Source organism: Bradyrhizobium iriomotense (genome assembly GCF_018130765.1).
Taxonomy (GTDB): Bacteria; Pseudomonadota; Alphaproteobacteria; order Rhizobiales; family Xanthobacteraceae; genus Bradyrhizobium; species Bradyrhizobium iriomotense_A.
Window position 1 is genome coordinate 111,646 of sequence record NZ_JAFCJZ010000005.1, and the last position, 57,671, is coordinate 169,316.

Annotated in this window: 46 protein-coding genes (2 of these 46 only partly in view); 31 read left to right on the plus strand and 15 right to left on the minus strand. The window is 65.0% G+C overall.

All coding sequences use genetic code 11. From position 1 onward, the window contains the following. Positions 1-465 carry the final stretch of a Bug family tripartite tricarboxylate transporter substrate binding protein gene (locus JQ635_RS11490; RefSeq protein ID WP_211409974.1) on the plus strand. The gene continues 525 nt to the left of window position 1, outside the view, so only the last 465 of its 990 coding nucleotides appear in the window; its start codon lies off the left edge, out of view; its stop codon occupies positions 463-465. Between the two features lie 126 nt (positions 466-591). Further along, the gene (locus JQ635_RS11495; RefSeq protein ID WP_211409975.1) at positions 592-1,017 is read left to right on the plus strand and encodes a hypothetical protein; all 426 of its coding nucleotides are present in this window, start codon (positions 592-594) and stop codon (positions 1,015-1,017) included. 27 nt (positions 1,018-1,044) lie between these two features. On the opposite strand, the gene JQ635_RS11500 is transcribed toward JQ635_RS11495, so the two are convergent. Further along, the gene (locus JQ635_RS11500; RefSeq protein ID WP_211409976.1) at positions 1,045-2,013 is read right to left on the minus strand and encodes a helix-turn-helix domain-containing protein; all 969 of its coding nucleotides are present in this window, start codon (positions 2,011-2,013) and stop codon (positions 1,045-1,047) included. A gap of 514 nt (positions 2,014-2,527) precedes the next feature. Between JQ635_RS11500 and xoxF5 the strand changes: the two genes are divergently transcribed. The 6 genes from xoxF5 (at position 2,528) to JQ635_RS11530 (ending at position 10,118) form a co-directional block, all read left to right on the plus strand. Next, positions 2,528-4,333: a lanthanide-dependent methanol dehydrogenase XoxF5 gene (xoxF5, locus tag JQ635_RS11505; protein WP_211409977.1), complete on the plus strand. Its 1,806-nt coding sequence runs from the start codon at positions 2,528-2,530 to the stop codon at positions 4,331-4,333. Between the two features lie 80 nt (positions 4,334-4,413). Next, on the plus strand, positions 4,414-4,935 hold the full coding sequence (locus JQ635_RS11510) for a c-type cytochrome, methanol metabolism-related (protein WP_246583455.1): 522 nt from the start codon (positions 4,414-4,416) through the stop codon (positions 4,933-4,935). Positions 4,936-4,995: 60 nt separating this feature from the next. Next, positions 4,996-6,105, plus strand: a complete 1,110-nt coding sequence (locus JQ635_RS11515) for an S-(hydroxymethyl)glutathione dehydrogenase/class III alcohol dehydrogenase (protein WP_011088955.1) — start codon at positions 4,996-4,998, stop codon at positions 6,103-6,105. Between the two features lie 32 nt (positions 6,106-6,137). After that, complete coding sequence (gene gfa, locus JQ635_RS11520) at positions 6,138-6,701, plus strand: S-(hydroxymethyl)glutathione synthase (RefSeq protein WP_211409978.1); 564 nt, start codon at positions 6,138-6,140, stop codon at positions 6,699-6,701. A gap of 650 nt (positions 6,702-7,351) precedes the next feature. Next, positions 7,352-7,804: a (2Fe-2S)-binding protein gene (locus JQ635_RS11525; protein ID WP_008144235.1), complete on the plus strand. Its 453-nt coding sequence runs from the start codon at positions 7,352-7,354 to the stop codon at positions 7,802-7,804. 1 nt (position 7,805) lies between these two features. Next, positions 7,806-10,118, plus strand: coding sequence for a xanthine dehydrogenase family protein molybdopterin-binding subunit (locus JQ635_RS11530; protein ID WP_211409979.1), 2,313 nt, complete (start codon positions 7,806-7,808; stop codon positions 10,116-10,118). A gap of 279 nt (positions 10,119-10,397) precedes the next feature. On the opposite strand, the gene JQ635_RS11535 is transcribed toward JQ635_RS11530, so the two are convergent. The 5 genes from JQ635_RS11535 to JQ635_RS11555 form a co-directional block, all read right to left on the minus strand. Then, the gene (locus JQ635_RS11535; protein WP_211409980.1) at positions 10,398-12,161 is read right to left on the minus strand and encodes a methanol/ethanol family PQQ-dependent dehydrogenase; all 1,764 of its coding nucleotides are present in this window, start codon (positions 12,159-12,161) and stop codon (positions 10,398-10,400) included. Positions 12,162-12,276: 115 nt separating this feature from the next. Beyond that, positions 12,277-12,930, minus strand: coding sequence for a ubiquinol-cytochrome c reductase iron-sulfur subunit (locus JQ635_RS11540; protein WP_211409981.1), 654 nt, complete (start codon positions 12,928-12,930; stop codon positions 12,277-12,279). Positions 12,931-13,179: 249 nt separating this feature from the next. Then, the gene (locus tag JQ635_RS11545; RefSeq protein ID WP_211409982.1) at positions 13,180-13,641 is read right to left on the minus strand and encodes a group III truncated hemoglobin; all 462 of its coding nucleotides are present in this window, start codon (positions 13,639-13,641) and stop codon (positions 13,180-13,182) included. A 138-nt stretch (positions 13,642-13,779) separates the two neighbouring features. Further along, positions 13,780-14,631, minus strand: a complete 852-nt coding sequence (locus tag JQ635_RS11550; protein WP_211409983.1) for a 3-hydroxybutyryl-CoA dehydrogenase — start codon at positions 14,629-14,631, stop codon at positions 13,780-13,782. Between the two features lie 237 nt (positions 14,632-14,868). After that, positions 14,869-16,347 carry an FAD-binding oxidoreductase gene (locus JQ635_RS11555; RefSeq protein ID WP_211409984.1) on the minus strand — a complete coding sequence of 493 codons (1,479 nt, stop codon included), beginning with the start codon at positions 16,345-16,347 and terminating at the stop codon, positions 14,869-14,871. 226 nt (positions 16,348-16,573) lie between these two features. On the opposite strand from JQ635_RS11555, the gene hisC reads away from it, so the two are divergent. Both hisC and JQ635_RS11565 read left to right on the plus strand, forming a co-directional pair. After that, the gene (gene hisC, locus JQ635_RS11560; protein ID WP_211409985.1) at positions 16,574-17,626 is read left to right on the plus strand and encodes a histidinol-phosphate transaminase; all 1,053 of its coding nucleotides are present in this window, start codon (positions 16,574-16,576) and stop codon (positions 17,624-17,626) included. Between the two features lie 127 nt (positions 17,627-17,753). After that, positions 17,754-18,452, plus strand: coding sequence for an ABC transporter permease (locus tag JQ635_RS11565; protein ID WP_211409986.1), 699 nt, complete (start codon positions 17,754-17,756; stop codon positions 18,450-18,452). Here JQ635_RS11565 and JQ635_RS11570 read toward each other — a convergent pair. After that, positions 18,426-19,235 (minus strand): substrate-binding domain-containing protein, encoded by an 810-nt coding sequence (locus JQ635_RS11570; RefSeq protein ID WP_211409987.1) that lies wholly within the window; start codon positions 19,233-19,235, stop codon positions 18,426-18,428. The two genes, JQ635_RS11565 and JQ635_RS11570, sit on opposite strands and share 27 nt — an antisense overlap. A 363-nt stretch (positions 19,236-19,598) precedes the next feature. On the opposite strand from JQ635_RS11570, the gene JQ635_RS11575 reads away from it, so the two are divergent. The 4 genes from JQ635_RS11575 to JQ635_RS11590 all read left to right on the plus strand — a co-directional run bounded on the left by JQ635_RS11575 (position 19,599) and on the right by JQ635_RS11590 (position 24,577). Next, on the plus strand, positions 19,599-20,855 hold the full coding sequence (locus JQ635_RS11575; protein ID WP_211409988.1) for a hypothetical protein: 1,257 nt from the start codon (positions 19,599-19,601) through the stop codon (positions 20,853-20,855). Between the two features lie 63 nt (positions 20,856-20,918). Continuing rightward, on the plus strand, positions 20,919-21,203 hold the full coding sequence (locus JQ635_RS11580; protein WP_211409989.1) for a TonB-dependent receptor plug domain-containing protein: 285 nt from the start codon (positions 20,919-20,921) through the stop codon (positions 21,201-21,203). A 187-nt stretch (positions 21,204-21,390) separates the two neighbouring features. After that, positions 21,391-22,275 (plus strand): BJP family subclass B3 metallo-beta-lactamase, encoded by an 885-nt coding sequence (blaBJP, locus tag JQ635_RS11585; protein ID WP_211409990.1) that lies wholly within the window; start codon positions 21,391-21,393, stop codon positions 22,273-22,275. A gap of 292 nt (positions 22,276-22,567) precedes the next feature. Beyond that, positions 22,568-24,577: a putative bifunctional diguanylate cyclase/phosphodiesterase gene (locus JQ635_RS11590; protein ID WP_211409991.1), complete on the plus strand. Its 2,010-nt coding sequence runs from the start codon at positions 22,568-22,570 to the stop codon at positions 24,575-24,577. Positions 24,578-24,584: 7 nt separating this feature from the next. Here the strand turns inward: JQ635_RS11590 and hutU are convergent, their stop codons facing one another. The 3 genes from hutU to hutI are packed head-to-tail and all read right to left on the minus strand — an operon-like array spanning position 24,585 to position 29,038. After that, positions 24,585-26,255, minus strand: a complete 1,671-nt coding sequence (hutU, locus tag JQ635_RS11595; RefSeq protein WP_211409992.1) for a urocanate hydratase — start codon at positions 26,253-26,255, stop codon at positions 24,585-24,587. Positions 26,256-26,267: 12 nt separating this feature from the next. Then, the gene (gene hutH / locus JQ635_RS11600; RefSeq protein ID WP_211409993.1) at positions 26,268-27,827 is read right to left on the minus strand and encodes a histidine ammonia-lyase; all 1,560 of its coding nucleotides are present in this window, start codon (positions 27,825-27,827) and stop codon (positions 26,268-26,270) included. Beyond that, complete coding sequence (hutI, locus tag JQ635_RS11605) at positions 27,824-29,038, minus strand: imidazolonepropionase (protein ID WP_211409994.1); 1,215 nt, start codon at positions 29,036-29,038, stop codon at positions 27,824-27,826. The genes hutH and hutI overlap by 4 nt, the downstream gene beginning before the upstream one ends. An 85-nt stretch (positions 29,039-29,123) precedes the next feature. Between hutI and JQ635_RS11610 the strand changes: the two genes are divergently transcribed. The 8 genes from JQ635_RS11610 (at position 29,124) to JQ635_RS11645 (ending at position 36,897) form a co-directional block, all read left to right on the plus strand. Beyond that, a complete protein-coding gene (locus tag JQ635_RS11610; protein ID WP_211409995.1) occupies positions 29,124-30,482 on the plus strand; it encodes a formimidoylglutamate deiminase in 1,359 nt (452 codons plus the stop codon). Continuing rightward, positions 30,479-31,207, plus strand: coding sequence for a histidine utilization repressor (gene hutC / locus JQ635_RS11615; protein ID WP_211409996.1), 729 nt, complete (start codon positions 30,479-30,481; stop codon positions 31,205-31,207). Before JQ635_RS11610 ends, hutC begins: the two co-directional genes overlap by 4 nt. 106 nt (positions 31,208-31,313) lie before the next feature. Continuing rightward, complete coding sequence (locus tag JQ635_RS11620) at positions 31,314-32,258, plus strand: ABC transporter substrate-binding protein (protein WP_211409997.1); 945 nt, start codon at positions 31,314-31,316, stop codon at positions 32,256-32,258. 67 nt (positions 32,259-32,325) lie between these two features. Next, on the plus strand, positions 32,326-33,099 hold the full coding sequence (locus tag JQ635_RS11625) for an ABC transporter permease (protein ID WP_211410219.1): 774 nt from the start codon (positions 32,326-32,328) through the stop codon (positions 33,097-33,099). Further along, the gene (locus JQ635_RS11630) at positions 33,096-33,881 is read left to right on the plus strand and encodes an ABC transporter ATP-binding protein (protein WP_211409998.1); all 786 of its coding nucleotides are present in this window, start codon (positions 33,096-33,098) and stop codon (positions 33,879-33,881) included. The genes JQ635_RS11625 and JQ635_RS11630 overlap by 4 nt, the downstream gene beginning before the upstream one ends. After that, positions 33,874-35,106: a Zn-dependent hydrolase gene (locus JQ635_RS11635; protein ID WP_211409999.1), complete on the plus strand. Its 1,233-nt coding sequence runs from the start codon at positions 33,874-33,876 to the stop codon at positions 35,104-35,106. Before JQ635_RS11630 ends, JQ635_RS11635 begins: the two co-directional genes overlap by 8 nt. An 18-nt stretch (positions 35,107-35,124) precedes the next feature. Further along, positions 35,125-35,838 (plus strand): phosphoribosyltransferase, encoded by a 714-nt coding sequence (locus tag JQ635_RS11640; protein ID WP_211410000.1) that lies wholly within the window; start codon positions 35,125-35,127, stop codon positions 35,836-35,838. A gap of 138 nt (positions 35,839-35,976) precedes the next feature. Further along, positions 35,977-36,897 carry a catalase family peroxidase gene (locus tag JQ635_RS11645; RefSeq protein WP_211410001.1) on the plus strand — a complete coding sequence of 307 codons (921 nt, stop codon included), beginning with the start codon at positions 35,977-35,979 and terminating at the stop codon, positions 36,895-36,897. A gap of 13 nt (positions 36,898-36,910) precedes the next feature. On the opposite strand, the gene JQ635_RS11650 is transcribed toward JQ635_RS11645, so the two are convergent. Together JQ635_RS11650 and bamA are read right to left on the minus strand one after the other, a co-directional pair. Further along, positions 36,911-37,843, minus strand: a complete 933-nt coding sequence (locus JQ635_RS11650) for a helix-turn-helix domain-containing protein (protein ID WP_211410002.1) — start codon at positions 37,841-37,843, stop codon at positions 36,911-36,913. A 169-nt stretch (positions 37,844-38,012) separates the two neighbouring features. Then, on the minus strand, positions 38,013-40,526 hold the full coding sequence (gene bamA / locus JQ635_RS11655) for an outer membrane protein assembly factor BamA (RefSeq protein ID WP_211410003.1): 2,514 nt from the start codon (positions 40,524-40,526) through the stop codon (positions 38,013-38,015). A gap of 296 nt (positions 40,527-40,822) precedes the next feature. On the opposite strand from bamA, the gene JQ635_RS11660 reads away from it, so the two are divergent. Then, complete coding sequence (locus tag JQ635_RS11660; RefSeq protein ID WP_211410004.1) at positions 40,823-41,191, plus strand: hypothetical protein; 369 nt, start codon at positions 40,823-40,825, stop codon at positions 41,189-41,191. 196 nt (positions 41,192-41,387) lie between these two features. Here JQ635_RS11660 and JQ635_RS38950 read toward each other — a convergent pair whose 3' ends face one another. After that, positions 41,388-41,720, minus strand: a complete 333-nt coding sequence (locus JQ635_RS38950) for a hypothetical protein (protein WP_246583456.1) — start codon at positions 41,718-41,720, stop codon at positions 41,388-41,390. A gap of 49 nt (positions 41,721-41,769) precedes the next feature. Between JQ635_RS38950 and JQ635_RS11665 the strand changes: the two genes are divergently transcribed. The 7 genes from JQ635_RS11665 to JQ635_RS11695 all read left to right on the plus strand — a co-directional run bounded on the left by JQ635_RS11665 (position 41,770) and on the right by JQ635_RS11695 (position 53,157). Beyond that, entirely contained in the window at positions 41,770-43,800 is a 2,031-nt protein-coding gene (locus JQ635_RS11665) for a TonB-dependent siderophore receptor (protein ID WP_246583457.1), read from the plus strand. Positions 43,801-45,097: 1,297 nt separating this feature from the next. Next, entirely contained in the window at positions 45,098-46,657 is a 1,560-nt protein-coding gene (locus JQ635_RS11670; protein ID WP_433996561.1) for an efflux transporter outer membrane subunit, read from the plus strand. Beyond that, positions 46,654-47,889, plus strand: a complete 1,236-nt coding sequence (locus tag JQ635_RS11675; RefSeq protein WP_211410006.1) for an efflux RND transporter periplasmic adaptor subunit — start codon at positions 46,654-46,656, stop codon at positions 47,887-47,889. The genes JQ635_RS11670 and JQ635_RS11675 overlap by 4 nt, the downstream gene beginning before the upstream one ends. Position 47,890: 1 nt before the next feature. After that, positions 47,891-49,843, plus strand: coding sequence for a MacB family efflux pump subunit (locus JQ635_RS11680; RefSeq protein ID WP_211410007.1), 1,953 nt, complete (start codon positions 47,891-47,893; stop codon positions 49,841-49,843). A 90-nt stretch (positions 49,844-49,933) separates the two neighbouring features. Then, entirely contained in the window at positions 49,934-50,647 is a 714-nt protein-coding gene (locus tag JQ635_RS11685; RefSeq protein WP_211410008.1) for a response regulator, read from the plus strand. Then, on the plus strand, positions 50,644-51,963 hold the full coding sequence (locus JQ635_RS11690; protein ID WP_211410009.1) for an ATP-binding protein: 1,320 nt from the start codon (positions 50,644-50,646) through the stop codon (positions 51,961-51,963). Before JQ635_RS11685 ends, JQ635_RS11690 begins: the two co-directional genes overlap by 4 nt. A gap of 57 nt (positions 51,964-52,020) precedes the next feature. Beyond that, positions 52,021-53,157 (plus strand): MFS transporter, encoded by a 1,137-nt coding sequence (locus JQ635_RS11695; protein WP_211410010.1) that lies wholly within the window; start codon positions 52,021-52,023, stop codon positions 53,155-53,157. 6 nt (positions 53,158-53,163) lie between these two features. On the opposite strand, the gene JQ635_RS11700 is transcribed toward JQ635_RS11695, so the two are convergent. Then, positions 53,164-54,153, minus strand: coding sequence for a Bug family tripartite tricarboxylate transporter substrate binding protein (locus JQ635_RS11700; protein ID WP_211410011.1), 990 nt, complete (start codon positions 54,151-54,153; stop codon positions 53,164-53,166). 295 nt (positions 54,154-54,448) lie between these two features. Between JQ635_RS11700 and JQ635_RS11705 the strand changes: the two genes are divergently transcribed. Beyond that, complete coding sequence (locus JQ635_RS11705) at positions 54,449-57,286, plus strand: ATP-binding protein (RefSeq protein WP_211410012.1); 2,838 nt, start codon at positions 54,449-54,451, stop codon at positions 57,284-57,286. Between the two features lie 17 nt (positions 57,287-57,303). Here the strand turns inward: JQ635_RS11705 and msrA are convergent, their stop codons facing one another. Next, on the minus strand, positions 57,304-57,671 hold the 3' portion of the coding sequence (gene msrA, locus JQ635_RS11710) for a peptide-methionine (S)-S-oxide reductase MsrA (RefSeq protein ID WP_211410013.1). The gene runs 148 nt beyond the window's last position; the window shows 368 of its 516 coding nt (coding positions 149-516); its start codon lies off the right edge, out of view — the gene reads right to left on this strand; it ends in the stop codon at positions 57,304-57,306.

The following is a 57,671-nucleotide window of genomic DNA, read 5'->3' on the forward strand; positions in this document are numbered from 1 at the left end:
GAGCTCAACAAGCAGTACGGCCTCAACATCGAGCCGGTGCACTATCGCGGCGAGGCGCCGATGTGGACGGGCATGCTGGAGGGCACGCTCGATGCCGCCATGGGCAGCTACACGGCCGCGCAGTCGGTCCTGCAAAGCGACCGCGGCACCGTGTTCGCGGTGCATTCGAAGAAGGTCGACGCAATCCCGAACGTGAAGACGCTGCCGGAACAGGGCGCGACCTCGAAGTTCTTCACGGTGAGCGGTTTCTCGGGATGGGCTGTGCCGAAGGCGACGCCGCAGCCGGTGGTCGATCGCCTCGCCGAGCTCTGCGTTGCCGCCAACAACGATCCGAAGGTGAAGGAGGTTCTCGCGACCTTCGTGCTCGAGCCCGCGATCGGCTTCAAGGAGACCAATGCGCTGTATCAGCGCGAACTGCCGATCTGGATCGAAAGCGCAAAGTCGCTCGGCCTCGAACCGGCCTGAATCTCGAGCAACCGCCCTTCCCGGCCCGGCGTCCGACCAAAGCCTAGTGTCGGGAACGCATTTTCCCGCTATGATTGTGCGCCGCCGCCGGAAGTCCCGCACGGGCGGTTAGGAAGGGCCGATCGCATGACACCGGATGCAGTCGCCGTCGCCGTTATGGTCATCCTGCTCTTTCCGATGGGCTATTTCACGCTGGCATCGCCGGCCTTCCTGCTGGTGAAGCTCGATATTCAGCCCGTCGCGCAGTTGCTGCGCGGAATGTTCAATGTCCATTTCCTGGTGATGCGCGTTGCCGGCGTCGTCGGAATGGTGGCTCTCCTCCTGGACGGCCGCCTGCTCGCCGCGATGGGCGTCGGCATCATCGCAGCCCTGGCCATCTGGGGGCGCCGCTGGTTCATGCAACGGATGGACGACCAGCTCAACGCGCGGGACGCCGGCGATGCCGAGGCGCCGCGTCGTCTCAGACGGCTGCATTGGAGCGGAATGCTGGGCAATGCGGCGCTGCTCGTCGCTCTCGTGGCCAGCATTCCCTATATTGCGAGGACAGCGTAAGCGCGCCGGACTTTCTCCGGCGCGTGCCTAATGCTCGCCCGAGGTCGCCGCGCTCTGCTGGGCCTTGTGGATCGAGGACGGCACCACGCCGAAATATTTCCGGAAGACGCGGCTGAAATGCGACGAGCTGGAGAAGCCCCAGGAGAACGCCACGTCGGTGATGGTCTTGCCGGCGTGTGCCTCGAGCTCCTGGCGGCAGTTCTGCAAGCGCGCCTGCCAGATGTAGTCGCTCACCGTGGTGCCGCGCTCGGAGAACAGCATGTGCAGATAGCGCTTGGAGCAGCCGAGTTCGGTGGAGATCTGGTCGATGCACAGGTCCGGATCGCGCAGGTGCTCGCGGATGAAGAACTGGGCGCGCACATACATCGCCTCGGGCCCGACACGGTCGAACATCGTGTCGGCTTCGCGCAGCGGCAGCAGCAACAGGTCGATCAGCGAATCGGCGACGCCGACCGCGCTGTTCGCCGACAGTTTTGCCGCCTCGTCGAAGGTCGCGTGGACGAAATCATGGGCGATCCGTCCCGTACCCGTCCTCGCCGACAGCTTGCAGGCCGGCATGCGCTGCGACGGGAAGCCGCGGTCGCGCAGCAGCGCCTTCGGCACGATCACGACGTCGTGGCGCGTGAAGGCGGGACTGATGATCGAATGCGGGCAGGAGACGTCATAGGCGATGATGTCGCCCGGGTTCAGCTCGATATGGCGGCCTTCCTGTTCGAAATAGGACACGCCGTAAGTCTGGAAGTGGATCTTGATGTACGGGTGTTCATTGGCCTTGGCTCGCGCCATCGTGTGGGCGATGCGATGCTGGCTGACCTCGATCTGGCAGAGCTTCAGGCGCGAGACCGTCGTGTAGTCGATGCGGCCCTCGAGCGAGGACGCCTCCAGCGGATCGACGTCGAAATACCCGCACAGGCTCGTCAGCCCGTCGATCCAGCTCTGGATCTGCCGCTTCGGCGTCATTCCGGTCGTCGAGAGCGTGTGAATGGTGTCGGACATTAATCCAGCCGCTGGTTTGATCCGGAGATTCGACGCGAATCGCGACCGGCGCTGCCGGAGCCCTCAGCCGTGATTGCGTGACGTTTACCTCGAATTTGAGCGGTCTTTTGCAACGAGCGCCATCGTTCCATTGCCACTCTTGAAGGTTAATCCTCCGCCTTAGTTGCAGCGCCGTCAAGGGGAACCTGAACGTAGAAGGCGGCTCAAAAGGCTTACCGAAGCCGCTGAATTCGCTACTGCAAAATCAAAATCTTCGCGTCCGTGCGCTGTCAAGCAAACCGCCTTCTCTCTTGGGCAAGTTTCCCGGTGGCGAAGTGGTTAGGGATTGCGGCAGGAACAACAAGAACGGGCCGCTCCTGCACGTGGACCCGTGGCTCTCATCAGGAGGAGGAAACACCACAGCATCGTTTCTGGTCCCAACCGTGACCGCCCTGCACGAGCAGACGCCGGACGAGAAGCCCGGTGATTGAGCAATGCTTCGGAACAATAAACGAGACCAACGGAGGAAATGACTATGCGCAAGGTGCTACTGGCGACTTATCTTGGCTCCGCGGCGGCTCTCGCCGTCGGCAGCGCTTCAGCCAATGATGAGCTGATCAAGATGTCGCAGAACCCGAAAGACTGGGTCATGCCGGCGGGCGACTACGCCAATACCCGCTATTCCAAGCTGAACCAGATCAACGCACAAAACGTGGGCAAGCTCCAGGTCGCCTGGACCTTCTCGACCGGCGTGCTGCGCGGCCACGAAGGCGGCCCGCTGATCATCGGCAACGTCATGTACGTCCACACGCCGTTCCCGAACAAGGTCTACGCCATTGACCTTTCCAACGAGAACAAGATCATCTGGAAGTACGAGCCCAAGCAGGATCCGAACGTCATCCCGGTGATGTGCTGCGATACAGTCAACCGCGGCCTGGCCTATGGCGACGGCAAGATCATCCTGCATCAGGCCGACACCAACCTCGTCGCGCTCGACGCCAAGACCGGGCAAGTGGCCTGGAGCTCGACCAACGGCAACCCTGCGAAGGGTGAGACCGGCACCTCGGCGGCGCTCGTCGTCAAGGATAAGGTCCTGGTCGGCATCTCCGGCGGCGAGTTCGGCGTGCAGTGCCACGTCACCGCCTATGACCTCAAGACCGGCAAGCAGGCCTGGCGCGCCTTCTCCGAAGGCCCGGACGACCAGATCAAGTTCACCGCGGCCACCACCGCGCTCGGCAAGCCGGTCGGCGCTGACTCCTCGCTGAAGACCTGGCAGGGCGATCAGTGGAAGATCGGCGGCGGCTGCACCTGGGGCTGGATGTCCTACGATCCTTCACTGAACCTCGTCTATTACGGGTCGGGCAATCCCTCGACCTGGAATCCGAAGCAGCGTCCGGGCGACAACAAATGGTCGATGACCATCTTCGCGCGCAACGCGGACACCGGCGAAGCCAAGTGGGTCTATCAGATGACGCCCCACGACGAGTGGGACTATGACGGCGTCAACGAGATGATCCTCTCGGATCAGCAGATCAACGGCCAGGCGCGCAAGCTCCTGACCCATTTCGACCGCAACGGTCTCGCCTACACCATGGACCGTGAGAGCGGCGAGCTGCTGGTCGCCGAAAAGTACGATCCGAAGGTGAACTGGACCTCCGGCGTCGACATGAACAAGAACTCGCCGACCTACGGCCGTCCGAAGGTGCTCGACGCAGCTTCGACCGACAAGGCCGGTGAAGACCACAACGTGAAGGGCATCTGCCCGGCCGCGCTCGGCACCAAGGACGAGCAGCCGGCAGCCTACTCGCCGGACACGCAGCTGTTCTACGTTCCGACCAACCACGTCTGCATGGACTACGAGCCGTTCAAGGTGAGCTACACCGCGGGCCAGCCCTATGTGGGTGCGACGCTCTCGATGTATCCGCCGCAGGGTGAAAGCCACATGGGCAATTTCATCGCCTGGGACGGCAAGACCGGCAAGATCGTCTGGTCGAACAAGGAGCAGTTCTCGGTCTGGTCGGGTGCGCTTGCAACCGCCGGCGGCGTGGTGTTCTACGGCACGCTCGAAGGCTACCTGAAGGCGGTCGACGCCAAGTCCGGCAAGGAGCTCTACAAGTTCAAGACTCCCTCCGGCATCATCGGCAACGTCACCACCTATGAGAACGGCGGCAAGCAGTATGTCGCAGTGCTCTCGGGCGTCGGTGGCTGGGCCGGCATTGGTCTGGCCGCAGGCCTGACCGATCCGACCGCCGGTCTCGGCGCAGTCGGCGGCTACGCGGCCCTCAGCAACTACACGGCGCTCGGCGGTACGCTGACCGTGTTCTCGCTGCCGACGAACTAGGCCAGTTCAGTATCGCTCCGGCGCGTGGATCAACTCCACGCGCCGGCTCGTCTCCACCGAACGCCTTCGAGGAAAATCTCTTGCGTAAAATCTGCTTTGTCATTGCTGCGGTGATCTTCGTTACGTCGGGAGGAATTGCGACCGCGGACGGTCCGGGCGACCCGGCCGCCGTGAAGAAGGAAGACGACGGGAAATGGCTCGATAAGGAAGGAAACCCGACCTACAAGATTTCGGCCGACGGCACCGTGGACTGGTTCACCTATTCCGGCTACCGCCGCTATCACTCCGACTGCCACGTCTGCCACGGCCCCGACGGCATGGGATCCACCTACGCACCGGCGCTGAAGGACTCGGTCAAGACCATGAGCTATGGCGACTTCCTTGGCGTCGTCGCCTCCGGTCGCAAGAACATATCGACCGCGCAGGAGAACGTCATGCCGGCCTTCGGCGACAACCCGAACGTCGCCTGCTACATGGACGATCTGTACGTCTATCTGCGCGCCCGCTCCAACGAGGCGTGGGGCCGGCAGCGTCCGGCCAACAAGGAAGCGAAGACGGAGGCCTACACCAAGGCCGAAGACGCCTGCATGGGCAAGAAATGAACGTTGCTAGGACTGCCGAGACTACGTCCTGGCGTCTTACGAGAATTTGAGGAGCTACCGATGAAGACACGTGCCGCCGTCGCTTTCGAAGCCAAGAAGCCACTCGAGATCGTCGAAGTCGACCTGGAAGGCCCCAAGGCCGGCGAGGTCCTGGTCGAGATCAAGGCAACGGGCATCTGCCACACCGACGCCTACACGCTCGACGGCTTCGACAGCGAGGGAATCTTCCCGTCGATCCTGGGCCATGAGGGCGCCGGGATCATTCGCGAGATCGGCCCCGGCGTCACCTCGGTGAAACCGGGCGACCACGTCATTCCGCTCTACACGCCGGAATGCCGGCAGTGCAAAAGCTGCCTGAGCCAGAAGACCAATCTCTGCACCGCGATCCGCGCGACGCAGGGCAAGGGCGTGATGCCCGACGGCACCAGCCGCTTCTCCTACAAGGGCAAGCCGATCTACCACTACATGGGCTGCTCGACCTTCTCGAACTTCACCGTTCTGCCGGAGATCGCGGTCGCCAAAATCCGCGAGGACGCGCCGTTCGACAAGAGCTGCTACATCGGCTGCGGCGTCACCACCGGTGTCGGCGCCGTCGTCAACACCGCCAAGGTCGAGCCGGGCGCCAACGTGGTCGTGTTCGGTCTCGGCGGCATCGGGTTGAACGTCATCCAGGGCGCCAAGATGGCCGGCGCCGACAAGATCATCGGCGTCGACGTCAACGACTCCAAGGAAGATTGGGGCCGCCGGTTCGGCATGACCCACTTCGTCAATCCCAAGAAGATCACCGGCGATATCGTCCCGCATCTCGTCAACCTGACCGACGGCGGCGCCGACTACACCTTCGACTGCACCGGCAACACCACGGTGATGCGCCAGGCGCTGGAAGCCTGCCATCGCGGCTGGGGCACCTCGATCATCATCGGCGTTGCCGAAGCCGGCAAGGAGATCGCCACCCGCCCGTTCCAGCTCGTCACCGGGCGCAACTGGCGCGGCACGGCCTTCGGCGGCGCGCGCGGCCGCACGGACGTGCCGAAGATCGTCGACTGGTACATGAACGGAAAGATCCAGATCGATCCGATGATCACCCACGTGCTCAAGCTCGAAGAGATCAACAAGGGGTTTGACCTCATGCACGAGGGCAAATCCATCCGTTCAGTCGTCGTGTACTAGCCCAAAGACATCACACCCAGGAGGATCGACCCATGACTGTTGCACTCCATCCATCGATCGACAACGGCGTCAAACAGGGTAGCGGCAGCTTTGCCGGCGGCACCCTGGTCTGCAAATGCAGCGACCATCCGGTCAAGGTCGGCATCAAGGGCGACGTCGCCCACAACCACGCCTGCGGCTGCACCAAGTGCTGGAAGCCGCAAGGCGCGACGTTCTCCGTCGTCGCCGTGGTGCCGCGCCAGAACGTCACCGTGCTCGAGAACGGCGACAAGCTCCAGATCGTCGACCCCTCGGCCGTGATCCAGCGCTATGCCTGCAAGGCCTGTGGCACGCACATGTACGGCCGTATCGAGAACAAGAACCATCCGTTCTACGGCCTCGACTTCATCCATCCCGAACTGTTCCAGGAGCAGGGCTCGCAGGCGCCGCAATTCGCCGCCTTCGTCTCCTCGGTGATCGAATCCGGCGTGAAGCCGGAGCAGATGGCCGGCATCCGTTCGCGGCTGAAGGAAATCGGGCTCGAGCCCTATGACTGCCTGTCGCCGGCGCTAATGGATGCGATCGCGACCCATGTGGCCAAAGCCAAGGCTGCTTGACCTGAACGGGCCGCCTGAGCCGGCGGCCCACGCTCTTGCCACGCCCGTCCGATCGCTGGTTCCCCCTCCCCCACTCCCAGCGAACCGGACGGGCCTGGCCCCCGGACGATCGCGGCGAAGCCGCCTCCTCGCCTTCGATGTGCTGGCGAGAACCGTCGGCTCCCTCAGTCCTGGTCTCTGAATGACTGCGCAGTGCCGCTCGCTTCCTGCTTGAGGTCCGCGGCCCTGCGTTTCTCCCTCCCTCGACTGAGGCATCCTGCTTCGTCCGCGCAGTCTTCCTGGCGGACGAAGCCTTTTTCGCTGCAAGAGCGCATTTGCGGCTGCACGATGCACGCGGCGCGATGTCGCGCCCTGCTTTTGACAAACCATCGATGCAATCTTTGCCTGGTGAGAACACCTGGCTGTGAACGCCGGGTCGGCGCGATCCCTGCTACGCTCGCGCCGTCACGATGCCGCACGAAATTCAGAACAATCAAGAACAAGACGGGAGGTATCGAGCACATCCAGACATCGTCATCAGCGTTCCTGCCTCCCTCCGGGATTTGCCCGCGCGGGACGACGGCAGGGATGCGGCGAGACAACGCGCGGACCACCGCCGGCCGACATCGGCGGATTTGAATCAAGATGCTTATGAAGAGCGAGGGACGATCATGATCAAGGTGAAGATCAACGGCCAGGAACAGAGCTGGGACGGCGACCCGGATCTCCCGCTACTCTGGTTTCTGCGCGACGAGGCCGGGCTGACCGGCACCAAATACGGCTGCGGCCAGGCCCTGTGCGGCGCCTGCACCGTCATCGTCGACAAGGAGGCCGTGCGCGCCTGCATCACGTCGATCAACGACGTCGCCGGACGCGAGGTCACCACGATCGAGGGGCTGCATCCGAACGGCGATCATCCCGTGCAGAAGGCCTGGCGCCAGGTCAATGTTCCCCAATGCGGCTTCTGCCAGGCTGGCCAGATCATGCAGGCCGCGGCGCTTCTGATGGACAATCCAAAACCGTCGCACGACCAGATCCGCGAGGCCATGTCCGGCAACATCTGCCGCTGCGGCTGCTACCAGCGCATCGAGAACGCGGTCCATCTCGCATCGACGGGAGTGTGACATGAATTTCATCGACAATCCCCGCAAGCTTCGCGGCTTCGAAAAGAACATCAGGGTAGAGAAAGTCTCGCGCCGCAGCATCCTGAAGGGGCTCGGCGTCACCGGCGGCTTCGTGCTTGCCGCGCCCGTGATGTCACGCCAGGCGCTCGCCTATGAGACGGGCGCCGGAAAGATGCCGCACGGCGTCGTGGTCGATCCGCGCGTGTTCGTTTCGGTCGCCCCTGACGGCATCGTCACCATCGTTGGGCACCGTTCGGAAATGGGCACCGGCGTGCGCACCAGCCTGCCGCTGATCGTGGCCGAGGAAATGGAAGCCGACTGGTCCAGGGTCAAGGTGCAGCAGGCCCATGGCGACGAGGTCAAGTTCGGCAACCAGGACACCGACGGCTCGCGCAGCACGCGGCACTATCTGATCCCGATGCGCCAGATCGGCGCCTCCGCCCGCACCATGCTGGAGCAGGCCGCAGCCAAGCGCTGGGGCGTGCCGGCGACCGAGGTCAAGGCCGTCAATCACGAGGTCGTCCATAGCGCCAGCGGACGCAAGCTCGGCTTCGGCGAGCTCGCTGCCGACGCCGCCAAGGAATCGGTGCCGAGCATCGAAAGCCTCAAGCTGAAGGACCCCAAGGATTTCCGCTATCTCGGCAAGGGCCAGGTCGGCATCGTCGATCTCCACGACATCACCACCGGGAAGGCGCGATACGGTGCCGACGTACGCTTGCCCGGCATGAAGTACGCCGTGATCGCGCGGCCGCCGGTGACCGGCGGCAAGCTGGTCAAGTTCGAGCCGGACGCGGCGCTGAAGGTGCCCGGCGTCGAGAAGGTGATGCAGGTGCGCGGCTGGCCGTGGCCCTCGAAGTTCCAGCCGCTCGGCGGCGTCGCCGTGATCGCGCGCAACACCGGCGCTGCGATCAAGGGCCGGGATGCGCTTAAGCTCGTCTGGGACGACGGCCCCAACGGCAAGTACGAGTCGGCCGCCTACCGCAAAGAGCTCGAGGAGGCTTCGCGCAAGCCCGGCCTGGTGCTGCGGCAGGAGGGCGATGCGGACACCGCCCTGAAGGGCGCCGACAAGGTCATCGTCGGCGAATACTACATTCCGCATCTTGCCCATGTCAGCATGGAGCCGCCGGTGGCGGTGGCCGACGTCAAGGGCGACAAGGCCGAGATCTGGGCACCGGTGCAGAGCCCGGGCGGCACGCGCGAGGACGTCGCCAAGACGCTCGGCATTCCGGAAGCGAACGTCACCGTCAACGTGACGCTGCTCGGCGGCGGTTTCGGCCGCAAGTCGAAATGCGACTTTGCGCTCGAAGCCGCGCTCCTGTCGAAAGAGCTCGGTGCGCCGGTGAAGGTGCAGTGGACGCGCGAGGACGACATCCACAACGGCTTCCTGCACACCGTCTCGGTCGAGCGGATCGAGGCCGGCCTCGACAAGAGCGGCAAGGTGATCGCCTGGCGCCACCGTAGCGTGGCCCCCAGCATCGCCTCGACCTTTGCGGCCGGCACGGTGCATCAGGCGCCCTTCGAAATCGGCATGGGTCTCGTCGACATGCCGTTCGAGATCGCCAACATCTCTTGCGAGAATCCGGAAGCGGCCGCGCACACCCGCATCGGCTGGTTCCGCTCTGTCTCGAACATCCCGCGCGCCTTCGCGGTGCAGTCGATGGTCGGCGAGATCGCGCAGGCCACGGGCCGCGACCAGAAGGACATGCTGCTGCAGCTGATCGGAAGTCCACGCATCGTCAAGCCGGCGGTGAAGGACCTCTGGAACTATGGCGAGCCCTTTGACAGCTACCCGATCGACACCGCGCGCCTGCGCAAGGTGGTCGAGCTGGTCGCCGAGAAGGGCGAATGGGGACGCAAGGTGCCGAAGGGCCACGGTCTCGGCATCGCCGTGCACCGCAGCTTCGTCAGCTACATCGCAACCATCGTCGAGGTGGCCGTCGACGAGAAGGGCAAGCTGACAGTGCCGCGAGTCGACACCGCGATCGACTGCGGCACCTATGTCAACCCCGAGCGCATCGCTTCGCAGATCGAGGGCGCGGCGATCATGGGCCTGAGCATCGCCAAATACGGCGAGATCACGTTCAAGGACGGCAAGGTGCAGCAGAAGAACTTTGACGACTTCCAGGTCGTCAGGATGGACGACTCTCCTGTCGTGACCAACGTCTACATCGTGCCGCCCGGCCCGGACACGCCGCCGAGCGGTGTCGGCGAGCCCGGCGTGCCGCCGTTCGCGCCGGCGCTGATCAACGCCATCTTCGCGGCAACCGGAAAGCGTATCCGGAGCTTGCCGATCGGCAAGCAGTTGGAGGCGTAGACGCGGAACAGAGGCGGCCTCGCGCCGCTTCCATCGATCTGACGGGAGCAGATCGATGATCAACACCTCAAGGGCGCTCGCAGTCTCGCTGTCGGGCGCCTTTTCTTTTGACTGCCGCGAGCGCATTCGCCCAGAGCAGCACCACGCCCCCGACCGCGGCCATGCGCCCGGCCGGAACTCGCTGCCCACGTACCGCCCACGCAAAAATGCGGCGGACGTTGCCGTCCGCCGCATTCGCCACCCCCCTGCTGCTCCGCCTTCGTCGATCCGCCCGCGGAGCTATTTCTTCAGCGCGAACACCCAGACCACGCCGCCCTGCGGCACGTTGGCCTCGATGCCAATGTTGTTGGTCACGAGCGCATCCTGGATACGTTGCGCGTCCACGCCCCATCCCGACTGGATCGCGATGTACTGGGTGCCGTCGATCTCATAGGACACCGGCATGCCCATGATGCCGGAGTTGGTCTTCTGCTCCCACAACAGCTCCCCGGTCTTGGCGTTGAAGGCGCGGAAATTGCGGTCGTTGGTGCCGCCGGCGAAGACGAGATCGCCCGCGGTTGCCGTGACCGATCCGAACAGCTGCGACTTCGGGAAGTTGTGCTGCCACACCTTCTTGCCGGTGACGGGATCCCACGCCTGCAGCTCGCCGAAATGATCGGCGCCGGGCTTCGTCTTCAGCCCGATGTCTTCGGGCTTGGTACCGAGCCAGAGCTCACCCGGCTTGAGCGCAACCTTCTCGCCGGTGAAACCGCCGCAGAAGTTCTCGTTGGCGGGCACGTAGACCAGCTTGGTCCGTTCGCTATAGGCCGCCGACGGCCAATCCTTGCCGCCCCACAGCGATGGGCAGAACTCGACGCGCTTGCCGATGACGGGCTTGTGCGCGGGATCGACGATCGGCTTGCCGGTTTCGGCATCGATGCCCTTCCAGACGTCGGTGGAGACGAACGGCCAGCCAGCAACGTAATTGATCTTGGTCGGCGCGCGCTCGAGCACCCAGAAGATCGCGTCGCGTCCCGGATGGACCAGGCTCTTGATGTTGCGGCCATCGCGTTGCAGGTCGATCAGCATCGGCGCCTCGACCTCGTCCCAATCCCAGGAATCATTCTGGTGATATTGGTGATAGGTCTTGATCTTGCCATTGTTCGGATCGAGCGCGAGCACCGACGAGGTGTAGAGATTGTCACCGGGATGAGTCTCTCCGGGCCATGGCGCCGCATTGCCGACGCCCCAATAGATTGTCTTAGTGTCCTTGTCGTAATTGCCGGTCATCCAGGCCGAGCCGCCGCCGTTCTTCCAGTCGTCGCCCTGCCAGGTGTCATGGCCGGGTTCGCCTTCGCCGGGGATAGTGAAGGTTCGCCACAGCTCCTTGCCGTCCTTGGCATCATAGGCGGCGACATAGCCGCGCACACCGAACTCGCCGCCGGAGCCGCCGACGATGACCTTGCCGTCGACGATCAGCGGCATCAGGGTCATGTACTGGCCCTTCTTGTAGTCCTGCACCTTGGTGTCCCACACTACCTTGCCGGTCTTGGCATCCAGCGCGACGACGTGGTCGTCGGTGGTGGCGAGATAGAGCTTGTCCTCCCAGAGACCGACGCCGCGGCTGGTCGGATGCAGCTGGAACAGATCGTCGGGGAGCTGCCGCTTGTAGCGCCAGTATTCGTCACCGGTCTTCGCGTTCAGCGCGATCACCTGCCCCATCGGGGTCGCCACGAACATCACGCCGTTGTTGACGATGGGCGGCGCCTCGTGGCCTTCGACCACGCCGGTAGCAAAGGTCCAGACCGGCGTGAGATTTTTCACGTTCGAGGCGTTGATCTGGTCGAGCGGACTGTAGCCCTGCCCGTCATAGGTCCGCCGGTAGAGCATCCAGTTGGCGGGTTCCGGATTTTCCAGCCGCTGCGCGGTGACCGGCGTGTAGCTCTCGATCGGACCGGCGATTGCGGCGGTCGCGGCAAGACAGGTGAAGGCGACGAAGCCGGACAGGTACCATTGTTTTCTGGTGTTCGACGTTTGCTTGGACGCTTCCTTGGACGTTTTCATGGACGTTCCCCTTTTTCATCCGTTTGAATTCTTTTTGAATTCTTGTCGTTCGTCCCGTCGTCCGCCCCTCGGCGGATGCGGCCTCTCGTGACGCGGGCATACCCCGCACCGTCCATCATCCCGGCTGCACGCCACCTACCTTTCCGATGAAGTTGCCGGCGACGCTGAGCGAGCCGTCAGCAAGCGCCAGCGGCAGCGCTGCGAGCCGCCGCGGTGCCGGCCCGAACACGACCTGCGCGCCCGCGCGAGGATCGTATTCGGAGTTGTGGCACATGCACTTGAACACCTCCTTGTCGCCGACATCGCTCTTCACCCAGGCGGTCACGGGACAACCGGCATGCGAGCAGATCGCCGAATAGGCGAGGATGCCATCGACGGCGCGCTCGCGGGTCTTGTCGTCGAGCTCGGCGGGATCGAGGCGGATGATCAGGATCTCGTTGAGCCGGGATGCACTGCGCACGACCGACGTTTTGGGGTCCTTCGGCCAGGCATGCACCGGCGGCCCGCCGGCCGCGAGGGCGGCCAAGGTGACAGGCTTGCCTTCCTGATCGCCTTCAGAGAAGACGAGCACGTCGCCCTTTTGCGGCCGCTCGTCGGAGCCGGGCGCATCCTCGCCGGCGCGCGCCTCTGTGGAACAGCCGAGGCATGCGGTGGTGGCGAGTGCACCGAGCAGCAGCGTTCGCCGCGTCTGCTCCGTGCCCGCATCAACTTCGGGTTCCGCAACACTCTCGAAGGGTGAAGATGTGGTGTTGAACGATGCGCGAGCCATGCCCGCTAGCAGGCGCTGGAACTCTGCCGAAAACAAGGCGAAGACTTGGCGCCGCAGTGCATCAATATGGCTTTGCTCGCGTTGATTGAACGAGCGTGAACGCATTCGAGCGCGTTTTCGCGAATTCTACATCGCATTGCGCGAACAGCATGATGATTTTGCAGATCAGACCGATGATGCAGGAATTGGTGCAACGCGCCATCACGCGAAGCGAGCTGCACGTTTCTCAGGCAGGCATTCTGTATTTCATCACCTGAGCACGTGACGCGGTGAAGCGATGCGACCCGCAACAGTTGCCGACGCCATCTCAAAACTGTCGGCAATGCGCCGCGCCTTGTCGATGAAGAGCGCGGCCGCCGCAGGCGGACACACGTCGCGTGCGGTCTGTTCGAACAGATCGAGCCAGCGATCGAAATGCCCGCCGATCAGGTTCAGCGGCAGATGCGCCCGCATCGGCGAGCCATGATAGCGGCCGCTCATCAGCACCACCGACGACCAGAAATCCCTGAGTTTGGCGAGGTGCTCGTCCCAATTCTGCACGATCGCGAAGACCGGCCCCAGCAGCGCGTCCTCGCGCACGCGTCCATAGAAGCGGGTGACGAGTTCTCCAATCATCTCCTCGGTGATCCCGGTGCGCTCGATCGCGTCCTGGGTCAAGAGGTTCCGTCGCGCGGCCGCAGCTTCCCGCTCGGCCTTCAGTCGATCAGACATGTCCTATGTGATCCGTTCCGTTGTTCCCGCGAGGCCGCCCATTCGACATTGTCGGGCCAATCGCTACGTCCGTCTTTGTCGCAGCGCAAATTGCGGGATCTGGCGGCGGACGCTGAACGCCCGCCGCCGACGCCTTGATCAAGCGTTGTAAGTATAAAAACCCTGCCCGGTCTTGCGGCCGAGATGGCCGGCATCGACCATTTCTTTCAGCAGCGGCGCCGGCCGATATTTAGGATCGTTGAAGCCTTTGTAAAAGACCTCCATCACCGACAGCATGGTATCGAGCCCGACGAGATCAGCGAGCGCCAGCGGCCCGATCGGGTGATTGCAGCCGAGCTTCATGCCGGCGTCGATCTCCTCGGCCGTCGCGATGCCTTCCTGGAGCGCGAAGATCGCCTCGTTGATCATCGGGCAGAGGATGCGGTTGACGGCGAAGCCCGGGCTGTTCTTGGCGGTGATTGCCACCTTGCCGACGCGCTGGGCGAAATCGAGCGCCTTGGCGTGGGTGTCGTCGGAGGTCTGCAGACCGCGGATGAGTTCGAGCAGCGCCATCACCGGCACCGGGTTGAAGAAATGCATGCCGATGAAACGGTCGGGACGATCGGTTGCGGCTGCGAGCTTGGTGATCGAGATCGACGACGTGTTGGTCGCAACCAGCGTGCGCGGCGACAGCGTCGCGCAGAGGTCCTTCAGGATCTTGACCTTGAGCTCCTCGTTCTCGGTGGCGGCCTCGATGACGAGGTCGCAATCCGACAGCTTCGCCCGGTCGGTCGTGCCGGTGATCCGCTTGAGCGTCGCCTCGCGGTCGGCCGCCGACATCTTCTCCTTCTTGACCAGACGCTCGAGGCTGCCGCCAACGGTCGACAGGCCGCGGTTCACCGCCGCATCGGAGATGTCGACCATCACGACCGAAAGCCCGGCCGCCGCGCAGATCTGCGCGATGCCATTCCCCATGGTCCCTGCCCCGATGATGCCAACGCTCTGGATCATTGCCTCATATCCTTCATCCTTGCGGGGCCAGCCGGCTACCGGCCCGGCCCCATTGTTCCTGCATCAGGGTCTAGCACCGCCAAGGGACGCCCGCGACCTGATCCTGCCCCTTCCTTAAAGCATCCATGGGGGGAATAAAGTCGTTCGTCCGCGGCGAAAAGGCATGATTTGGGACCTTTGCGGCCTGTTTGGCCCGGGTTCGCCGGACGGCGGCCGGCTATGGCGCCGGCCCTCATCTCACCCGAGCCGGAGCACCTTGCCCGGATTCATGATGTTGTCGGGGTCGAGCGCCCGCTTGATCGTGCGCATGATGTCGAGCTCGGTCCTGGAGCGATAGTGCTGGAGCTCGTCGAGCTTCTCGATGCCGATGCCGTGCTCGGCCGAGATCGAGCCGCCCATGGACGTGATGAGGTCGTTGACGGCCCGCGTGATCGCCGGGGAGTACTGGCCGAGCGTGGCGCGATCCATGCCCTTCGGACCCATGAAGGAGAAGTGCACATTGCCGTCTCCGATGTGGCCGAGGGGATAGGGGCGGATCGTCGGCAGGATGTCGAGCGCGGACTTCAGGCCCTTGTCGATGAATTCGGGAATCCGGGAGATCGCGACCGACACGTCGTAGCTCAAACCGGGCCCCTCGGCGCGCGAGGCCTCGGCCACGCTCTCGCGGATGCGCCACATGTTGCGCGACTGCGCCTCCGTTTGCGCGATCACCGCATCGAGCAAGCGGCCCGCTTCGAGCTGATCAGCCAGGAACTGCTCCATCCTGTCCGACATGCCTGCACCGCCGTCCTGCCGCGGGCGGGCCGACGACCATTCGAGCAGGAGATACCAATCGGTTTCCGCCTTGAGAGGATCCTGGGTGCCGGGAATGTGCCGCAGCACCATGTCGGTGCATGCGCGGCTCATCAGTTCGCAGGAGCCGACATTGTCGTCGGAGGCCGCATGCGCCTCCGACAGGAGCTCGATCGCAGCGCTGGGATCGCGGATCGCGAGCCACGCCGTGCAGACGTCCCTCGGCGCAGGCCAGAGCTTCAGCACCGCCTTGGTGATGATGCCGAGCGTGCCTTCGGCGCCGATGAACAGATGCTTGAGGTCGTAGCCGGTGTTGTCCTTCTTGAGCGCCCGCAGCCCGTCCCAGATATCGCCGTTCGCCAGGACGACCTCGAGACCCAGCACCAGATTGCGCGCATTGCCGTAGCGCAGCACCTGCACGCCGCCGGCATTGGTGGAGAGATTACCCCCAATCATGCACGAGCCCTGCGCACCCAGGCTGAGCGGAAAGAAGCGGTCATGGCGCGCGGCCGTATCTTGAAGCGTCTGGAGGATGCAGCCTGCCTCCACGGTCATGGTGTAGCCGACAGGATCGACATGCAGCACGTGGTTCATGCGGCCGAGCGAGAGCAGGATGCCGCGGTGCGCAGGCCACGGCGTGGCGCCGCCCATCAGGCCGGTGTTGCCGCCTTGTGGCACGATGGCAATGCCGTTGTCGTGGCAGAGCTTGACGACCGCGGAGACCTCCGCGGTGCTGGCCGGTCGCACGACCGCTGCAGCCTGCCCGGTGAGCTCGCCGCGCCAGTCGGTCACGAACGGCCGCTTGTCGTGCTCGTCCAGGATCAGGCCCTTGTCGCCCACGATGGCCTGCAAGCGGTCGAGAACGGCTGCCGTCACGGGCGCGGTCGGAATGGAGGGAGCGGTGACAAGGGCTGCACCCGGCATGTGTTCCTCTCTTTGCGGCTCTTCTGCGCAGCCTTGTGGCGCGCCGGCCTTCTTTGTTGTTTTCAGGTCTTGCGTTTGTACGATGAGGCTAGCATGAAGGCCGCGCCCGGGGGAACGTCGCCGGCCATGAGGCCCGTGCGGATCTGCCCAGGGATGCTGAAGGCGGATGCGCTTCCGCCGAGGCCCCGCATGCCCTACTGTGCCGGATCAACCCGGATTGGAGATCATGAGCCGCTTCTGGAGTCCGGTCGTCCACACGCTTTCGCCCTATGTGCCGGGCGAGCAGCCGAAGCAGGACGGCGTCGTCAAGCTCAACACCAACGAGAATCCCTATCCGCCCTCGCCGCGCGTGCTGGCAGCGATCGCATCGGCTGCAGAGCGGCTGCGTCTCTATCCCGACCCGCACGCCACGCGCCTGCGCGAGGCGATCGCGGCCTATCATAACGTTGCGCCCGAGCAGGTGTTCGTCGGCAACGGGTCGGACGAGGTTCTGGCCCACACCTTCCAGGCGCTTCTGAAGCACGATGCGCCGCTTCTGTTTCCTGATGTCACCTACAGCTTCTACCCGGTCTATTGCCGCCTCTATGGCATTGCGCATGAGGAAGTGCCGCTCGATGCCGCGATGAGGATCGAGACCGCCGGCTACAGGCGACCGTCGAGCGCCATCCTGCTCTGCAATTCCAATGCGCCCACCGGCATTGCCCTTCCGCGCGAGGCGGTCGCCGCACTGCTCGCGGAAAATCCGGACCGGCTGGTGGTGGTGGACGAGGCCTATGTCGATTTCGGCGCCGAGAGCGCCGTCCCGCTCGTTGCGCGCCACGACAATCTGCTCGTCGTCCAGACCTTCTCGAAGTCGCGCTCGCTCGCGGGCCTCAGGGTCGGCTTTGCCATCGGCCAGCGGCCACTGATCGAGGCGCTGGAACGGGTGAAGGACAGCTTCAACTCCTATCCCGTCGATTGCCTCGCCATCGCCGGCGCCGTCGCCGCGATCGAGGATGAGGCATGGTTCCTCGAAGCCCGCGCTCGTATCATCGAGAGCCGCGACGTGCTGACGCGCGATCTCGCGCAACTCGGCTTCGAGGTGCTGCCCTCGCTTGCGAACTTCGTGTTCGCACGTCATCGGAGCCGGAGCGGCGCCGACCTCGCGGCCGCACTTCGCCAGCGCGGCGTGCTGGTCCGGCATTTCAAGAAGCCGCGCATCGAGGACTTCCTGCGCATCACTGTCGGAACGGATGAGCAGTGCGGCCGGCTGATCGACGAGCTGCGCGGGCTGATCTAATTCAGCGAATGCGGCGGCCGCCGCTTGAACACAATGGAATTTGCAGGGACCAGTCCGTGACGCGCCTTTGCCGCCTCGACATCGAAGCCCCGAAGGTACGCGCTCGAACATCAAAGTTCGGGCGCGGATGAACGATTTCGCGCGATCCATCGGCGCCGCCTTCACGCTGATCGGCGAAGCCGATTCCGAGCTGCTGGGCATCGTCGCATTGTCGGTGCGCGTCAGCCTGACCGCCAGCCTGGTCGCGCTGGTGATCGGCGCACCGTTTGGCGCCTTGCTCGCGATCACCCGTTTCCGCGGACGGCAGGTCATCATCGTGCTGACCAATGCGCTGCTCGGCCTGCCGCCGGTCGTGGTCGGGCTCGCGCTCTATCTCTTGCTGTCGCGGTCCGGCCCACTCGGGGCGGCCGGCCTGCTGTTCACACCCACCGCCATGGTGATCGCGCAGACGCTGCTCGCCACCCCGATCGTGGTGGCGCTGGTGCATCGACCGGCGAGCCTGCTCTGGGCGGAGTATGGCGATCTGGCGCGGATCGACGGTCTGTCCGCCCTCCGCAGCATGGCGCTCCTGCTGGCGCTGGGACGAACCTCGCTGCTGACCGCCTTTCTCGCGGCGTTCGGGCGCGCTATCGCCGAGGTCGGCGCCATCATCATCGTCGGCGGCAATATCCGCGGCTTCACGCGGACCATGACGACCGCGATCGCGCTGGAGACCAGCAAGGGCGACCTGCCGCTGGCGCTCGGCCTCGGGCTGATCCTGCTCGCACTCAGCGTGGCGGTGTCGACCGTCGCCTTTCTGCTAGTCGGCCGCGTTGGGGAAAAATAGCTGCTCGCCGCCGACCTTGTAGCCGGCAATCGCCTGCTGTCCTTTCGGGGACACCAGCCAGTCGACGAAGGCCTGCCCGTCCTGTGCCTTCACGTTCGCATGCTTGGCCGGGTTGACCAGCATGACGCCGTATTGGTTGAAGAGCCGCTTGTCGCCCTCGGTGAGCACGGCCAGCTCGCCGCGATTCCTGAACGACAGCCAAGTGCCGCGATCCGACAGCAGATAGGCATTCGAGGACGAGGCCATGTTCAGTGCCGGCCCCATGCCCTGGCCGATCTCGCGATACCAGCTGTCCTTGCCGGCACTGAGGTCGACACCCGCCTCCTTCCATAACCTCAGCTCGGCTGCGTGCGTACCGGACTTGTCGCCGCGCGAAATGAACGGCGCCTTTGCCGCCGCGATCCTGCGCAGCGCATCGGTGACGTCCTTGCTGCCGGAAATCTGCGCCGGATCGCTTTTCGGGCCGATGATGACGAAGTCGTTGTACATCACGTCAAACCGCTTCACGCCCTGCCCTTCCGACATGAACTTGTCTTCGGCAGGCCTGTCATGAACGAACACCACGTCGGCATCGCCGCGCCGCCCGATGTCCAGCGCCTGACCGGTGCCGACGGCAACGACCTTCACGTCGATGCCCTCGGCCTTCGAGAACAGCGGCAGCAGATGACCGAACAAACCCGACTGTTCGGTCGACGTCGTTGAAGCCACCGTGATGGTGCGATTCTGCGCGAATGCGATGGTGGACCAGAGCAGGACTGCTCCGATGGCGACTATCCTTTTCATGCCTCGTCCTCACAGCAGATGCCCGGGAGTTCCAAGCTAACCTTGAGTGTGCACCACAGGGAACCCCCACATTCGGCGCAACTCACATTGTTGCGGCGCGCCACGCCCAGGAAGTAACCGCGATATCGTGGGAGGGACGGATGTCCCCTCCCACGGGAAGGCAAGTCCGATCAGCCGGATCGCGTCGCGCTGGGATTCGAATCGAGACGCTAGCCAGCGACGCGCACATGTTCTGCAATTGGTCCCACCTGCATTGACATCGGTGTGACGGCCGGGGCAGTTTTTCACATTGCTGACGAATCAGCGATTGCCTCACGCCGAGTACCTCTTGGACAACTCCCAGTGCTTTCGAGACTGATATCGTTGCTGCACCGCATTCCTGCGGTGAAATGGGCGTTGACCCGGCTTCGGCCCTCGCCGCACGGCGGCGGCATCGACGCCACCACGATTGCCGCAGACAACTCGCCTGCTCTCGTCGTCGATGACGCGGAAACCGCGCCGGCTCCGAACGTCAGCATCAGCGCCGATCTACTGCCCAGTGACACAGCCACCACGGTCGCCGCGGACGAAGCCGCGACCTCTGTCGTCGTGGAGAGCCCGTCGGCAGCGCCGGCTGATGTGAGCGACACCGACGATTCATTCCGGGAGACGCCGACAGAAGCCGAGACGGTCGTTGTGGCCGAGGCTGCGATCTCGCCGGTCGACGTCGCGCCCGAACCGACCAGTATTCCCGAGCTCATCATCGACAACGCCCCGCCGGCGGAAGCTTCCGCTGACGTTGCGCCCGACGAGACCGAGCAAGCCGCGGGCGTATCTGTCGACGCCGCGCCTGAACCGATCGACGCCGAGCCCATTGCCATCAGCAGCGACCCATCTCCCGAGCTTCCGGCCGGCATCGAGCCTGTCGTCGCGGAGGAGACCGAGGTCGTGTCTGTCGATGTCGCGGTCGCGCCGGTTGACGCCCTCGATCTCGTCGTCAACGACGATCACTCCCCTGGCATTCCCGCTGATGTCGAGCCCGCCGTCGCAGACGCGCTCTGCGTCGCGCTTGCCGGCAGCGAAGTCGCGGTGGAGGACGTCTCCGAGAGCTGCATCGACAGCGCGCCGACCTCCAGCGTCGCGATCGAGATCGAGCCGATTCCCGCGAACGATCCTGCGCCGGCCGTCGTCGCAGTCGCCATTGAGAGCTCTTCGGACGACACGCCCGGCGTCGCCACGGACATCGCGCCGGAGCAGGACCTGGCGCCTCCTGCGCCAAAAGTCCGCAGCACACCGAAAGTTCGCGCCAAGCCCACGGAACCGGCTGATCGCGCCGCGCTGATCCGGCAGCGCTGGACCGAGACCGGCATCAGGATGTGGAATCCGCGGCTTCACGGCACCGGCGATGCCGCGCTGAACATCCAGGGCAGCATCGAGCTGCTGCCGCCCGCGCTCGGCGAGACCATGCCGCGCTACGACAAGCTGGAATTCAGGATGCTCGGCGGACAGATCGTGTGCGAGGGCGTCATCGTCGAGGCGCCCGTGCAGGCGGGCCATCGCAGCTTCACCCGGCTCGCCGAGCCGCGAGTTCCGGACCGGGGTCGTGAACCCGTGCGGGAACGTCAGGCCGCCCTCGCCTGATCCTTTTCCCTGCGAACAATGCTCGCCATATGCTAGGCTGACGCCCCGGATATGGGAGATCGCATGCCCACGACATCGTTGCGATTGATCGTCATCGCGGCCCTCTGCTTCTCGCAAGGAGCCTTTGCAGCGTCCAGCAAACGGCCGCGTCACGTGCCGCCAACGGCGCATGCCGCCGATGCCACAGCGAGCTACAAAGCCGACCGGCTCTCGTCCTCCCGTGGCGAGACGATCCTCAACACGCCGGGCCAGACCACGGTGCTGACGCGAGAAGTCCTCGACGACATGAAGGCGACAAGCCTGCGGGACGCCATGCGCTCGACCGCCGGCGTGACGATCGGGCGATAGGCTTCCGCTCCGCTTTCAGCAGACGCGTCGATATTCCCGAGACGCGTCGATATTCCCGCACGGCCCATGAATTTTTGCGGACACAAGACGGTTGCCCTCAACGCCAGCCACGACGTAACTTGCGCACCGCCCGGGCCACGACCTCTGCGCCCGACCAAAACGACAAGAACACTGTGGGAGGCAAACTATGAGAAGACTCGCGGCCGCGCTGTGTGCACTGGCCCTGCTCTCGACTGGCGCGCAGGCGCAGACCATCAAGGATTTCCTGGCAATCGCCATGAAGAAATGGACGGCGCCGTTCGAGCCGTTCCAGCTCATCGGCAACATCTACTATGTCGGCACCGACGGCATTGCCGTCTACGTCATCAAGACCTCGCAGGGCCTGATCCTGATGGATACGGCGATGCCGCAATCGACCGGCATGATCAAGAACAACATCGCCAAGCTCGGCTTTGAGGTCGCCGACATCAAGATCATCCTCAACTCGCACGCGCATCTCGACCACACCGGCGGCTTCGCCGAGATCAAGAAGGAGACCGGCGCACAGCTCATCGCCGGCGAGCGCGACAAATCACTACTGGAGGGCGGCTATTATCCGGGCGACGAGAAGAACGAGGATCTTACCTTCCCCCCGGTGAAGGTCGACCGCACCGTCAAGGAAGGCGACAAGGTCACGCTCGGCGACACCACGCTGACGGCGCATGCAACGCCCGGCCATTCGCCGGGCTGCACCAGCTGGGAGATGACCGTCAAGGACGGCAAGGAGGACCGCGAGGTGCTGTTCTTCTGTAGCGGCACGGTGGCGCTGAACCGCCTGGTCGGCCAGCCGACCTATCCCGGCATCGTCGACGACTACCGCGCGACCTACGACAAAGTGAAGGCGATGAAGATCGACGTGCTGCTCGGACCGCATCCGGAAGTCTATGGAATGCAGGCCAAGCGTGCGGAGATGAAGGACGGCGCACCGAACCCGTTCGTCAAGCCGGGCGAGCTCGCGACCTATGCGACCGGCCTGTCGCAGGAGTTCGACAAGCAACTCGCCAAGCAGACCGCGGCGCTGGAGAAGAAATAGCGCCATCAGGAGCTGCCCGCCTCTCCCCGACGAGGGAGAGGTGCGGCAACACGACGTGCCGGCGCGCATGGTTAGCAAAGTGTAGCCAAGGCTCTACAGCGCTTTGTAGTTGATACGGCTCGCTTCCCCGGCCTCATATCGTTAATGCGGCCTCACCAATGCACGCGACCGGAACTGATGCAGTCGCGCGCAACCTACGCTGGCTTTTCCGCATGGAACCCGTCTAACGCGCCCTTTACCCCCGCCGTGCAAGATCGCCCGCGTTTTGAAGGGATCCGGGGCGCGTATTGCAATGCCTGTCGTCGATTTGAAGTCTCACCTTGCCGCCGCGATGCGGCTGTTTCGCGTGCCGGCCGACAACCCGGACCTGACCCGCGCGCAGTTCGACGCCTTCTCCAAGCAGATCCCGCTGCTCTATTTCATCCTCATGAGCAACACGATCGCCGTCGCCTACACCTTTGTGAACGTGGCGCCCGACTGGCTGACGATGATCGTGCCGAGCGTGCTCACCGTGCTGGCGGCTCTGCGTACCTTCTGGTGGCTGCGCCAGCGTCATCTCGTGCGCAGCGATGCCGACATCCTGCGCAATCTGCGCGCCACCAACTGGATGACCCTGCCGATCGGCGCGGGCTTCACCGCCTGGTCCTTCGCGCTCTTCCCTTACGGCGATCCTTTCGCCAAGAGCCAGGTCGCCTTCTACATGGCCGTCACCGTGATCGGCTGCATCTTCTCGCTGATGCATCTGCGCTCCGCGGCGCTGATCGTGACGCTGGTCGTCGACGTGCCCTATGTGCTGTTCTTCTGGGCCACCGGCGAGCCGACGCTGAAGGCGATTGCGGTCAATAATTTGCTGGTGTCCGGCGCGATGGTAACGGTGCTGGTCATCTACTATCGCGACTTCGCCGACCTCGTCGCCAGCCGCAAGTCGCTGCTGGCGCAGCAGGCGGCAACGCAAGCGCTCTCGGACGAGAATTTCCGCCTCGCCAATCTCGATTCCCTCACCGAGCTGCCGAACCGCCGCCGCTTCTTCGCCGAGCTATCGAGTGCCTTCACGGATGCCGCGCGCAGGAACGTTCGCGTCGCGGTCGGAATCATCGATCTCGACGGCTTCAAGCCGATCAACGACAATTACGGTCACTCGGTCGGCGACCGCGTGCTGATCGAGGCCGGACGGCGCATCCGCGAGGTCTGCGAGGGTTTTGGTCCGCAGCGGGTCGAATTCGCCCGGCTCGGCGGCGACGAGTTCGGCCTCGTCGTGTGCGGCGACCCCGATGATGCGGATCTGCTCCGGCTCGGCCAGCGCATCGGCGACCAGGTCAAGCTCCCCTACCAGCTCGACACCGCCCATACGGGGCTGTCCTGCTCGATCGGTTTTGCGTTGTTCCCGCAATCGGCAACGACGGCCGAGGCACTCTACGAATGCGCCGATTATTCGCTCTATCACGCCAAGCGCCATCTGCGCGGCCGCACCGTGATCTTCTCGAGCGAGCTCGAGGCCGAGATCCGCAGCCGCGGCGTGATCGAGAACCTGCTGCGCACCGCCGATTTCAGTACCGAGATGGACCTGGTGTTCCAGCCGATCGTGGACGCCATGAGCGAGCACACTGCGGGCTTCGAGGTTCTGGCGCGCTGGCACAGCTCCCGCCTCGGCCTGGTTTCGCCCGCCGACTTCATTCCGGCCGCAGAGCGCATTGGCCTGATCCGGCCGCTGACGCAGGCGCTGCTGGTTCGCGCGCTCGCGACGGCGAAGACCTGGCCCGACGACATCCGCCTGTCGTTCAACCTCTCCGCCCACGACGTCTGCGCGGCCGAGGGCATCCTGCCGCTGATCACCATCGTCGAGAAGAGCGGGCTGCCGCCGCACCGGATCGATTTCGAGATCACCGAGACCGCCGTCACGTTCGACTTCGTGCGCGCGCAGCAGTCGATCGCGACGCTGAAGGCCATGGGCTGCGGCATTTCGCTGGACGATTTCGGCACCGGCTATTCCTCGCTGAGCCACGTGCACCGCCTCCCGCTCGACAAGCTCAAGATCGACCGCAGCTTCGTTGCCGACATCAACGACAATCCGGTGAGCCACAAGATCATCAAGTCGCTCACGGGTCTGTGCGACGACATGGAGATCGCCTGCGTCGTCGAGGGCGTCGAGACGCGCGCTCAGCTCGATACTCTGCGCCGCCTGGGCTGCGACTTCATCCAGGGCTATTATTTCGCAAAGCCCATGCCGGGCGACGCGATCGGCGACTACCTCGCGGAGGAAGGCCAGCGCCTCGGCGGCGCCGGAGCCAAGGACGTGGCCTGAGGCGTGGCTACTCCGCCAGGCTCGGCAGATCGAGCCCCTTCTCACGGGCGCAGTCGATCGCGATGTCGTAACCCGCATCCGCATGGCGCATGACGCCGGAGGCCGGATCGTTCCAGAGCACCCGCTCGATGCGCTTGGCGGCCTCAGGCGTGCCGTCAGCGACAATCACCATGCCGGCATGCTGCGAATAGCCGATGCCGACACCGCCGCCATGGTGCAGCGAGACCCAGGTCGCGCCGCTGGCACAATTGAGCAGCGCGTTGAGCAAGGGCCAGTCCGACACCGCGTCCGAACCGTCCTTCATCGCCTCGGTCTCGCGGTTGGGGCTCGCTACCGAGCCGCTGTCGAGATGATCGCGGCCGATCACGATCGGCGCTTTCAACTCGCCGCGCGCCACCATCTCGTTGAAGGCGAGGCCGAGGCGATGACGATCGCCGAGACCAACCCAGCAGATCCGCGCCGGCAGGCCCTGGAACTTGATGCGCTCCCTCGCCATGTCGAGCCAGTTATGCAGATGCCTGTCATCAGGCATCAGCTCCTTCACCTTGGCGTCGGTCTTGAAAATGTCCTCGGGATCGCCCGACAGCGCGGCCCAGCGGAACGGCCCGACGCCGCGGCAGAACAGCGGGCGGATATAGGCGGGCACGAAGCCGGGGAAATCGAAGGCGTTCTTCAGGCCCATGTCCTGCGCCATCTGGCGGATGTTGTTGCCGTAGTCGAGCGTCGGAATGCCTTGCGCGTGGAAATCCAGCATGGCCTGGACATGCTCGACCATCGACGTCTTCGAGGCGCGCTCGACCGCCTTCGGATCGGAGGCGCGCTTGGCCTCCCATTCGGCGAGCGTCCAGCCTTTCGGCAAGTACCCGTTGATCGGATCATGCGCGCTGGTCTGGTCGGTGACGATGTCGGGCTTGACGCCGCGGCGGACCAGCTCCGGAAAAATCTCCGCGGCATTGCCGAGCAGGCCGACCGAGACCGCCTTCTGCGTCTTTGCCGCGTCCGCCATGATCGCGAGCGCTTCGTCGAGCGTCGCGGCCTGCCGGTCGAGATAGCCGGTGCGCAAGCGCATCTCGATGCGGCTCGGCTGGCATTCGACCGCGAGCATCGAGGCGCCGGCCATGGTCGCCGCCAGCGGCTGCGCCCCGCCCATGCCGCCGAGACCGGCGGTCAAGATCCATTTGCCGGCGAGGCTGCCGCCATAATGGCGACGGCCGACCTCGACGAAGGTCTCGTAGGTGCCCTGCACGATGCCCTGGCTGCCGATGTAGATCCAGGAGCCCGCCGTCATCTGGCCGTACATCATCAGGCCCTGACGATCGAGCTCGTTGAAATGATCGAGCGTCGCCCAGTGCGGCACGATGTTGGAGTTCGCGATCAGCACGCGCGGCGCATCGGCATGGGTGCGGAACACGCCGACCGGCTTGCCGGACTGCACCAGCAGCGTCTGATCGGCTTCGAGCTTGCGCAAGGCGGCCGTGATCCGGTCAAAGCTCTCCCAGTCGCGCGCGGCACGGCCGATGCCGCCATAGACCACGAGCTCGCTCGGACGCTCCGCCACGTCAGGATCGAGATTGTTCATCAGCATGCGCAACGGCGCTTCCGTCAGCCAGCTCTTGGCACTGATGTCGCTGCCGCGTGGCGCGCGGATGGTACGGTCATTGTCCAGTCGGCGGTTCATGCGGAACACCCTTTAGTCAAATCGCGGAAATGGATCGGTTGAAAGCTTGGTGAGCGCCACGGTTGGCAGCGCATCGGCCTCGACGAGCGCGGCGGCCTTGGCGAGATCGCCTGCCATGTAGCGGTCGGCGCCGAGCGCGGGCACCTGCTCGCGTAGCGCGGCGATAACGGCCGCGAGCGGCGCGCTCGTCGCATGCGGTGAGCGCAGGGTGATGCCTTGAGCTGCGACCAACAGCTCGATACCGAGAATGGCGGCGAGATTATCCGCCATGTCGGAGAGGCGCCGCGCAGCATGCGCGGCCATCGAGACATGGTCTTCCTGGTTGGCGCTGGTCGGCGTCGAGTCGATCGAGCACGCCAGCGCACGCTGCTTGTTCTCGGCATAGAGCGCGGCCGCCGTCACCTCGGCGATCATGAAGCCGGAATTGATGCCGGGATCCGGGGTGAGGAACGGCGGCAGGCCGAAATTCAGCGCGGGATCGACCAGCGTCGCGATGCGGCGCTCGCTGATCGCGCCGATCTCCGACAGCGCCAGCGCGATTGCATCGGCGGCGAAGGCGACCGGCTCGGCGTGGAAATTGCCGCCGGAGACGATCTCGCCGGTCTCGACCAGCACCAGCGGATTGTCGGTGACGGCATTGGCCTCGACGATCAGCGTCCGCGCGGCCTGCATGATCAGGTCGATGGCGGCGCCTGCGACCTGCGGCTGGCAGCGCAGGCAATAAGGATCTTGCACGCGTTCGTCGCCTTCGAGATGCGACAGGCGGATGTCGCTGCCGTCGAGCAGCGCCGTCAGCGTCGCGGCCGCGGCGATCTGGCCGGCATGGCCACGCAGCGCCTGGATTTCGGGACGGAACGGCGCCGTCGAGGCCATCGCAGCATCCACCGACAGCGCGCCGGTCACGAGCGCAGCACGGGTGAGACGAAATGCACGCAGCGCGCCCGATATGGCGTAGGCGGTCGAGAACTGCGTGCCATTGATCAGCGCGAGGCCTTCCTTGGGTCCGAGCGTCAGCGGCGCGAGACCGGCGGCGGCGAGCGCTTCGCTGCCGGATACGATCTTGCCCTCAACGATCGCCTGCCCCTCGCCGATCATCACCGCGGTCATATGTGCGAGCGGCGCGAGATCGCCGGAGGCCCCGACCGAGCCCTGCTGCGGCACCAGCGGATAGACGCCACGTGCCAACATTCCCTGCAGCTGCTCGATCACATCGCGCCGGACACCGGAAGCACCGCGCCCGAGCGAGACGATCTTCATCGCCATCATCAGGCGGGCGATCGGCTCCGGCGTCGCCGGGCCGATGCCGCAACAATGCGAGACGATGAGGTTGCGCTGCAGCAGCGCGGTCTGGTCGGGCGGAATGCGCTTCGAGGCCAGCTTCCCGAAGCCGGTATTGATACCGTAGACGGGCGCATCAGCTTGCGCGGCCTTTGCGACAATCTCCGCAGCCGCCTCCACGCGCGGCCAGAATGACGGATCGAGAACGACAGGGGCGCCTTCGAGCACGCGCACGAGATCGTCGAGGCTCACTGTTCCCGGCTTGACGACGATCGCCGCGCCCTGCTCCGTCACTGTGCCCTCCACACCCGCCGATGCAGCGGATTGAAGCCGATGCGGTAGACGAGCTCGGCGGGCCGCTCGATATCCCAGATCGCGAGATCGCACCATTTTCCGCCTTCCAGCGTGCCGGTCTCGTCCAGCACACCAAGTGCACGCGCGCCTTCACGGGTGACACCCGCAAGGCATTCGACCACATTCATCCGGAACAGTGTCGCACCCATGTTCATCGCGAGCAGCAGCGAGGTCAGCGGCGAGCTGCCGGGATTGCAGTCGGTCGCGAGCGCCATGGGAACGCCGTGCTTGCGGAATGCCTCGACCGGGGGCTTCTGCGTCTCGCGAATGAAGTAGAACGCGCCAGGCAGCAGCACGGCCACCGTTCCGGCCTTCGCCATTGCGGCGGCGCCGGCTTCATCAGTGTGCTCGAGGTGATCGGCCGACAGTGCGGAGTATTTTGCGGCAAGCCCAGCGCCGCCGAGATTCGAGAGCTGATCGGCATGCAGCTTGACAGGCAGGCCAAGCCCTCGCGCGGTCTCGAACACCCGCGCGGTCTGCTCTGCCGAGAACGCGATGCCCTCCATGAAGGCATCGACGGCATCGGCAAGACCGGCCTTGGCGACCGCGGGCAACATCTCCTTGCAGACGAGATCGATGTAGCGATCCTTGTCGCCATCGGCTTCCACCGGCAGCGCATGCGCACCGAGGAAGGAGGTGCGGATCGCGACCGGCCGCTGACGGCCGAGGCTGCGTGCAGCGGAGAGTTGCCGCATCTCGGTTTCAACGTCGAGGCCATAACCGGACTTGATCTCGACCGTAGTGGCGCCCTCGCCGATCAGCGCGTCGAGCCGCGGCAGCGCGCTTGCAACGAGCTCGGCTTCGCTCGCCTTGCGCGTCGCGGCCACCGTCGAGACGATGCCGCCGCCGGCGCGCGCGATCTCCTCATAGCTTGCGCCTTTCAGGCGCAGCTCGAATTCATGCGCGCGGTTGCCGCCATAGACGAGATGGGTATGGCAGTCGACGAGGCCCGGCGTGATCCAGCGCCCCTCGCAATCGATCCGATCAATCGCGTCAGCATCAGCAGGAAAATCCGCCTTCACGCCCGCATAGACGATGCGGCCGCCGCGCGCAGCGATGACACCATGCTCGATCTCGCCGAGATCGGGACGATCGGCCCGCATCGTCGCGAGGCGAGCATTGTGCCAGATCCGGTCGAAGCGCTCTGCCATGCGGGTATCCATTCGCCGTCGGATGCTTGACTTATATGTCTAGACATATAATCGTATGGCGGTTCTGTCCAGCCGGCGTGTCATCATGTCCCGACTGCATTTCGCTTCCGCGCTCCTGCCTTCGGGCTGGGCCAATGACGTGCAGGTGGTCGTCACCGCCGGCGCGATCGCGGCGGTGACGCCGGGTGTGGCGCCGTCCGCCGGCGACGAGCGCCACGCCATCGCACTTCCGGGACTTGCGAGCCTGCACAGCCACGCGTTCCAGCGCGGCATGGCGGGGCTTGCCGAGCTGCGCGGCGATTCCACCGACACGTTCTGGACCTGGCGCGAGACGATGTATCGCTTTGCGCTGGCGATGACGCCGGACGACGTCGCTTCTGTTGCGACGCTGCTTTATGTCGAGATGCTGGAGCAGGGTTTTACCCGCGTCGGCGAATTCCATTATCTGCATCACGACCGCGACGGTTCGCCCTATGCCGATATCGCTGAGATGGCCGCGCGGATCGCGCAGGCTGCCGAGGCCTCCGGTATTGCGCTTACGCTCCTGCCGAGTTTTTATGCGCATGGCTCATTTGGAGGCGCAGCGCCGCATGCCGGCCAGCGCCGCTTCATCTGCTCGGTCGATCAGTTCGCCGAATTGATGGCGGCCTCGCGCAAGGCCATCGCAAACTTGCCGGGCGCCAATATCGGCATCGCGCCGCACAGCTTGCGCGCGGTGGCACCGGACGAGCTGACCGCGATCATTTCCTTCGCCGAAGGCGGGCCGGTGCATATCCACGCCGCCGAGCAAGTGAAGGAAGTCGAGGATTGCCTGGCCTGGTCGGGCCGGCGCCCGGTGCAATGGCTGCTGGAGCGCGCCCCCGTCGATCAGCGCTGGTGTCTCATTCATGCGACACATATGACGACTGAGGAAGTCGCGGCGTTCGCGAAGACCGGCGCGGTCGCCGGCCTTTGCCCGATCACGGAAGCAAGCCTCGGCGACGGCATTTTTTCGGCACGCGAGTTTCTCGAGGCTGGCGGTCTTTTCGGCATCGGCACCGATTCCAACGTGCTGATCGGCGCCGCCGATGAATTGCGTCAGCTCGAATACGGCCAGCGACTGAAGCACCGTCAACGCAACGTCCTTTCCGGCGGCGCAGGCCGCTCGACCGGACGCACGCTGCTCGACAATGCGCTTGCCGGCGGCGCGCGGGCGCTGGCGCAGCCGACTGTCGGCCTCGCGCCCGGCGCACGCGCCGACATCGTCACGCTCGACACCGCGCATCCGTCGCTGGCGGGACGTACGCACGACGCTGTCATCGACGGCTGGATCTTTGCCGCGGGCGGCGCTGCCATCGATTGCGTCTGGGCCGGCGGCAACAGGGTCGTGGAAGGCGGGCGGCATCGGCTGCGCCAGGCGGCACGCGAACGCTTCAACGCCACGGTGCGGAGGCTCGTCGCATGAGCCTCACCGCCGACGCTGCCGACAAGCCGACACTGTACAAGCGCATCCGCGCCGATATCGAGAAGCGCATCCTGACCGGCGAGTGGCCGCCCGGCCACCGCATTCCGTTCGAGCATGAGCTGGTCGCGCGCTACGGCTGTTCGCGCATGACCGTGAACAAGGCGCTGTCGGAGCTCGCACAGGCCGATCTGATCGAGCGGCGGCGGCGCGCCGGCTCGTTCGTGCGCCGACCGCAGCATCAGTCGGCGGTGCTCAAGATCGCCGACATCCGCGCCGAGATCACCGCGCTCGGTCGCGCCTACGGCTACGAGCTGATCGGCCGCAAGCTGCGCGCGGCGACCGCGGCCGACCGCGACCGTCTCGGCGTCAAGAAGGCCGGCAAGGTGGTCGCGATCACCTGCCGGCACAGCGCCGACAAGGTGCCGTTCGCGGTCGAGGACAGGCTGATCGATCTCTCATCCGTGCCGAATGCCGCGACCGCCGATTTTTCGCGCGAGCCGCCCGGCTCCTGGCTGCTTCACCATGTCCCATGGACCGAGGCCGAGCATACGATCAGCGCCATCGTTGCAGACGATCGCACGGCGGAAGCGCTCGACATCGCCGTCGGCGCGCCCTGCCTCGTGATCGACCGCTACACCTGGCGCAGCGCACGCACCATCACCGCGGTGCGCCTGCTCTATCCCGGTGACTCTCACCGCCTTGTCGCCCGATTCAAGGGAGGCTGAGGGGAGAATGTCGGCACAATTCGTGCACTGCTTCGGGCAACGGCCCATGCGGGCCCACAAGGATCAACAGGACGTCAATCCATCGATCGGCAAGAGGACGACAAACATGCGTAGTTCAAAAGTATTTGCGACAATCATTGCCCTTACGACCGCCACTCCGGTGCTCGCCGACGACGTCAAGGTCGGCGTCGGCATCTCCGGATGGACCGGCTTCGCGCCGCTGACGCTGGCGAAGGAAGCCGGCATTTTCAAGAAGAACGGCCTCGACGTCACGATCAAGAAGATCCCGCAGAAGGATCGCCATCTTGCGATCGCCTCCGGCGACATCCAGTGCGCGGCCACCACGGTCGAGACCTGGATCTCCTGGAACGCCAACGGCGTCGCCACCAAGCAGATCTTCCAGCTCGACAAGAGTTTTGGCGCCGACGGCATGGCCGTGCGCAACGACATCGCCGCAATCAAGGATCTCAAGGGCAAGACGGTCGCAGCGTCCGCGCCGGGCACCTCGCCCTATTTCGCGCTGGCCTGGATGCTCAAGAAGAACGGCCTCACCGTGAAGGACGTCACTGTCGTCAACCTTGAGCCGGCTGCGGCTGCGCAGGCCTTCGTCTCCGGCCAGAACGACGCCGCGATGACTTATGAGCCGTATCTGTCGACGGTGCGTGCCGCGCCCGACAAGGGCAAGATCATCGCGACCACGCTGGACTATCCGATGGTCATGGACACCTTCGGCTGCACGCCGAAATTCCTCACCGAGAATCCCAAGGCAGCCAAGGCGCTCGCCGACAGCTATTTCGAGGCGCTCGACATGATCGCCAAGGACCAGGCCAAGGCCTATGAGATCATGGGCGCGGACGTGAAGCAGACCGGCGAGCAGTTCGGCAACTCGGCCAAGTACCTGCGCTGGCAGGACAAGGCCGCGAACCAGAAGTTCTTCGCCGGCGATTTCCTGACCTTCAACAAGGAGGCCGCCGAGCTCCTGCTCGAGGTCGGTATCATCAAGGCTGCGCCGAAGGTCGAGGACCTCTACGACGCGAGCTTCATCAAGTAACCTCTCGCAAGCTGCCGGTTCCGCCGGAAGGCGGAGCCGGCGCATGACTATTCGGATAGACAGTTTGATGCGTCCCCTGGACCCTGTGACATCGAGGCAGCGCGTGGCCTTTGGCCTCGCGTTCTTCGTGCTGTTCGTCGCCCTCTGGTCATGGGCGACCTTCGGCGGCCATGTGTCGAAGACCTTCCTCGCTAACCCGCTGACCATGGTGCAGGAAGGTTATGACCTCTTGGCCAAGCAGGGATTCGTCTACGACATCGGTATGACGATCTGGCGTGTCGTCGGCGGCTTTGTGCTCGCGGCGATCATCGCGGTGCCGCTCGGTGTGCTGATGGGCGCCTACAAGCCGATCGAGGCGTTTCTCGAGCCGTTCGTGTCCTTTGCGCGCTATCTGCCCGCCTCCGCCTTCATCCCGCTGTTGATCCTGTGGGCCGGCATCGGCGAACTGCAGAAGCTGCTCGTGATCTTCATCGGCTCGGTGTTCCAGGTCATCCTGATGGTCGCGGTGACGGTCGGCGCGACGCGGCGCGACCTGGTCGAGGCCGCCTACACATTGGGGGCCCGGGACCGCGGCATCATCCGCCGTGTGCTGCTGCCCTCTTCCGCGCCCGAGATCGCGGAGATCCTGCGGCTGGTGCTGGGCTGGGCCTGGACCTATGTCATCGTCGCCGAGCTGATCGGCTCATCGTCCGGCATCGGCCACATGATCACTGACAGCCAGGCCCTGCTCAACACCGGCCAGATCATCTTCGGCATCATCGTGATCGGACTGATCGGGCTCGTCTCCGACTTCCTGTTCAAGGCGTTCAACGCCTGGCTGTTCCCGTGGAGGCTCGCATGACGATCCTCAAGGTCGAACAGGTCTCGCGAACCTTCCCTGCACGCCACGGCAACGCGCCGACGCGGGCGCTGGAGCCCACCGACCTCACCATCGGCAACAACGACTTCGTCACCATCCTCGGCCCGTCCGGCTGCGGCAAGTCCACGCTGCTGCGCATCGTTGCGGGCCTGGATCGCCCGACCAGCGGACGCGTCACGCTCGACGGGCGCGAAGTGACCGGCCCGGGCGCCGATCGCGGCATGGTGTTCCAGTCCTACACGTTGTTTCCATGGCTCACCGTGCGAGAGAACATCGCCTTTGGCCTGCGCGAGCGCGGCGTGGCCGAGGCGGAGCGAAACAAGATCGCGGATGCCTTCATCCGCCAAGTCGGGTTGTCCGGCTTCGAGAACCATTGGCCCAAACAGCTCTCCGGCGGCATGCAGCAGCGCACCGCGATCGCCCGCGCGCTCGCCAATGATCCAAAAATCCTTTTGCTCGACGAGCCCTTCGGCGCGCTGGACAACCAGACCCGCGCCCTGATGCAGGAAATGCTGCTCGGGATCTGGGAGCGTGACCAGAAGACAGTGCTGTTCGTGACCCACGACATCGAGGAGGCTATCTTCCTCGGCAGCCGCGTCATTGTCATGAGCGCCCGCCCCGGCCGCATCAAGGCCGAGATTACCGTGGACCTGCCGCATCCACGCTCGTACAAGATCAAGACCACGCCCGAATTCGTCCAGCTGAAGGAGCGGCTGGTCGAGGAAATCCGCACCGAGGCGCTGAAGGTTGCCGAACATGCCTGACACCCAGTCCCACGCCAATGGCGAGCGTGTCCTCGCCGACCTCAATGCACTGCGCGCCATCGGCGCCTACAAGACCGGCGTGCACAAGCCGACCTTTTCCGAGCCGCATAGGCAATCGCTGGACTGGCTGGTGCGGAAGCTGCCCGACGCGGGCCTCTCGGCCGCGATCGACGGCATCGGCAATGTGTTCGGAACGAGCACGAAGCCCGGGCGGAAGCTGCTGGCGGGCTCGCATCTGGAGAGCCAGAACTATGCCGGCTGGCTCGATGGCCCGCTTGGCGTCATCTATGCGCTCGAAGCCGCCCGCGTGCTCAATGCCGATCCCTCCGTGAAGGGCGCCGTCGAAGTCGCCGCCTGGTGCGACGAAGAGGGGCATTTCGGCAGCTTCCTCGGCTCGCGCTCCTATGTCGGGCAGGTGACCGAGGCCGAGATCGACGCCGCGCGCGATCGCACCGGCGGCCGCGCCATGCGCGATGCCCTCGCCGAGATGGGTCTCTCGGGACGCGCACGTGTCGCGGTCGAACCTGGACGGCACATCGGATATCTGGAAGCCCATATCGAGCAGGGCGACACGCTCGAAAGCGGCAAGCTCGCGATCGGCGTCGTGACGTCCATCGTCGGCATCTGGCAATACCGGATCAATTTCACCGGCGAGCAGAACCACGCCGGCACCACGCGGATGGCGGTGCGCAAGGACGCCGGTCTCGCGCTGGCAAAATTCTGCGTTGCTATCGATGAACGTTTTCCGGCCGCGTGCGGTCCGCGCACGGTCTGGACCACCGGCCGCATCACGCTCGAGCCGGGCGCGCCGAGCATCATTCCGGGCGGTGCCGAGATGTTATTCCAGATCCGCGATGACAATCCCGCCGTCATCGCACGGCTGGAAGAGTTGCTGCGGACCATGGCGAACGAGGCCAGCGCGAAGGGCCCCTGCTCCGTCACCGTGGAGAAGATTCGCACCGGCGCGCCCGCGATGATGAACGCGAGCTTTCAGGATGCGATCGAGGCGGCGAGCAAGGCTCTTGCCGACGGACGCTCCATCCGCATGCCCAGCGGCGCCGGCCACGATGCGCAGATGCTCTCGACCGTGATGCCGGCCGGCATGCTGTTCGTGCCGTCGATCGGCGGCATCAGCCATCACTGGACCGAGAATACCGCCGATGCCGATATCGTCACCGGCGCGCAGGTCTTCGTCGATGCCTGCCGGCGCATCCTCAGCGGCTAGGCGGCTGATGCCGGCATCATGACCGCGGGCGAACCTTATACCGAGGCGACAACCGGTTATTGGCAGGAATTGACGCCGGACATTCCCGCGCGCTTCTCGGCGACGGCACCCTATCGCTTCGGCTATCCTGTCACCCTGCCCTGCGGCGGCATCCTGGTCCTGCCGCTGCGGCAGTTGCCCGATGGCGTTCACGCGGTCGCCTCGCTGATCGCCAACCAGGCCTCGCACCTCGTTGTCGCAGCGCTCGCCGACCACATGGCGACACCGGCGCGCGCATTCGAGGCTGAGATCATTGTCGGATTACCGACCCTCGGCCTTGCCTTTGCGTCGCTGGTCGCCGAACGGCTCGGACACCCGCGCTATGTCCCGCTCGGCTATTCGCGCAAGTTCTGGTACGACGACGCGCTGTTCGAGCCCGTCACTTCGATCACCAGTCCCGAGGCCGGCAAGAAGTTGCGGCTGGATCCGAATCTGCTGCCCCTGCTCGAGGGACGCCGGGTGGTGCTGGTCGATGATGCGATCTCGACCGGAACGACCGCGATCGCCGCCGCGCGCCTGCTGCAGAGGATCGGCGCCGAGATTGCCGGCATGGTCGTCGCGATGAAGCAAACCAACCGCTGGCAGGCCTCGACCGCTGCGCTTCCGGTTCGCGCCGTCTACGGCTGCCCGCTCTTCCAGCGTAGCGAGGCCGGCTGGATGCCGCTGACCGAAACGCAGCCCGCCATTCCCTGACTGGCCAGGCGCCGATCGCAACGCTCTCGGACGCTGCGAGGTAGCGTCTTGAGCAGGATTGGGCAAATCCTGACCGCTTTGGGTAAGACGCCGGTTCGCACAACACCTAGCCTGCCCGCCCTACGCGAGAAGGCTCACATGTCCGACGTCCCCGCCGCAACGCCCGCCTCCATCGTCGAAGCCCTGAAAGCCGTTGCCGGCAATCCGCCGAAGGTCCGCGCCAGCTTCGCCAAGGGCTGGTGCGTTCGCGGCACCTACACGCCGTCGGACCGGGCGGGCAAGGTCACGCGATCGCAAAGCTTCACGAGGCCATCGCGCGTACTGGCACGCTTCTCGGTCGGCGGCGGTAACCCTGACGTCGCCGACACCAACAATCTGGTGCTGCGCGGCTTCAGCTTCAAGCTCGGCGACGACGATCATCGCTCGGATATCCTCGTGGAGAGCGCGCCCGTGCATTTTGCGCGAACGCTCGACCAGATGCTGGCCTTCCTCGAGGCGCGCATGCCGGGGCACGACGGCAAGCCGGATATGGCGAAGTTGAAGGCCTTCTCGGCGGCCAACCCCGAGACGCTCAACCAGGCGAACTACATCGCCGCGCGCCTGCTGCCTGGAAGCCTTGCCGGCACGACCTATTGGGGCGTGCATTCCTTTCCCGCGACCAACGCGGAGAACGAGACGCGCTTCATCAAGTTCAAGGTCGCCCCGGCCCGCGGCGAGATCACGCTGAGCGCGGACGAAGCCAGGACCAAGCCGGCCGATTTCCTGCGCGACGAGCTAGGCAGCCGGATCGCTACGGGCCATGTCCGCTTCAACGTGATGGCGCTGCTCGACCGCCCGGGCGATCCCACCATGGACGTCACCATGCGCTGGCCGGATGAGGATGATCGCGAGGAGGTGCGGCTCGGCACGATCGTGATCACGGGCTTCGAGCCGGACTCCGCCTGTGACGCCTCCATCTTCAATCCGGCCAACCTTGCCGACGGCATCGGGTATCCACCGGACGAGATCTTTGCGGCGCGGTGCGCCGCCTACACTATCTCACTCGCTAAACGGCGCTGAGCGCTCGCGCGCTTCACGTCTCGCCGCTGGAGTCGCCAAGCGCCTCGCGGCGCCACGCTGCGGGGCTGACGCCAGCGATCGAGGAGAACACGCGCGTGAAGTGGCTCTGGTTGGCAAACCCGGCCGAGATCGCGATCTCCGACAATGGCAGGTCGCGGACACCCATCAACTGCTTGGCCGCCTTGACACGCTGCTGCAGCAGCCATTGGTGCGGCGGCATGCCGACGGAGATTCGAAATGCGCGCGAGAAATGGCTGACCGACAGGTCGAGCTCGGCCGCGATCTTCTCCAGCGAAAGCTTGCCGCTGAGGTCCGATTCGAGCCGCTCGCAGGCGCGCTTCGCCTGCCATGGAGCGAGCCCCCCGCGTGCCACTCCGGACGTGCGCTGAAGTCCACCATAGGACTGGGCGACATGGGCGGTGAGCCCGAGCATCATATGGTCGATGAAGAGCTGATTGGCCTCGTCCGGCCTGCGCAGCCCTTCCTGCAGCGATGCGCCGATGTGGCGGACGATTGCATCGTCATGGCCAACGCCGACCTGACAGTCGAGTTCGTCTACCCGCGGCGCACCGCACTGCCGGGCGATGCCGTCGAGCGCCGAGCGTGGAATGTAGAAGAACAGCGAGTGGAACGGCTTGTCGATCACGTAGCGCGGATCGCGCTTGAGGTCATAGAGATAGGTCGTACCGGCGCGGACGTCAGCCCTCATGACGGATTTGCCGCGCTCCCAGAGCTCGCAATCCGGGTAATCGTGCAGCTTCAGGCTGACCAGGAAGGCGTCCTCCGCGGCCAGCGAGCCGGACAGGCCGCGCTCCGGATGGTCATTCCGGGTCTCGGTGACCGCCAGCTCGGCGCTGCGCAGCGAGCGCGCCACCAGCGCGGGCGGCGCGTCCTTCAAACGCAGGAACTGCCCAAGCCTCTGCCCGTAGGCGCCTGCCTGTGTCATCGGCTTGTCCTTCTGTGGAAGCTCAAGTGCAGGCCACAGTATCCCGCAAATTGCAAGGCACATCATCCGACATCCGCAAATGGTTGTCCACGCACGCTCGCGCGAGGCCATCCGGCATTTTCACAAATGCACGACAAATGCCGCAAGTTCCCATGCCAGCCTCGCGGCGCTAGAACGAAGTGCCACCTCCGAATCTGAACTCCTGGACCATGTCGTATTTGCCCTTCGTGATCGGCACGGCGTAGTCGAAGCGCAGTGGCCCGAACGGTGAGGCCCAGATCAGGCCGACACCGACCGACGAACGCACCACGTTGCCGTCGTCATATTGCAGCCCGCAGGTCGGACAGGCCTTTGTGTTGACCTCGCCGGTGGCCGTCCACGATGTCGGCCCCTGATAGCCCCAGAGCGAGCCGGCGTCGGCGTAAACCGCGCCCTTCAGGCCGACCTCCTTCGGCAGGAACCAGAACGGCATCTGCAGTTCCACGGACGCGCCCCAGTATTTGGTGCCGCCGAGCGCATCGCCGCTGGCGCCGTAATTGTAGTAGGTGATGTCGCGCGGACCGATGCCGTTGGAGGCGAAGCCGCGCACGAGGTTCGGACCCATCTGGAAGTGATCCAGCATGCGCAGATCGTTGTTGCCGATCTTGTTGAGGATGCCGCCCTGCAGGTGGATCACGTTGACGATCTCGGACACCAGCGGCGTGTAGTACTTGGTATCCACCGCAGTCTTGAGATAGGTGACGTCGCCGCCGACGCCGGCAAAATCCTGGCGGAAATCGACCAGCAAGCCGTCCGTGGGATTCTTGGTGTTGTCGAGCGTGTTGTAGTTGAGCGTATAGCCGAGCGCCGACGTCCAGGTCGCGCCGTTCGCCAGCTCTTTCCGGACCGGCAGGCTCGACTCGCCGTCGCCATAGCAGCCATAGCCATAGACGCCGGAATCCGTCGCATTGGTCGGATCCACGCCGCCCAGGACATTCTTGATGTAGGCCGGCGTCGGGTTGTAGGCCAGCGACGTATTCGACGCGTTGTTGTTGCAGTTATTGTACGCGCTGGCGAGCGTGATGCTCTGCTGATAGAGCGAGTAGCGGAGCTGGAGCGAGAGATCCTCGCGCAGCGCGAAGCCCAGGCGCGGCGAGAAGCCCAGCGTCGTCACGCCGTAGCTCGTATAGCTGTTCGACTTCTGCTGCTTCCAATAAGTGTCGAACCCGAGCGCCAGCCGGTAGTCGAGCAGATACGGCTCGACGAACGACAGCGAGATGCCGCGCGAGTACTGGCCGTAGCTGACGGACGCCTTGGCGTAGAGGCCCTTGCCGAGCAGGTTGCGCTCGGAGACCGAGACCTCTGCCAGCGCACCGTCGGTCGTCGAATAGCCGCCGGAGATCGAGAAGTCGCCGGTCGACTTCTCCTCCATGTCGACGACCAGGATGACGCGGTCGCTGGAGGAGCCCGGCTCGGTGACGATCTTGACGCTCTTGAAATAGTCGAGGTTCTTCAGCCGACGCTCGGCACGGTCGACCAGCGCGCGGTTGTAGGCATCTCCTTCCGAGATGTCGAACTCACGGCGGATGACGTAGTCGCGTGTGCGGGTGTTGCCGCGCAGATTGATGCGCTCGATATAGGTGCGCGGGCCCTCGTCGACATTGAACACGACGGACACGGTGTGCGCCTCGAAGTTGCGGTCGCCGCTCGGCCGCACCACGGCGAAGGCGTATCCGCGGCGCGAGGCCTCGATCTGCATCTCCTCGGTCGATTTCTCGACCGATTCCACGTTGTAGAGCGAACCAACACCGACGCGCGAATAGGAGCGCATCGAGCTCGCGTCGAAATTGGCGATGCTGGAGCGGACATCGACGGAGCCTACGCGATACTGCTGACCTTCCTCGATCTTGAAGGTGACGTTGAAGCCCTTCTTGTCCGGATCGTATTCGGTGAGTGCCGCCACGACCTGGGCGTCGGCGAAGCCGTTCTTGAGGTAGAAGCGGCGGATGAGGTCGCGATCGGCTTCGATGCGGTCGGGATCGTAGATGTCGTTGTTGCCGAGGAAGCTGAGCAGATTGCTCTCATGCGTCTTGATCACGTCGCGCAGGCGCGCGGCCGAATAGGCGCTGTTGCCGACGAACTCGACCGACTTCACGCCGGTCTTGACGCCTTCCACGATCGTGAAGATGAGATCGACGCGGCTGCTCGGCTGCTCGATGATCTCGGGCGTGACGCGCACGTCGTAGCGGCCGGAGCGGCGGTAGATCTCGGCGATCCGCAGCGTGTCGGACTGCACCAATGCCCGCGAGAAGGTTCCGCGCGCCTTGGACTGGATTTCCGCCGTGAGCTGCTCGTCCTTGATCTTCTTGTTGCCCTCGAAGGCGATGCGCCCGATCACGGCATTTTCCACCACCGACACGACGATACGCCCGCCGGCCTGGTTGATCTTCACGTCCTGGAACAGGCCTGTCGCGATCAACGCCTTGAGACCGTCATCGATCGCCGGTTGATCGAGACGCCCGCCAGGGCCGGGCCTGAAGTAGGAGCGCACGGTCTCGGCCTCGACGCGGCGATTGCCTTCGACGACGATCGTCTCCACCGCCTGTGCGGCCGCCGGCTGCGGCAACAGCGCGACAGGAACTGAACTCGCAATCGATACACCGCACATCACCACCGCGATCAGCCAGGGCCGCAAAAACGACATTCCACACCTCAAGAGCACCTAGCCTGCTCTGAAACGAGACGGCTGTGGCCGCGGTGTGGCTTTGTGATTTCTGCATTGTTTCCGCTCGTTCAATTTGATTGGCCGATCGGCACGCAAGCGTCGGAGCCATGACGATCGCGCGGGCCTGCGGCGGTGACTGAACGGCATTGAGCCGGCTGCGCACACGGCTTGCCCATGCAGGCCTTCAGCAACATCGCGCAACGCCCGGATTCTTTACAGAGGCTTAAGCCGGTGCGAGAGGCGACGACGTCAGGAACTCGCATGGGTATTCGTCGATGAACGCGCTTGTCATGACCAGAACGGTGCTGGTCGCCCTCCTCGCCTCGACCTTGGCCGCTCATGCCGCAGCGACCGGCAAGCGTGATCGACGACAGACGACACAAAATGCCGTCTATGAGTACGGTCTGCGCGGCCCCAACCATTCCTATCAGTCCGGTCCGCACACGCGCATCTATGTCAGCAAGCGCTCCTGGCTCGATGGAGGCACGGAGGTGCTTCCCGGCGATCGCAAGTTCAGCGACTATGCCTTGCCGCCCGGCATCTCGTTTGCGCGCGAGAACAACAACCGGCCGCTCGATCGCCAACCACTCAGCCCCGACTCGGATCTGGGCGGCTTCACGCAGAGAATCCCGATCTCGTGGTGACCGGCTTGCGGGACTCCCGGCTGTCGTCTCGATAAGTGAGACGACAGTCAATGCGCTGCTTCCGGCAATATCCCGTCGATCGCACGCTAGCAATCGCGCGCGAGCGGAGATGACGTCTGCGTGCGCGCATCTGCCGCACGCGATTTCATGTTCTCCACATTCGTCTTGAACCATTCCAAATTCGCTCATCGCACGTTCAAGCAATTCTATTTTGCGCGTGTGGAATTCCGATCGCGTCACCCATAGAAGTCCGCATCGCTCGACGCTCATCAGCACACAGCTGCGCGCGTTCGCGTGAATCAGTTCGGCGAAATTGGGGATCATCACTGGTGGGCGTTGCTTTGTCGGAGAGGAAACATCGTTGGTTTGGAAGCGCAGCAGCGATCAACGCCACGATGTTCGGTTCGGTCGTATTCGTATCTGTTGAAGTCCTGGCCTCCCAGGCGCAGGCCCAGAGCAGCAACCTGCCACCGGTCACCGTCGAAGCGCCGAGAGCGCCGAAGACGCGCAGCAGCAGCACCGCGTCCAATCAGCGCACGCGGTCTCAGCGCGCGACCACTGCGACTCGTCGGGGCAATTTGGCAGCCGATCAGAATCGCGCGCCGCAGGCATCTGGAGGCGCGTCCAGTGCAACGACCGGCTACGTCGCGACCAGCGGCACTGCCGGCACCAAGACCAACACGCCATTGATCGAGACGCCGCAATCGCTCTCCATCGTGACGAAGAAGGAGCTCGAGGATCGCAACGTCCAGACGCTCAAGGACGCCGTCAACTACACGCCCGGCATCACGACCACGGCATTCGGTTACGATCCACGCTTCGACGCCTTTTCCATCCGCGGCTTCGACGTGACCTATACCGGCATCTATCGCGATGGCCTGCGGCAGGGCGGCGGCAATTTCGCCATTCCCAAGATCGAGCCCTATGGACTCGAGAGCGTCTCGATCCTCCGCGGGCCAGCCTCCGGCCTCTATGGCCTCGGCTCCCCCGGCGGCATCGTCGACGTCACGACGAAGCGGCCGCCGCAGACCGCATTCGGCGAGGTGCAATTGCAGGCCGGCAATTACGATCGCTACCAGGGCGCCTTCGACGTCGGCGGTCCGGTCCCCGGCAGCGACCAATTGTATTACCGGCTGACGGGCTTGCTGCGCGACGCAAAAACCTGGTTTCCCGGCAATGACGACGACCGTGCCTATATCGCCCCTGCCCTGACCTGGAAACCGAACCTCGATACGACCTTCACGATCCTCGGCGAGTATCAGACCAGCCGTACAGCCGCGAGCATCGGTAACGCTCGCACGGTCGATGGCAAGCTGACCAACATCTACTCGAACGATCCGGCGTTCAGCGCCATGGACCAGAAGCAGTTCCGCGTCGGTTATGCGTTCGAGCACAACGTCAATGACACCTGGACCGTCCGGCAGAATTTCCGGTTCTATCAGGTCAACACCGACGCGAAGTATACCCAGATCGATAGTCTCGACTTCGCGACCCAGACCGCCACGCGTTCGGCCTGGCGAATCCTCGATAATTTCAAGACCGCCACCCTCGACAACCAGGCCGAAGCCAAGTTCATGCTCGGCGCGGTCAAGAACACCGTGCTGTTCGGCGTCGACTACAGCAACTCCCGTTACGACGACAAGATCGGGTACGGGCCGGCGCCCGATCTCAATCTTGCGACCATGAACTACGGCACGCAGGCGATCGCCACGCCGGCATTCTCGATCTTCACCAAGCAGTCGACCAACGAGATCGGAGTCTACGCACAGGAGCAGGCCCGGCTCGGCGGATTCATCCTGACGCTCAACGGCCGTCAGAGCTGGGTCTCGCAGAGCACGACCACGACGCTGAATGGGACGCCGGACACCTCGAAGCCTTCGGCCTTCACCGGCCGCGCAGGCCTGAGCTATGTTTTCGACAACGGCGTTGCGCCCTATGTCAGCTACGCCACCTCGTTCAGCCCGCAAACCGGCGTCGACGTGACGGGGGCCACATTCAAGCCGACCACCGGCGAGCAGACCGAGGCGGGCATCAAGTATCAAATGCCGAATGTTCCGCTGCTGCTGACTGCCGCCGTGTTCGACATCAAGCAGGACAATGTTCTGCGCACCAACCCCGACGCCATCACGTTCCAGGCGGCCACCGGACAGATCGAGTCCAAGGGCGTTGAGCTCGAGGCCAAGCTGGCGCTCACACCGGGCTTCGACCTCACCGCGGCCTACACCCACCTCAACGTCGTGATCACGCGCGGCAATACCGATACGACCGGCAACGAGTATTCCGGCATCCCGAGAGACTCGTTCGCGGCGTTCGGCAAGTACACGTTCCAGTCCGGCACTCCGGTGGAAGGGCTGGGGCTGGGCCTCGGCGCGCGCTATATCGGCGCGAACTTCGGCAACGACCAGAACACGTTCGAGAACGCGGCTATGACGTTGTTCGACGCCGTGGTCGACTACGATCTCGGCAAGCTCGACCGGAGTTTTCGCGGCGCCTATATGCGCGTGAACGCCACCAACCTGTTCGACAAGAAGTATGACACCTGCCAGTCCGGCTATTGCTATGCCGGCGCACGGCGTCAGGTGATCGGGACGTTGAGTTATCGGTGGTAGGCACAGTCGCGGGTCGAGGCGCTCATTGCTCAGTCTCGTCATCTTAGCTTTCAAATCCGTCATCCCCGCGCAACGGCGAAACCGTTGTCGCTGGAGGTGCAAAGCGCGCGAAGCAAGGCATCGCGAGCGGAGCCTCGAAGGATGTACGGCCGCGATGCAGCCGGGCCGTCGCCCTTCGAGGGCCGCTGAAGAAGCGGCCGCCTCAGGGTGACAGAGAAAGATAAGCACTCGCGGCTTCCACATCGTCATTGCGAGCGTAGCGAACCAATCCAGACTGCCGCCGCGGATAGATTCTGGATTGCTTCGCTTCGCTCGCAATGACGGAGTGTGTGGCGGCACCGCAATTCTCTGAACCGCTCTCGTAGGATGGGTAGAGCGAAGCGAAACCCATCACGCATCCTCAACGCCGAAGCATGATGGGTTTCGCAAGTGCTCTACCCATCCTACGGCCCGTCGGACACACCTTCGCATCCTCGCGACTGATCTCGCCCGAGCTTTGCTTCGTCGTTCCACCCTCTTAAGCCAAGAGGGCGCAGGGAAGGCCGGGTGCCGGCGGCACCCGCGGTCCACTGCGCGAAAGGTAGCGCAGAGAAAACCGCACAGCAGCATACAGGTGAAGCCCAACACACGGCCTTCCCTGCGCGATGGTTGGACGGCTTATGCCGTGCTCTCCCGGGAGCCGAGTTCGTTCTGGCCTCCCTTACCCCGCGAATTGACGATGCCGTCTGCCCGGTTGGGCTCGCGCGCATCTTCGCGAAGGGCTTGACCGTAGCAACGACGGCCAGGACCACACGGTTTTGCCGTACACGCGTTCGTTGGCACCACAGGGTTCGACGGCGTTGTGCACGTTGCCATCGAAATGTTGGCGCGACGAACTTAACAGCGCCGCTCGTCCGCACGTGGTTACGAGCTCACAGGGACTACCCGCCCTGCCCTTAACCCCTCGTGCCGACGCTGCCGCGTCCACCGCAAGTCCGGCTCGCGAAAATGACGACCTCATGATCGCCCCTCAAGGATGAGCCGGGATAGGCGATACATACGACAAATCCGAATTTCGGTAAAGCGGAATGTTTTTGTCGAGAGTGCTTGACTCGGCGACGAAACAGGGCCGATGTTGTCCCCGACGAACTCCCCGCCGCCGGCACCGAGATGCCGCGCAACATCTGTTTACATTCAGCAACATTCGGGCTGCCGAAAGGCCACGATCCCTAGGCTAGTGGTTCCCGCCTCGTCCTGCCCGAGGGCCATGAGCGCCCTCCTCCTTCCGGGGCGAGGCCAATGAATCTCAGTCGATTTGATGCCGTCACACTTGTCCGTCGCAGTCCCCGTGCCTTCCGCAAAGGAGAACCGTCATCCGACGCCCCGCCCGCTGCGCGAAGTCCTGTCCCGTGCCGGATCGACTTGCCTCGCGCTGGCGCTGATCGGCTCGTTGGCGGGCTGTGCCGTGGGCCCGGACTATGCGGGGCCGCCCCGGCTGGAGCTGCCGTCGCACTGGAGCGTCAAATCCGCCTCGCGGCGCGGCGCCGGCACGCTCGATCGCTGGTGGCTGCGCCTGCGCGATCCACTGCTCAACCGTCTGATCGAACAGGCCGTCGAAGCCAACCCCGATGTCGCAAAGGCCAAAGCGGTGGTGCGCGAGGCGCGCGCGACGGTCCAGCAAACCGGCGCCGGGCTGTTTCCATCCGTCAGCGGCTCGGCCGAGGTAACCAACAACAAGGCGAGCTCAGGCTCCGCATCAGCCGTGGTCGACAACGCGCCCTACGCGCTGCACCAGGCGAGCTTCGATTCGAGCTGGGAACTCGACCTGTTCGGCGGCACACAGCGCAACATCGAGGCGGCGGTGCGCGGCGCGCAATCGGCCGAGGAGGATCTGCGCGACAGCCTCGTCACGCTGATCGGCGATGTCGCCGCCTATTACGTCGAGGCACGCGGCTACCAGGCCCGGATCGCGCTGGCGCAGCGCACTGCGGTCTCGCAACGCGACACCGAAAAGCTCACACGCAGCAAGTACGAGGCCGGCAGCGGCAACGCCGTCGATCTCGCCAAGGCCACCGCGCAGGCCGCGAGCACCGAAGCCAACGTTCCGACCTATCAGACCGCGCTCGCAGCCGACATCCATCGGCTCGGCATCCTGCTCGGACGGCCGCCCGACGGTGTCGCTTCGCTGATGGCGCGGTCCGCGCCCGTGCCGGCGCCGCGCATGCCGCTGCCGACGGGCCTGCCCGCCGATCTCCTCATGAGCCGCCCCGATGTCGCCAGCGCCGAGCGCAAGCTGGCGCAGGCCACCGCCAAGATCGGCGCGGCCGAGGCCGACCGCTATCCGGCGGTGTCCTTGACCGGCTCGGTCGGCACCTCGGCGATGCGTGTCGGCGACCTCGCCAAATATTCCAGCGTGAGCTGGTCGGTCGGACCGTCGGTCACCGTGCCGGTGTTCGACGCGGGCAAGCGGCTGGCCACGGTGAGGATCGCGGAAGCGCAGCGCGATCAGGCGTTCGCGACGTTCCATTCGACCTTGCTCACCGCGCTCGAGGATGTCGAGAACGCGCTGGTGTCGCTGTCGCAGGAGCGCGTGCGCGCGACCAAGCTGACCGAGGCGGCGAAGAACTACGGCGAGGCCGCAAAGCTGTCGCGATCGCTGTTCGAGACCGGAAGCGCCAGCTTCATCGACGTGCTCGATGCCGAACGCTCGCTCTATTCAGCCGAGGATTCGCTGATCCAGAGCAAGGTGTCGGCGGCCAAGGATTACATTTCGCTGGCCAAGGCGCTCGGCGGCGGCTGGGCCGATCCGGTCGACGTGTCGACGCCTGTTATCGTGGACAGCAATACAGGACCGCATATGCGGGAGGCGTTGAAGTGACCGAGATCATCACCGTCAAGCGCGTAAAGATCGCCGCCGCGGTGTTTGCCGTGGTCGCGACCGGCATGGTGCTGGCGACGCATTCGCCGGGAACGGCGAGCAAGGCACAATCCTACATCACCGCGCAGGTCGCGGTCAGCGATCTGCGCGAGGAGGTGCTCGCCAGCGGCACGCTGAAGCCGGCGCGGCTGACCGCGGTCGGCGCGCAGGTGTCGGGGCGGATCACCGCGCTCAACGTCCGCGTCGGCGACACGGTCAAGGCCGGCGACGTCATCGCCCAGATCGACCCCGTCACCAAGCAGAACGATCTGCGCAACTCGGAAGCCTCGCTGAAGAATTATCGCGCGCAGAAGGTCGAGAAGGAGGCTGCGCTGGTGCTGGCGGAGGCGAACCTCGCACGCCAGCAGGCGACACTGGCGCAGCGCGCAACCTCGCGCAGCGATTTCGACAGCGCGGAATCGACGGTGCGCCAGACCCGCGCCCAGATCGCCGCGCTGGAGGCGCTGATCGTCGGCGCCGAAGCCAGCGTCGAGACGGCGCGGGTGAATCTCGAATACACCCGCATCACCGCGCCGATCGACGGCACGGTGCTTGCCACCGTGGTGCAGGAGGGGCAGACGGTCAACGCAGTGCAGTCCGCACCGACCATCGTCGTGCTCGGCCAGCTCGAGACCATGACCGTGCGGGCGGAGATCTCCGAGGCCGACATCGTCAAGGTCAGGCCGGGGCAGTCGCTCTACTTCACCATCCTCGGCGATCAGGATCACCGTTACGAGGCGCGGCTGGAGCAGATCGAGCCGGCGCCCGAATCGATCAAGAACGACGCCAGCTTCTCCTCGACCACCACGACATCGAGCTCAAGCTCGAGCACGTCGAGCTCGACCAGCACCGCGATCTACTACATCGGCGTCTTCAACGTTCCGAACAAGGACCATGCGCTCCGAACCTACATGACCGCGGAGGTGCACATCATCACCGGCGAAGCCAAGCGGGTGAAGGTCATCCCCGCGCTCGCCGTGATGCGCAAATCCGACGGCCGCAGCACGGTGCGCACCCTCGGCACGTCGGGCGACGTTCGCGAGCGCGAGGTCAAGACCGGCCTCAACGATCGCACCACCGTCGAGATCAGGTCCGGTCTCGATGAGGGCGAGCGGGTCGTGACCGGCGAGGCCAGCGAGCAGACCGTATCGCGCGGCATACCCGGCGGCCCGCCCGGCGGAGGAGGTCCCTGACATGACCGATCCGATCATCGATCTCCAGAACATCCGCCGCGAGTTCGCGGCGGGCGACACCATTGTGGTGGCGCTCGACGATTTGTCGCTGAGCATCCAGCCCGGCGAGATGGTCGCGATCATCGGTCAGTCCGGATCGGGCAAGTCGACGCTGCTCAACATCCTCGGCTGTCTCGACCGCCCGACGTCGGGCGCCTATCGCGTCGCCGGCAAGAACGTCTCTGAGTTAGATGCCGACGCGCTGGCGGCGCTGCGCCGCGAGCATTTCGGCTTCATCTTCCAGCGTTACAATCTGCTTGGCGATCTCACCGCCGCCGCGAATGTCGAAATCCCCGCCGTCTATGCCGGCCTCAATGCGCGGGAGCGACGGACTCGTGCGAACGCGCTGCTCGAGCGGCTGGGCGTCGGCACGCGAGGCGGCCATCGCCCGAACCAGCTCTCCGGCGGCCAGCAGCAGCGCGTCTCGATCGCGCGGGCGCTGATCAACGGCGCCGAAGTCATCCTGGCGGACGAGCCGACCGGCGCGCTCGACCGGCGCAGCGGCGAGGAGGTGCTGAAGATCCTGAAGGAGCTGCACCGCGAGGGACGGACGATCATCATCGTCACCCACGATGCGGATGTCGCCGCGCGGGCCGAACGCATCATCGAGCTGCGCGACGGCAAGATCGTTTCCGATCGCCGCACCGGGACCGCGGGCGTATCGGAGCCGGTCGCCCGCACGGCATGGGACAGCGGCGCTGGCTGGACTGGCGCCCTGGGACGCCTGCGTGAGGCCTCGCGGATGGCGCTGGTGGCGATGGCCGCGCACCGGCTGCGCGCGTTCCTGACCATGCTCGGCATCATCATCGGCATCGCGGCGGTGTCGTCCGTGGTCGCGCTCGGCAACGCCTCGCAGCGCAAGGTGCTGTCGGACATATCGAGCCTCGGCACCAACACCATCGAGGTGTTTCCGGGCAAGGATTTCGGCGATGCGCGCGCCGGCAAGATCAAGACGCTGGTGCTCGACGATGCCCGCGCGCTCGACCGGCAGGGTTTCATCGCCGGCGTCACCCCGACGGTTTCCACCAGCACCACGGTGCGCTATCGCGGCAATGAGTCCAACGTCCTCGTGAACGGCGTCGGCGAGAGCTATTTCCAGGTCAAGGGCGCCAAGCTGGCGAAGGGCCGCCTGTTCGACGCCGACGCCGTCCGCAACATCGAGCGGCAGGCGGTCATCGACGACAACACAAGAAAAACCTTCTTCGCCGACGACCAGACCTCCGGGATCGGCCGCGTGATCTGGCTCGGCAAGGTGCCCTGCCGCATCGTCGGCGTGATCGCGCAGCAGCAGGGCGGGTTCGGCTCGAACCAGAACCTGTCGGTCTACCTGCCCTACACCACCGTGCAGGCCCAGTTCACCGGCGGCCGCGCGCTCCGCAGCATCCTGCTGCGGATCAGCGACGAGATCTCGACCAATCTGGCGCAAGACGCGGTGACGACGCTTCTGACGCAACGGCACAACACCAGGGATTTCGTCATCCTCAACACCGACGACATCCGCCGCACCATCACCAGCACGACGCAGACGCTGGCCTTCCTGGTGGCGGCGATCGCGGTGATCTCGCTGGTCGTCGGCGGCATCGGCGTCATGAACATCATGCTGGTATCCGTCTCCGAGCGGATCAGCGAGATCGGCGTGCGCATGGCGGTGGGCGCGAGGCGCAGCGACATCCTGCAGCAATTCCTGGTGGAGGCGACCCTGATCTCGTCGATCGGCGGCATCGCCGGCATCCTGATCGCGGTCCTGCTCGGCGTCGCCATCAACGTCGCGGTGCCCGGCTTCGAGGTCAGCTATTCGCCATTCTCGATCGGCGCGGCGTTCCTGACCTCGACCGGGATCGGGATCGCCTTCGGCTTCTTCCCCGCCCGCCGTGCCGCCTTCCTCGACCCCGTGGTGGCGTTGAGCCGTGACTGACCGTAGGATTGCACCATGACTGTAGTTCTTCGGACGAGACAATCGTCCGCAAATCGACCAACGATCGGCGCCCCCGATGCGATCTCAATCATGACCAACGGCACGCCCAACATCCTGATCGTCGAGGACGATCAGCCGACCCGCGATCTCATCTCGCGCTATCTGCGCGAGCATTCGTTCGCGGTCAGCGCCGTCACCAACGGCAAGGAGATGGACCGCCACCTCGCGCAGAGCCGGGCCGATCTGATCGTGCTCGACCTGATGCTGCCGGGCGAGGACGGCCTCAGCCTCTGCCGCCGGCTGCGGATGGAATCGACGACGCCGATCATCATCCTCACCGCGAAGGGAGAGGATCTCGACCGCATCCTCGGCCTCGAAATGGGCGCCGACGACTATCTCCCGAAGCCGTTCAATCCGCGCGAGCTGCTCGCCAGGATCAACGCGGTGCTGCGCAGGCACGCGAGCGGTCTCACGGCGGCCTCCACCGCGACGCGGCTGAAGTTCCAGGGCTGGACCATCGATCTGCGGCTGCGCGAATTGCGCGATCCTGAAGGCGCGCAGGTGCCGCTGACCAGCGCCGAGTTCGACCTGCTGCAAGCCTTCTGCGAGCGCGCCGGCCGCGTTCTCGCTCGCGACAGCCTGCTGAACATGACGCGCGGCCGCCCCGGCGGAAGTTTCGGCCGCAGCATCGACGTGCTCGTCAGCCGTCTGCGCCGCAAGCTCGACCGCAGCGAAGACACCTCCATGATCAAGACCATCCGCACCGGCGGCTACGTGTTCACACCAAGGGTGGAGGAAGCATGAGCCGCGCCGCCGACATCCTGACGCTGTTCAGCTTCAGGCGGATCAGCGGCCAGATCGCCGCCCTGATCCTGGTCTCGCTGATCCTGATCCACCTCTCGATCGCCGGATATTTCCTGCTCAACCGGCCGAAGCTGCTGACCGACACGCCAGTCGAGCAGTTCGAGCTGATCGCGCGGATCATCACCAACACACCCAAGGCGGAACGCGCTGTCGTCCTCGACAGCATCAGCCGGACCTTTCCGGCGCTCAAGCTGCAATTGCGGGACAGTGTTTCCCTTTCCGTTACGCCGCTGCCGGCGCGGACACCCCTGCCCATCCCGTCCGCGCTCGGCGGCCGGGCCGAGCTCATTCGTGGCACCGGCGCGGAAGATAATCGCGTCTGGTTCTACCTCGCCAAAGACGACGTGCTCGAAGCGACGATGGGATTGCCCCAAATACCGGCCTTCGTCAGCGGCCTCTGGACCTCGACGCTGCTGTTCCTGGTGGCGAGCGTCACGCTGCTCGGCGTCTGGGCCGGCCGCGCGCTGTCCTCGCCGCTGTCGGCCTTTGCGCGCGCGGCGGAGAATTTCAGCCTGAACCGGGCCTCGCCGCCGTTGCCGGAGAACGGGCCGGAGGAGATCAGGGCCGCGGCCAGAGCGCTGAACCGGATGCGCGAACGCATCACCGCGCTGATGAACGACAGGACCCGCATGCTCGCGGCCATCAGCCACGATTTGCGCACGCCAATCACGCGATTGCGGCTGCGTTCGGAATATATCGAGGATCCGGCACAGCGCACGCAGACCGTGCGCGACCTCGACCAGATGCAGTCGATGCTTGAATCCGTGCTCTCATTGCTGCGCAGTGAAAGCCCGGTGAAGCCGACACTGGTGGATGTCGCGGCGTTGCTGCAGATGGTCTGCGAGCAGTTTTCCGATTGCGGCCATGCGGTGTCCTATTCCGGCCCCGCCCGCGCCGCCTTCGTCCTGCGGCCGGACGAGATCATCCGCGCCGTCACCAACCTCGTCCAGAACGCAACGCGCTTCGGAACCGAAATCGAGGTCACTTTGTTGACGGCGGGAGATCATCTCGTTATCGACGTGTCCGATAACGGACCAGGCATCCCCGATGAAAGCAAAGCGGCGATGCTGGAGCCCTTCGTGCGCGGCGAGGAGGCCCGCACCATGGACGAGACGGCCGGCTTTGGTCTCGGCCTGTCGATCGCGCAGGCGATCGTGACCGCACATGACGGAACCCTTCAGCTGCTCGACAACGCGCCAAAAGGCCTGCGCGTCCGCCTGCAGCTCGCCAAGACTGGCGAGGCACGCCGGCCATAAAGTCGCGGCAATCGTCGGGCTTGTCGCTCCTCCCTGTACTCTGCTCCCGGAGCTCCGATGTCTTCCGCCGACCGGCCGGCGACACGCCTTGCGACTCGGCTTGCCTTCCTTGTCGCGGGCTTCGGCATGGCGTGCTGGGCGCCGCTGGTGCCGTTCGCGAAGACGCGGCTCGGCGTCGACGACGGCGTGCTCGGGCTGCTCCTGCTCAGCCTCGGCATCGGCTCGGTCGCAGCAATGCTGCTGACCGGCATCATGAGCGCACGCTACGGCAGCAGGCCGATCATTATCGCCGGCGGGCTTGGTCTCGCACTGGTACTGCCGCTGCTGGCTATCGCGAGTACGCCCGCATCACTGGCACTGGCGCTGATCGCATTCGGCGCCGCGCTCGGCTCGATCGACGTCGCCATGAACATCCATGCGGTGGAAGTGGAGCGCGCCGCGGGGCGCCCGCTGATGTCCGGTTTCCACGCGCTGTTCAGCATCGGAGGTTTTGCCGGATCGGCGTTGATGACCGTGCTGCTCTCCTTGCGGCTCGGCGCGCTCGCTTGCACGCTGATCTGCTCCGTCCTGATGCTGATCGCGATGATGGTGACGTCGCCCCGGCTGCTTCGCTCCGTGCAGGTGCAGGACGGGCCGCTCCTGGTGCTGCCGCACGGCTCCGTGCTCCTGCTCGCGCTGCTCGGCGCCATCACCTTCCTCGTCGAAGGCGCGATGCTGGATTGGGGCGCGCTGCTCGTGATCGGCGCGGGCCTCGTCCCGGAGGCGCAAGGCGGGACCGGCTACATCGTGTTCTCGATCGCGATGACGATCGGGCGGCTCGGCGGCGACGCCGTCGTCGCGCGCATCGGAGATCGCGCGACATTATTCTGGGGCAGTCTCATCGCGATCGCGGGCTTCGCAGTGCTGCTCACAGCGCCCATCGCGGCGGTTGCGATGGCCGGCTTCCTGCTGATCGGCCTCGGCGCATCGAACCTCGTGCCGGTGCTGTTCCGCCGCGCAGCCTGGCAGACGGTGATGCCAACGGGGCTCGCCGTCGCCGCGATCACGACCGCCGGCTATGCCGGCATCCTCATAGGTCCTGCCGGCGTCGGCTTCGTCGCCCGCCTTGGCGGATTGCCGACGGCGTTCTGGCTGCTGGCCGCGCTGATGTGCCTGGTCACATTGTCGGCGCGCATCGTCACGCGCCCCGCGTGAGTCGTCTCAAAACCTCTCCAGCCCGATCGATTTGATCATGCGCGCCAGGCTCGCCGAAGTCGCCTCGACGAGGCGCTGGAATTCGGCCGGATTCGAGTCGCTGTCTGGCTCCATGCCCTCGGCGCGATAATTGGCCTGCATCGCCTTGTCGGCCATGGCGATGCGCGTCGCCTGCGCGATCCGGTCGATGATCGCATCGTCGGTCTGCCGGGGCGCGAACAGGCCGAACCAGCCGTCATAGCGCAGGCCCGGCATGCCGGATTCGATGGCGGTCGGGATATCGGGAGCCACGCTCAGCCGCTTTTCGGTCGCGACCGCGATCATCCGGATCTTGCCGGCCTCGCGCCACTGCTGCAATTGCACCGACATCACGGCGATGATGAGGGGGATCTGGCCGGCGAGGAGGTCGTTGCTGGCCTGCGCGATGCCGCGATACGGGACATGGACGATGTCCAGCCCGCCCGCCTGCAGCTTGAAGGCTTCGCCGACGAGATGATTTCCGCTGCCGATACCGGGTGTCCCGTAGGACAGCTTTCCCGGATTGGCTTTCGCGTAGGCAATCAGTTCGGGCAGATTTGTGACGGGCACCGACGGATGGACAACGAAAACAAGCGCGCTGGTGATGAGGCGGCAGATGGCGCGGAAATCGTCCATCGCATAGGACGGGTTTTGCGACAGCAGCGGAATGGCCGCCTGCGTGCTGTCGTTTCCGAGCAGCAGCGAGTAGCCGTCGGGCTTCTCGCGCGCGACCGCCGTTGTCCCGATCGCGCCGCCCGCACCGGTGATGTTTTCGATGAAGACGGGTCCGAGCAGCGACGACATCTTCTCCGCCCAGGGACGCCCGATCTGATCGCCAGATCCGCCCGCCCCATAGGGAATCACCAGTCGAATGGGACGAGAGGGATAATCGGCGGTGTGCCCGATGCGCGGAATCACCGCGAGCACCGCCGCCGCCGGTAATGCATGGACGAAGTGTCGCCGCGAGAAGGAAGGCATGCCCGAATTCCGGAAGCGGTTGGTCACGGCCCGAGGCGAGACCGGCTCCGGACGATCCCATCGCAGCAATCGGCGACCGACGTCAATGCTCCGTCCGGACTATGCGGCGGCGTCACGGCCATGTCGTGCGCTCTAACCCGTTACTTTTAAAACAATATTTCGGAAGGCGGCCGACCCACGCGGTCCACGCAGGGCTGCCGGCCCTGCCCACTGCTTTCGGCCAGTTTACTGTACGGTTCGTTCTGATAGACCACAAATGAATACCTTTTGACTCCCGTCGCGGGGGTAATGGCGCGTGCCAGATCGTAGCGAAGACTCGTCCATTTCATTTGGGCCATTTCGACTGTTTCCAAAGTCCCGGCTCTTGGAGAAGGAGGGCGTGCCGCTCCATGTCGGCGGCCGCGCGCTCGACATCCTCATCTTTCTGTCCGAGCGGCCCGGTGAAGTCGTCGACAAGAGAGAGCTGGTCAAGCGCATCTGGGCCGACGTCAATGTCGATGAGGGAAGCCTGCGCTTCCATGTCGCAGCGCTGCGCAAGGCGCTCGGCGACACCGGCAAGTCGGCGCGCTATGTCGTCAACGTGCCCGGCCGCGGCTATTGCTTCGTCGCCTCGCTCGCCCCGCCGGCCTCGCCCGCCGCGCAGCCGACCATCGACATCCTGCCTCCCCGCGCCCTCCCCGCGCCGCTCTCCAAAATGGTCGGACGGGAGGAGGTCGTCGAAAAGATATCGAACGGACTCTCGCTCCATCGCTTCATGACCCTGGTCGGCCCGGGCGGCATCGGCAAGACGGCCGTCGCCATCGCTGTCGGGCATCGCCGCGCCGAGGATTTTCGCGGGCGCGTCTTCTTCGTCGACTTCGGCCCGCTCCGGGATGCCAGCCACGTCGCAACCACCATTGCCTCCGCGCTCGGCCTGACCATCAGCGCTGAGAATCCGACGCCGGCCCTGCTGACGTTCCTCAAGGTCGGCCCGGCGCTGCTGATCCTCGACAGCTGCGAACATGTGCTGGACAATCTGGCCCCGCTCGTCGAGCACATCGTGCGCGAGGCACCACAGGTTCGCGTGCTCGCAACCACCCGCGAATCGTTCCGCAGCGAAGGCGAGCGCATCTTCCGGCTGTTCCCGCTGGATTGTCCGCCCGAGCGCGAAGGGCTCGATGTCGCCGAGGTGCTCGCCTATCCCGCCGCCCAGCTCTTCGTCGAACGCATCGCGCAGAGCTCCGGCCCGTTCCAGCTCAGCGCGGACGATGCGCCGCTGGTCGCGAGCATTTGTCGGCGCCTCGACGGCATTGCGCTGGCGATCGAGCTCGCGGCGGGGCGCGTCAATGCCTACGGCATCGCCGGCACCGCCTCGCTCCTCGACAGCCGCTTCTCGCTGCAATGGCGCGGCCGGCGCACCGCTGTGCCGCGGCACCAGACCCTCGCCGCCGCACTCGACTGGAGCTACGACCTGCTGCCTGCGGCCGAGAGCGCGACCCTGCGCCGGCTCTCGGTGTTCGCCGGGCCTTTCGCGCCGGAGGCGGCTGCCGCGGTTGCATCCGGTGACGGCCTCAGCGCATCGGAAACGCTGGAGGCCATCGACAGCCTGGTCACCAAGTCGCTGATCTCGCCGTCCGGCTCGCGGACGCTGCGCTATCGCCTGCTCGACACGACGCGGGCCTACGCGCATGGAAAGCTCAGCGCGCTCGGCGAAACCAGCCAGTTCGCACGCCGTCATGCCGAGCATTTTCGCGATTTCTTCGCGCATGCGGAGGCCGACACGTCGACGCCGCTGCCGGAATGGCTCGGCATCTATGGCGCGGAGCTGGACAATGTGCGCGCAGCGCTCGACTGGGCTTTCGCGCCCGACGGCGACGCCGAGCTGGGAATCGCGCTGACGGCGGCCGCGGTCACGCTGTGGGTGCGGCTGTCCCTGTTCGCCGAATGCCGCGAACGATCCAGGACGGCACTGGCGGCGCTCGGCGACACCGGCGACGACCGTATCCGCATGCAGCTGTTGTCGGCACTCGGCTGGTCGCTGATGTATGGCGAGGGCCGCGCGCGCGAGGCGCGCCCGATCCTGGAGACGACGCTCGAGCTCGCCGACAGGCTCGACGACAAGGACTTCCGGCTGCGCGCCCTCTGGGGCCTGTGCATCGATCAGTTCAACAACGGGCAGTTCGGCAAGGCGCGTGTGTTCGCCGATCGTTTTGCGAACGCGGCCTCGAACTCTCCCGACAGGACCGATGTGATGCTGGGCGACCGGCTGACGGCCGTGGCGTTGCATTATCTCGGCGACCAGAACGACGCACGGCTGCGCATCGACCGGGTGCACGCATCGCTGCATGTGCTGGCGGAGAAGCCCAAGATCTTCCCGCTCGACCTGAGAATATCCACGCAATATTTCCGCGCCCGCATCCTGTGGCTGCAAGGCCTCGCCGACCAGGCCCAGGCGCTCGCCGCCAGAAATATCGAGGAGGGCCGCGCCAACGGCCACGCCCTGACCTTCTGCAGCGTGCTGGGACAGGCTGCCTGCCCGATCGCCTTCTGGGCCGGCGATTTCGAGGCTGCGGAACGCCATGGCACCGAGCTGCTCGAGCATACCGAGCGGCACGCGATCCGGCTGTGGGGACTGTGGGCACGGGCCTTCAATGCGGCGGTGATCGCCAGGCGCGGCGACGTCACGACCGGCCTGCCGCTGCTGCGCGAGGAGCTCAACCGCGCCGGCGATGCGCGCTTCCTGCCGCGCTTCCTTCCCCTGCTCGGCGAGCTCGCCGCAGGCTTTCTTGAGGCCGACCAGGTCGACCGCGGCCTCGACGTGATCGAGGACGCCCTGACCCGCTGCAATGACCGGCAGGAACTGTGGTATCTGCCGGAGCTGATCCGCATCAAGGGAGAGTTGATGCACAGGAGCGCGCAGAACTCGGAGGGCGCCGAAGCGCACTTTCGCGACGCCATGGACATGGCCGTCCGGCAGGGCGCTCGCTTCTGGGAATTGCGCTGCGCGATCAGCCTCGCGCGGCTCATGATCTGGGCCGGCCAGACGGCAGAGGCTCTGGCCGTTCTCAGGAATGTCTCGGGGTCATTCACCGAGGGTGCTGGCATCGCCGATATCCGCAGCGCGCGCGATTTGATGGCGCAACTGCGGAACTGACCGCGCGCTGATCTGCGCTAACCTCCCGCCGCCACCGCGCGGCGCGGCAGCTTCCAGTCGGGCCGAATGAAGTGGCAGGTGTAGCCGTCCGGATAGCGTTCGAGATAATCCTGATGCTCGGGCTCGGCTTCCCAGAACTCGCCTGCGGGCGCGATCTCGGTCACCACCTTGCCGGGCCACAGGCCGGAGGCCTCGACGTCGGCGATGGTGTCTTCGGCAATCCGCTTCTGCTCGTCGCTGGTGTAGAAGATCGCGGAACGGTAGCTCGTGCCGAGATCATTGCCCTGGCGGTTGAGCGTCGTGGGATCATGGATCTGGAAGAAGAACTCCAGCATGGTCCGGAAGCTCGTCTTCGCCGGATTGAAGATGATCTCGATCGCTTCGG

What these genes read in the sequence shown, in the direction of transcription:
- JQ635_RS11670 (WP_433996561.1), top strand. Translation starts at nt 45,098, where the DNA reads ATGCCGTCACACTTGTCCGTCGCAGTCCCCGTGCCTTCCGCAAAGGAG.
- JQ635_RS11700 (WP_211410011.1), bottom strand. Translation starts at nt 54,153, where the DNA reads ATGCCTTCCTTCTCGCGGCGACACTTCGTCCATGCATTACCGGCGGCG.
- JQ635_RS11590 (WP_211409991.1), top strand. Translation starts at nt 22,568, where the DNA reads ATGCCTGTCGTCGATTTGAAGTCTCACCTTGCCGCCGCGATGCGGCTG.
- JQ635_RS11620 (WP_211409997.1), top strand. Translation starts at nt 31,314, where the DNA reads ATGCGTAGTTCAAAAGTATTTGCGACAATCATTGCCCTTACGACCGCC.
- JQ635_RS11570 (WP_211409987.1), bottom strand. Translation starts at nt 19,235, where the DNA reads ATGAAAAGGATAGTCGCCATCGGAGCAGTCCTGCTCTGGTCCACCATC.
- gfa (WP_211409978.1), top strand. Translation starts at nt 6,138, where the DNA reads ATGACTGTTGCACTCCATCCATCGATCGACAACGGCGTCAAACAGGGT.
- hutU (WP_211409992.1), bottom strand. Translation starts at nt 26,255, where the DNA reads ATGAACCGCCGACTGGACAATGACCGTACCATCCGCGCGCCACGCGGC.
- JQ635_RS11500 (WP_211409976.1), bottom strand. Translation starts at nt 2,013, where the DNA reads ATGTCCGACACCATTCACACGCTCTCGACGACCGGAATGACGCCGAAG.
- JQ635_RS11555 (WP_211409984.1), bottom strand. Translation starts at nt 16,347, where the DNA reads ATGCCGGGTGCAGCCCTTGTCACCGCTCCCTCCATTCCGACCGCGCCC.
- JQ635_RS11545 (WP_211409982.1), bottom strand. Translation starts at nt 13,641, where the DNA reads ATGTCTGATCGACTGAAGGCCGAGCGGGAAGCTGCGGCCGCGCGACGG.
- JQ635_RS11680 (WP_211410007.1), top strand. Translation starts at nt 47,891, where the DNA reads ATGACCGATCCGATCATCGATCTCCAGAACATCCGCCGCGAGTTCGCG.
- JQ635_RS11495 (WP_211409975.1), top strand. Translation starts at nt 592, where the DNA reads ATGACACCGGATGCAGTCGCCGTCGCCGTTATGGTCATCCTGCTCTTT.
- JQ635_RS11690 (WP_211410009.1), top strand. Translation starts at nt 50,644, where the DNA reads ATGAGCCGCGCCGCCGACATCCTGACGCTGTTCAGCTTCAGGCGGATC.
- JQ635_RS11515 (WP_011088955.1), top strand. Translation starts at nt 4,996, where the DNA reads ATGAAGACACGTGCCGCCGTCGCTTTCGAAGCCAAGAAGCCACTCGAG.
- JQ635_RS11625 (WP_211410219.1), top strand. Translation starts at nt 32,326, where the DNA reads ATGCGTCCCCTGGACCCTGTGACATCGAGGCAGCGCGTGGCCTTTGGC.
- JQ635_RS11535 (WP_211409980.1), bottom strand. Translation starts at nt 12,161, where the DNA reads ATGAAAACGTCCAAGGAAGCGTCCAAGCAAACGTCGAACACCAGAAAA.
- JQ635_RS11650 (WP_211410002.1), bottom strand. Translation starts at nt 37,843, where the DNA reads ATGACACAGGCAGGCGCCTACGGGCAGAGGCTTGGGCAGTTCCTGCGT.
- blaBJP (WP_211409990.1), top strand. Translation starts at nt 21,391, where the DNA reads ATGAGAAGACTCGCGGCCGCGCTGTGTGCACTGGCCCTGCTCTCGACT.
- JQ635_RS11580 (WP_211409989.1), top strand. Translation starts at nt 20,919, where the DNA reads ATGCCCACGACATCGTTGCGATTGATCGTCATCGCGGCCCTCTGCTTC.
- JQ635_RS11645 (WP_211410001.1), top strand. Translation starts at nt 35,977, where the DNA reads ATGTCCGACGTCCCCGCCGCAACGCCCGCCTCCATCGTCGAAGCCCTG.
- JQ635_RS11525 (WP_008144235.1), top strand. Translation starts at nt 7,352, where the DNA reads ATGATCAAGGTGAAGATCAACGGCCAGGAACAGAGCTGGGACGGCGAC.
- hutC (WP_211409996.1), top strand. Translation starts at nt 30,479, where the DNA reads ATGAGCCTCACCGCCGACGCTGCCGACAAGCCGACACTGTACAAGCGC.
- JQ635_RS11685 (WP_211410008.1), top strand. Translation starts at nt 49,934, where the DNA reads ATGACCAACGGCACGCCCAACATCCTGATCGTCGAGGACGATCAGCCG.
- bamA (WP_211410003.1), bottom strand. Translation starts at nt 40,526, where the DNA reads ATGTCGTTTTTGCGGCCCTGGCTGATCGCGGTGGTGATGTGCGGTGTA.
- JQ635_RS11630 (WP_211409998.1), top strand. Translation starts at nt 33,096, where the DNA reads ATGACGATCCTCAAGGTCGAACAGGTCTCGCGAACCTTCCCTGCACGC.
- JQ635_RS11695 (WP_211410010.1), top strand. Translation starts at nt 52,021, where the DNA reads ATGTCTTCCGCCGACCGGCCGGCGACACGCCTTGCGACTCGGCTTGCC.
- hisC (WP_211409985.1), top strand. Translation starts at nt 16,574, where the DNA reads ATGAGCCGCTTCTGGAGTCCGGTCGTCCACACGCTTTCGCCCTATGTG.
- xoxF5 (WP_211409977.1), top strand. Translation starts at nt 2,528, where the DNA reads ATGCGCAAGGTGCTACTGGCGACTTATCTTGGCTCCGCGGCGGCTCTC.
- JQ635_RS11530 (WP_211409979.1), top strand. Translation starts at nt 7,806, where the DNA reads ATGAATTTCATCGACAATCCCCGCAAGCTTCGCGGCTTCGAAAAGAAC.
- JQ635_RS11610 (WP_211409995.1), top strand. Translation starts at nt 29,124, where the DNA reads ATGTCCCGACTGCATTTCGCTTCCGCGCTCCTGCCTTCGGGCTGGGCC.
- JQ635_RS11640 (WP_211410000.1), top strand. Translation starts at nt 35,125, where the DNA reads ATGACCGCGGGCGAACCTTATACCGAGGCGACAACCGGTTATTGGCAG.
- JQ635_RS11565 (WP_211409986.1), top strand. Translation starts at nt 17,754, where the DNA reads ATGAACGATTTCGCGCGATCCATCGGCGCCGCCTTCACGCTGATCGGC.
- JQ635_RS11550 (WP_211409983.1), bottom strand. Translation starts at nt 14,631, where the DNA reads ATGATCCAGAGCGTTGGCATCATCGGGGCAGGGACCATGGGGAATGGC.
- hutI (WP_211409994.1), bottom strand. Translation starts at nt 29,038, where the DNA reads ATGGCAGAGCGCTTCGACCGGATCTGGCACAATGCTCGCCTCGCGACG.
- JQ635_RS11540 (WP_211409981.1), bottom strand. Translation starts at nt 12,930, where the DNA reads ATGGCTCGCGCATCGTTCAACACCACATCTTCACCCTTCGAGAGTGTT.
- JQ635_RS11635 (WP_211409999.1), top strand. Translation starts at nt 33,874, where the DNA reads ATGCCTGACACCCAGTCCCACGCCAATGGCGAGCGTGTCCTCGCCGAC.
- JQ635_RS11660 (WP_211410004.1), top strand. Translation starts at nt 40,823, where the DNA reads ATGAACGCGCTTGTCATGACCAGAACGGTGCTGGTCGCCCTCCTCGCC.